58 protein-coding genes and 1 riboswitch (2 of these 59 only partly in view) are annotated in these 57,671 nt (G+C 31.2%); of the genes, 9 read left to right on the plus strand and 49 right to left on the minus strand.

Annotation, left to right across the window (positions count from 1 at the left end; translation table 11 throughout):
- The 7 genes from CCE28_RS07050 to CCE28_RS07080 form a co-directional block, all read right to left on the minus strand.
- Positions 1-167, minus strand: the beginning of a protein-coding gene (locus CCE28_RS07050; protein WP_095132374.1) for a response regulator transcription factor. The gene continues 508 nt to the left of window position 1, outside the view; only the first 167 of its 675 coding nucleotides appear in the window; the start codon lies at positions 165-167; the stop codon falls past the left edge of the window.
- Between the two features lie 186 nt (positions 168-353).
- A complete protein-coding gene (gene flgL, locus CCE28_RS07055) occupies positions 354-1,406 on the minus strand; it encodes a flagellar hook-associated protein FlgL (protein ID WP_095132376.1) in 1,053 nt (350 codons plus the stop codon).
- A 4-nt stretch (positions 1,407-1,410) separates the two neighbouring features.
- Positions 1,411-2,943 carry a flagellar hook-associated protein FlgK gene (flgK, locus tag CCE28_RS07060; protein ID WP_095132378.1) on the minus strand — a complete coding sequence of 511 codons (1,533 nt, stop codon included), beginning with the start codon at positions 2,941-2,943 and terminating at the stop codon, positions 1,411-1,413.
- Between the two features lie 14 nt (positions 2,944-2,957).
- On the minus strand, positions 2,958-4,367 hold the full coding sequence (flgK, locus tag CCE28_RS07065) for a flagellar hook-associated protein FlgK (protein ID WP_095132380.1): 1,410 nt from the start codon (positions 4,365-4,367) through the stop codon (positions 2,958-2,960).
- Between the two features lie 36 nt (positions 4,368-4,403).
- Positions 4,404-5,738 carry a flagellar hook protein FlgE gene (locus CCE28_RS07070; RefSeq protein WP_330396826.1) on the minus strand — a complete coding sequence of 445 codons (1,335 nt, stop codon included), beginning with the start codon at positions 5,736-5,738 and terminating at the stop codon, positions 4,404-4,406.
- Positions 5,739-5,788: 50 nt separating this feature from the next.
- Entirely contained in the window at positions 5,789-6,259 is a 471-nt protein-coding gene (locus CCE28_RS07075; protein ID WP_207652865.1) for a flagellar hook capping FlgD N-terminal domain-containing protein, read from the minus strand.
- A 203-nt stretch (positions 6,260-6,462) separates the two neighbouring features.
- Positions 6,463-7,098: a GyrI-like domain-containing protein gene (locus CCE28_RS07080; RefSeq protein WP_095132384.1), complete on the minus strand. Its 636-nt coding sequence runs from the start codon at positions 7,096-7,098 to the stop codon at positions 6,463-6,465.
- A gap of 549 nt (positions 7,099-7,647) precedes the next feature.
- On the opposite strand from CCE28_RS07080, the gene CCE28_RS07085 reads away from it, so the two are divergent.
- Positions 7,648-9,045, plus strand: coding sequence for an APC family permease (locus CCE28_RS07085; RefSeq protein ID WP_095132386.1), 1,398 nt, complete (start codon positions 7,648-7,650; stop codon positions 9,043-9,045).
- A gap of 116 nt (positions 9,046-9,161) precedes the next feature.
- Here CCE28_RS07085 and CCE28_RS07090 read toward each other — a convergent pair whose 3' ends face one another.
- The 3 genes from CCE28_RS07090 to CCE28_RS07095 all read right to left on the minus strand — a co-directional run bounded on the left by CCE28_RS07090 (position 9,162) and on the right by CCE28_RS07095 (position 11,460).
- Positions 9,162-9,503, minus strand: coding sequence for a zinc ribbon domain-containing protein YjdM (locus CCE28_RS07090; protein ID WP_095132388.1), 342 nt, complete (start codon positions 9,501-9,503; stop codon positions 9,162-9,164).
- 183 nt (positions 9,504-9,686) lie between these two features.
- Positions 9,687-9,845, minus strand: coding sequence for a hypothetical protein (locus tag CCE28_RS22190; protein WP_176461707.1), 159 nt, complete (start codon positions 9,843-9,845; stop codon positions 9,687-9,689).
- 94 nt (positions 9,846-9,939) lie between these two features.
- The gene (locus CCE28_RS07095; protein WP_095132390.1) at positions 9,940-11,460 is read right to left on the minus strand and encodes a phosphoenolpyruvate carboxykinase (ATP); all 1,521 of its coding nucleotides are present in this window, start codon (positions 11,458-11,460) and stop codon (positions 9,940-9,942) included.
- A 377-nt stretch (positions 11,461-11,837) separates the two neighbouring features.
- Between CCE28_RS07095 and CCE28_RS07100 the strand changes: the two genes are divergently transcribed.
- Positions 11,838-12,671: a response regulator transcription factor gene (locus tag CCE28_RS07100; RefSeq protein ID WP_141228330.1), complete on the plus strand. Its 834-nt coding sequence runs from the start codon at positions 11,838-11,840 to the stop codon at positions 12,669-12,671.
- A gap of 212 nt (positions 12,672-12,883) precedes the next feature.
- On the plus strand, positions 12,884-13,549 hold the full coding sequence (locus CCE28_RS07105) for a helix-turn-helix domain-containing protein (protein ID WP_095132394.1): 666 nt from the start codon (positions 12,884-12,886) through the stop codon (positions 13,547-13,549).
- Between the two features lie 281 nt (positions 13,550-13,830).
- Here the strand turns inward: CCE28_RS07105 and CCE28_RS07110 are convergent, their stop codons facing one another.
- The 10 genes from CCE28_RS07110 to CCE28_RS07155 all read right to left on the minus strand — a co-directional run bounded on the left by CCE28_RS07110 (position 13,831) and on the right by CCE28_RS07155 (position 24,358).
- A complete protein-coding gene (locus CCE28_RS07110) occupies positions 13,831-14,337 on the minus strand; it encodes a GNAT family N-acetyltransferase (RefSeq protein WP_095132396.1) in 507 nt (168 codons plus the stop codon).
- A gap of 100 nt (positions 14,338-14,437) precedes the next feature.
- A complete protein-coding gene (locus tag CCE28_RS07115) occupies positions 14,438-15,382 on the minus strand; it encodes an ABC transporter ATP-binding protein (RefSeq protein WP_095132398.1) in 945 nt (314 codons plus the stop codon).
- 2 nt (positions 15,383-15,384) lie between these two features.
- Positions 15,385-16,170 carry an ABC transporter ATP-binding protein gene (locus CCE28_RS07120; protein WP_095132400.1) on the minus strand — a complete coding sequence of 262 codons (786 nt, stop codon included), beginning with the start codon at positions 16,168-16,170 and terminating at the stop codon, positions 15,385-15,387.
- Positions 16,171-16,230: 60 nt separating this feature from the next.
- Positions 16,231-17,781 carry an ABC transporter substrate-binding protein gene (locus CCE28_RS07125; RefSeq protein WP_095132402.1) on the minus strand — a complete coding sequence of 517 codons (1,551 nt, stop codon included), beginning with the start codon at positions 17,779-17,781 and terminating at the stop codon, positions 16,231-16,233.
- Positions 17,782-17,804: 23 nt separating this feature from the next.
- On the minus strand, positions 17,805-18,623 hold the full coding sequence (nikC, locus tag CCE28_RS07130) for a nickel transporter permease (protein ID WP_095132404.1): 819 nt from the start codon (positions 18,621-18,623) through the stop codon (positions 17,805-17,807).
- On the minus strand, positions 18,616-19,563 hold the full coding sequence (nikB, locus tag CCE28_RS07135; RefSeq protein ID WP_095132406.1) for a nickel ABC transporter permease: 948 nt from the start codon (positions 19,561-19,563) through the stop codon (positions 18,616-18,618). The genes nikC and nikB overlap by 8 nt, the downstream gene beginning before the upstream one ends.
- 16 nt (positions 19,564-19,579) lie before the next feature.
- Positions 19,580-20,893 carry an MATE family efflux transporter gene (locus CCE28_RS07140; RefSeq protein ID WP_095132408.1) on the minus strand — a complete coding sequence of 438 codons (1,314 nt, stop codon included), beginning with the start codon at positions 20,891-20,893 and terminating at the stop codon, positions 19,580-19,582.
- Between the two features lie 285 nt (positions 20,894-21,178).
- A riboswitch (cobalamin riboswitch) is annotated at positions 21,179-21,360 on the minus strand.
- A gap of 346 nt (positions 21,361-21,706) precedes the next feature.
- Entirely contained in the window at positions 21,707-23,161 is a 1,455-nt protein-coding gene (locus CCE28_RS07145) for a (2Fe-2S)-binding protein (RefSeq protein WP_095132410.1), read from the minus strand.
- 219 nt (positions 23,162-23,380) lie between these two features.
- Positions 23,381-23,758, minus strand: a complete 378-nt coding sequence (locus CCE28_RS07150; protein ID WP_095132412.1) for a VOC family protein — start codon at positions 23,756-23,758, stop codon at positions 23,381-23,383.
- A 276-nt stretch (positions 23,759-24,034) separates the two neighbouring features.
- A complete protein-coding gene (locus CCE28_RS07155) occupies positions 24,035-24,358 on the minus strand; it encodes a winged helix-turn-helix transcriptional regulator (protein WP_095132414.1) in 324 nt (107 codons plus the stop codon).
- A gap of 204 nt (positions 24,359-24,562) precedes the next feature.
- Between CCE28_RS07155 and CCE28_RS07160 the strand changes: the two genes are divergently transcribed.
- From CCE28_RS07160 to CCE28_RS07170, 3 genes are all read left to right on the plus strand, one after another.
- Positions 24,563-24,967 (plus strand): pyridoxamine 5'-phosphate oxidase family protein, encoded by a 405-nt coding sequence (locus tag CCE28_RS07160; protein WP_095132416.1) that lies wholly within the window; start codon positions 24,563-24,565, stop codon positions 24,965-24,967.
- Between the two features lie 351 nt (positions 24,968-25,318).
- The gene (locus CCE28_RS07165; protein WP_095132419.1) at positions 25,319-26,140 is read left to right on the plus strand and encodes a protein-ADP-ribose hydrolase; all 822 of its coding nucleotides are present in this window, start codon (positions 25,319-25,321) and stop codon (positions 26,138-26,140) included.
- Positions 26,106-26,978 (plus strand): SIR2 family NAD-dependent protein deacylase, encoded by an 873-nt coding sequence (locus CCE28_RS07170; protein ID WP_242972925.1) that lies wholly within the window; start codon positions 26,106-26,108, stop codon positions 26,976-26,978. The genes CCE28_RS07165 and CCE28_RS07170 overlap by 35 nt, the downstream gene beginning before the upstream one ends.
- Positions 26,979-27,110: 132 nt before the next feature.
- On the opposite strand, the gene CCE28_RS07175 is transcribed toward CCE28_RS07170, so the two are convergent.
- Entirely contained in the window at positions 27,111-27,719 is a 609-nt protein-coding gene (locus CCE28_RS07175) for a TetR/AcrR family transcriptional regulator (protein ID WP_095132423.1), read from the minus strand.
- 242 nt (positions 27,720-27,961) lie between these two features.
- On the opposite strand from CCE28_RS07175, the gene CCE28_RS07180 reads away from it, so the two are divergent.
- Positions 27,962-28,354: a pyridoxamine 5'-phosphate oxidase family protein gene (locus CCE28_RS07180; protein WP_176461708.1), complete on the plus strand. Its 393-nt coding sequence runs from the start codon at positions 27,962-27,964 to the stop codon at positions 28,352-28,354.
- 388 nt (positions 28,355-28,742) lie between these two features.
- Here CCE28_RS07180 and CCE28_RS07185 read toward each other — a convergent pair whose 3' ends face one another.
- The 13 genes from CCE28_RS07185 to CCE28_RS07245 all read right to left on the minus strand — a co-directional run bounded on the left by CCE28_RS07185 (position 28,743) and on the right by CCE28_RS07245 (position 41,164).
- On the minus strand, positions 28,743-29,150 hold the full coding sequence (locus CCE28_RS07185; protein WP_095132427.1) for a hypothetical protein: 408 nt from the start codon (positions 29,148-29,150) through the stop codon (positions 28,743-28,745).
- Positions 29,151-29,244: 94 nt separating this feature from the next.
- A complete protein-coding gene (locus CCE28_RS07190; RefSeq protein ID WP_095132429.1) occupies positions 29,245-30,150 on the minus strand; it encodes a helix-turn-helix transcriptional regulator in 906 nt (301 codons plus the stop codon).
- 351 nt (positions 30,151-30,501) lie between these two features.
- Positions 30,502-32,304 carry a MutS family DNA mismatch repair protein gene (locus tag CCE28_RS07195; protein ID WP_095132431.1) on the minus strand — a complete coding sequence of 601 codons (1,803 nt, stop codon included), beginning with the start codon at positions 32,302-32,304 and terminating at the stop codon, positions 30,502-30,504.
- 256 nt (positions 32,305-32,560) lie between these two features.
- Positions 32,561-32,947, minus strand: coding sequence for a MerR family transcriptional regulator (locus CCE28_RS07200; RefSeq protein ID WP_095132433.1), 387 nt, complete (start codon positions 32,945-32,947; stop codon positions 32,561-32,563).
- 197 nt (positions 32,948-33,144) lie between these two features.
- The gene (locus CCE28_RS07205) at positions 33,145-33,723 is read right to left on the minus strand and encodes an NAD(P)H-dependent oxidoreductase (protein WP_095132435.1); all 579 of its coding nucleotides are present in this window, start codon (positions 33,721-33,723) and stop codon (positions 33,145-33,147) included.
- Positions 33,724-33,760: 37 nt separating this feature from the next.
- Entirely contained in the window at positions 33,761-34,312 is a 552-nt protein-coding gene (locus CCE28_RS07210; protein WP_095132437.1) for a flavodoxin family protein, read from the minus strand.
- A 645-nt stretch (positions 34,313-34,957) separates the two neighbouring features.
- On the minus strand, positions 34,958-35,608 hold the full coding sequence (locus CCE28_RS22450) for a hypothetical protein (RefSeq protein ID WP_207652866.1): 651 nt from the start codon (positions 35,606-35,608) through the stop codon (positions 34,958-34,960).
- Between the two features lie 422 nt (positions 35,609-36,030).
- Positions 36,031-36,333: a DUF1330 domain-containing protein gene (locus CCE28_RS07220; RefSeq protein WP_095132439.1), complete on the minus strand. Its 303-nt coding sequence runs from the start codon at positions 36,331-36,333 to the stop codon at positions 36,031-36,033.
- A 133-nt stretch (positions 36,334-36,466) separates the two neighbouring features.
- Positions 36,467-37,540, minus strand: a complete 1,074-nt coding sequence (locus CCE28_RS07225; RefSeq protein ID WP_095132441.1) for an NADH:flavin oxidoreductase — start codon at positions 37,538-37,540, stop codon at positions 36,467-36,469.
- A 161-nt stretch (positions 37,541-37,701) separates the two neighbouring features.
- Positions 37,702-38,133 (minus strand): MarR family winged helix-turn-helix transcriptional regulator, encoded by a 432-nt coding sequence (locus CCE28_RS07230; RefSeq protein ID WP_095132443.1) that lies wholly within the window; start codon positions 38,131-38,133, stop codon positions 37,702-37,704.
- A 495-nt stretch (positions 38,134-38,628) separates the two neighbouring features.
- Entirely contained in the window at positions 38,629-39,465 is an 837-nt protein-coding gene (locus tag CCE28_RS07235) for an SDR family NAD(P)-dependent oxidoreductase (protein WP_176461709.1), read from the minus strand.
- A gap of 104 nt (positions 39,466-39,569) precedes the next feature.
- Entirely contained in the window at positions 39,570-40,058 is a 489-nt protein-coding gene (locus CCE28_RS07240; protein WP_176461710.1) for a TetR/AcrR family transcriptional regulator, read from the minus strand.
- Positions 40,059-40,273: 215 nt separating this feature from the next.
- Positions 40,274-41,164: a LysR family transcriptional regulator gene (locus tag CCE28_RS07245; protein WP_095132449.1), complete on the minus strand. Its 891-nt coding sequence runs from the start codon at positions 41,162-41,164 to the stop codon at positions 40,274-40,276.
- 147 nt (positions 41,165-41,311) lie between these two features.
- Between CCE28_RS07245 and CCE28_RS07250 the strand changes: the two genes are divergently transcribed.
- A complete protein-coding gene (locus CCE28_RS07250) occupies positions 41,312-41,902 on the plus strand; it encodes a DJ-1/PfpI family protein (RefSeq protein WP_095132451.1) in 591 nt (196 codons plus the stop codon).
- Positions 41,903-42,103: 201 nt separating this feature from the next.
- Here CCE28_RS07250 and CCE28_RS07255 read toward each other — a convergent pair whose 3' ends face one another.
- A complete protein-coding gene (locus tag CCE28_RS07255) occupies positions 42,104-42,805 on the minus strand; it encodes a type 1 glutamine amidotransferase domain-containing protein (RefSeq protein ID WP_095132453.1) in 702 nt (233 codons plus the stop codon).
- A 61-nt stretch (positions 42,806-42,866) separates the two neighbouring features.
- Positions 42,867-44,084 carry an aldo/keto reductase gene (locus CCE28_RS07260; RefSeq protein ID WP_095132455.1) on the minus strand — a complete coding sequence of 406 codons (1,218 nt, stop codon included), beginning with the start codon at positions 44,082-44,084 and terminating at the stop codon, positions 42,867-42,869.
- A 193-nt stretch (positions 44,085-44,277) separates the two neighbouring features.
- On the opposite strand from CCE28_RS07260, the gene CCE28_RS07265 reads away from it, so the two are divergent.
- Positions 44,278-44,913 carry a TetR/AcrR family transcriptional regulator gene (locus CCE28_RS07265; RefSeq protein WP_095132457.1) on the plus strand — a complete coding sequence of 212 codons (636 nt, stop codon included), beginning with the start codon at positions 44,278-44,280 and terminating at the stop codon, positions 44,911-44,913.
- A gap of 368 nt (positions 44,914-45,281) precedes the next feature.
- On the opposite strand, the gene rlmH is transcribed toward CCE28_RS07265, so the two are convergent.
- The 13 genes from rlmH to CCE28_RS07330 all read right to left on the minus strand — a co-directional run.
- Positions 45,282-45,761, minus strand: a complete 480-nt coding sequence (gene rlmH / locus CCE28_RS07270; protein WP_095132461.1) for a 23S rRNA (pseudouridine(1915)-N(3))-methyltransferase RlmH — start codon at positions 45,759-45,761, stop codon at positions 45,282-45,284.
- A gap of 176 nt (positions 45,762-45,937) precedes the next feature.
- Positions 45,938-46,348 (minus strand): hemerythrin domain-containing protein, encoded by a 411-nt coding sequence (locus CCE28_RS07275; RefSeq protein ID WP_095132463.1) that lies wholly within the window; start codon positions 46,346-46,348, stop codon positions 45,938-45,940.
- 208 nt (positions 46,349-46,556) lie between these two features.
- Complete coding sequence (locus CCE28_RS07280) at positions 46,557-46,724, minus strand: CxxH/CxxC protein (protein WP_095132464.1); 168 nt, start codon at positions 46,722-46,724, stop codon at positions 46,557-46,559.
- Between the two features lie 34 nt (positions 46,725-46,758).
- Positions 46,759-47,955, minus strand: coding sequence for a serine protease HtrA (htrA, locus tag CCE28_RS07285; protein WP_242972926.1), 1,197 nt, complete (start codon positions 47,953-47,955; stop codon positions 46,759-46,761).
- Positions 47,956-47,970: 15 nt separating this feature from the next.
- Positions 47,971-48,783 (minus strand): MBL fold metallo-hydrolase, encoded by an 813-nt coding sequence (locus tag CCE28_RS07290; RefSeq protein ID WP_095132466.1) that lies wholly within the window; start codon positions 48,781-48,783, stop codon positions 47,971-47,973.
- A gap of 118 nt (positions 48,784-48,901) precedes the next feature.
- Positions 48,902-50,158 carry a UDP-N-acetylglucosamine 1-carboxyvinyltransferase gene (locus CCE28_RS07295; RefSeq protein ID WP_095132468.1) on the minus strand — a complete coding sequence of 419 codons (1,257 nt, stop codon included), beginning with the start codon at positions 50,156-50,158 and terminating at the stop codon, positions 48,902-48,904.
- Positions 50,159-50,272: 114 nt separating this feature from the next.
- The gene (locus tag CCE28_RS07300; protein WP_095132472.1) at positions 50,273-50,920 is read right to left on the minus strand and encodes a hypothetical protein; all 648 of its coding nucleotides are present in this window, start codon (positions 50,918-50,920) and stop codon (positions 50,273-50,275) included.
- Positions 50,921-51,231: 311 nt separating this feature from the next.
- Positions 51,232-52,041: a two-component system regulatory protein YycI gene (gene yycI, locus CCE28_RS07305; protein WP_095132474.1), complete on the minus strand. Its 810-nt coding sequence runs from the start codon at positions 52,039-52,041 to the stop codon at positions 51,232-51,234.
- Positions 52,042-52,059: 18 nt separating this feature from the next.
- Complete coding sequence (locus CCE28_RS07310) at positions 52,060-53,514, minus strand: hypothetical protein (protein WP_095132476.1); 1,455 nt, start codon at positions 53,512-53,514, stop codon at positions 52,060-52,062.
- A gap of 31 nt (positions 53,515-53,545) precedes the next feature.
- Positions 53,546-54,070: a hypothetical protein gene (locus tag CCE28_RS07315; RefSeq protein WP_095132478.1), complete on the minus strand. Its 525-nt coding sequence runs from the start codon at positions 54,068-54,070 to the stop codon at positions 53,546-53,548.
- A gap of 226 nt (positions 54,071-54,296) precedes the next feature.
- Positions 54,297-56,096, minus strand: coding sequence for an ATP-binding protein (locus tag CCE28_RS07320; protein WP_095132480.1), 1,800 nt, complete (start codon positions 56,094-56,096; stop codon positions 54,297-54,299).
- Between the two features lie 2 nt (positions 56,097-56,098).
- Entirely contained in the window at positions 56,099-56,788 is a 690-nt protein-coding gene (gene yycF / locus CCE28_RS07325; RefSeq protein ID WP_095132482.1) for a response regulator YycF, read from the minus strand.
- An 80-nt stretch (positions 56,789-56,868) separates the two neighbouring features.
- On the minus strand, positions 56,869-57,671 hold the 3' portion of the coding sequence (locus CCE28_RS07330) for a peptidase MA family metallohydrolase (protein ID WP_176461711.1). 1 nt of this gene lie beyond the right edge of the window; the window shows 803 of its 804 coding nt (coding positions 2-804); only part of the start codon is in view: it crosses the right edge, with 2 bases visible at positions 57,670-57,671; the stop codon is at positions 56,869-56,871.

The following is a 57,671-nucleotide window of genomic DNA, read 5'->3' on the forward strand; positions in this document are numbered from 1 at the left end:
GGAAGTGTTACATCTATAATCCACATATGTGGAGTGTCATATATGGCATTGATGGCATCGCTCCCTCTAAAAAAGGATTTTACATCCCATCCTTCATTTTCAAAATACAGGGTCAAAACTTTATTAAAATTTATTTCATCTTCCACAATATATACTTTATAAGACATAATCATCACCCTTTTTAACATGATTTTATTATGAACAAAACGAGATAATAAACATTTATTATTTCAATCTCTTATAAAATAAATTCTATCAGACAATTGTGATATAACTTTGATATTAATTATGTGAATTATGTTTTTTTATGGGATTTTAAATCATATTTTGAAAAAACTTGAAATGACAATACATTATGTAATAAAGTCTGCAAGGGAAGGAAGTATAATTTTAGATCCAGCTGCAAGGGAGGCTTCGTAAACTGATTGAGCACTGGCAAGCTCCATTGCCACTTCTGCCATATCCACATCTTCATTCATGCTCATGAGACCTGTATAGGTGACGTATTCGTCACTTAATCTATTTTGTGTAAGTTCTACATAGCTCATCTTTGCACCTAAATCTGCCCTTACGGCAAGTACTTGATTTAAGTTTTCATCTAAATCCTCTAATAATTCCGTTAGCTCAAGTTCATAAGTTTCCACCACAGGAGGAGATACACTATCGTTTACTACCTTATACTCCGTTTCACCAGCTAAGGCCATCTCTATCTTTTGAAAAGTTCCAAATATGCCCTTTTCATCATCTCCAAAGATCTCATAACCCTCTACATTAACATCTACTTCACTACTTCGTCCTATGTTATACATTATGTCTTGATTTTTATCATCTTCTGTAAGGATCTTATCTTCATTTGCACTATAAAAAGCTAAAATTTCATCATCTTCCACAGATCCAGCATAAGGTCCACCTAATGATAAATAGCTATCCTTATACATAATTTCATCTCCAACAGGAGTGTCTATTACTTCAAAGGGTAGGGTATTTGTGCCATAACCTCCAAAGACATATCTTCCTGCGTAAGAGTAATTTCCTATTTCAATAAGTTGTGCTTCTAATTGTTCTATCTCAATAGCTATCACTTCATAATCAGATTCTGAAAGACTTTCACTAGATGCCTGAACTGTAAGTTCTCTCGTTCTTCCTATTACATCTTCTATTCCATCTAGTGCTTGTTCTGTAACCTTCATCCAACCAAGAGCATCTTCTGCATTTTTTTCATATTGTTCTATTTGAGATATATAAGTTCTATATTCCAAAGATTTTGCAGTACATACAGGATCATCAGAAGGTTTTTGAATCTTTTTTCCCGTAGCCATCTGGATATTTAATTCATTCATATATGTAAGATTCTTGTTTATATTCCATATTACATTTTGAGATAGCATGCTATTAGTTACTCTCATGTTTTTATCCTCCTATCTCATTGATTGTGACTTCATATATTTCTTTCCATACATCTATCATTTTAGCTGCTGCCTCATATGTTTGTTGATATCTGACCATATTGCTCATTTCTTCATCTATAGAAACACTAGATACAGAAAGTCTTGTATACTCTATTTGTTGCACAAGGTTGGCTTCATTGTTCATCTTTCCAGTGGCATGTTGATTTTCCGTTCCCAAAGTTGTAAGAACTGAATTAATATAGTCATCTGCACTTCCTTGATTAAACATTTTAGTATCATTACAAATATCTATAATGCTCTTTATATTTTCATTATTTCCCTCTTCTCCACTTTTTGAAGATGCTGCAATTTTATTTAAATCATTTTCAACATCTGAAGATACAGAAATATTAAGAGCTGTTATATTATCATAGGCTGATTCCATATCAGATCCACTAGCCATAAAGTCATCGGAGGACATATTATCATAAGTAAAAAATCTTGTACCAGTACTTCCATCTAGACCATACCCATCTGCATGTCCCTCAGAATATTTAACTCCATCTCCATATACGCCTTCATTAAATGCCATGGCAAAGGTCCTTGCAAATTCATCTAACTCTTCTAGATAATAGGGAATACCCTTATATTCACTATTTTCCCCTGTACCATCTCTTAAATCAAAACATCCCTTTAATTCTCCTCCCTTTGGGTCTACTACAATATCACTATCTTCCCACTTTATTCCGTATAAAGGCTGTCCTGTACTAGATGTATCCGCATTATAAGTTTCTAATTTATTTGAACTACTGCCATTTACTAAATAATGTCCATTTAAAGTTATTTGAAATTTAGTATCTGCTTGTCCATTTGGAAGAGTTCCCACTTTTACTTCTTCTGCTTGAATTTCAATTATCTTTGAAAGTTCATCTACCAAAAGATCTCTTTCATCCCTAAGTTCATTAGCATTAGCTCCCGTTAACTCCAGCTCATATATTTGTTCATTTAATTTAGCTATTTGATCTCCTATTGAATTTATTTCATTCACTTTCATATTTATATCATTATTTATTTGCTGCTGAAGATCTACTAGCTTTTGTGCCGTATCATTTAAAGTTTCACACATGGCCGTTCCCGTTTGAAGAAGAAGGGCTCTTTCTGCCATTCCTGTAGGATTAGTTGAAAGTACTTCTAGGGCTGAATAAAAATCACTCATAACACTATTTATTCCAGAAGTAGAAGGTTCTGCAAATATACCTTCAATCTCCAATAAAATATTACTCTTTGTCTCCCATTCGCCAAGGGAAGGATTTTCAGCCCAATACTTTTTATCTATATATTCATCTCTCATTCTATCTACTGAAACTACTTCAGGACCTGTACCAATCATCACATTGCCTTGACTAAAAGCATATCCATTAGTTTGATTTACTACTTGTCTTGAATAACCAGGTGTATCAGCATTACTTATATTACTATTTGTGGTGTATAGTGCACTTTGACTGGCATAAAGGCCATTAGCAGATATGGCAAGGCCTGCAAAAGTTGAAGCCATTTAATCCCCCCCTCTTATCCTATGCCCATTTTATTTATAATGTTGTCTATCATCTCATCTATTGCTTGAAATGCTTTTGCATTTGCATTATATGATTGTTGATATCTAATCATATTGTTCATCTCTTCATCCATAGATACTTGTGAGATAGATTGTCTTTGAAACTGAATTTGATTTACTACAGCTCTTTGATTTTCAGCAAAGGATGTTGTATCTTTCCCTGCGGTTCCAACTGATGCTATGACATAAGTGGTATAATCATCTATATTCATGTTAGACCCTTCAAATTCAAAACATTCCTTATTTCTAAAATCTACAATTTCCTTTGCAATAGCGTTATCTCCAGGCTCACCACTAGCAGATGCAGCTAATTTATTAGGATCGTCTAACACTGGATTTACTTGAATATTTCTCATTCCTATTGGCTTATTAGGATCAATAGGTACATAAAAATCTATTCCCGTACTTCCATCAAGGCCATAACCTGTTGAATGAATTGCATTTATTTCTGTAGCCATGGTGTTTACAAGGGTATCTAAATCACTTCTCACTTTATTGATTATGTTATCTTCCCCTTCTATACAATCCTTAAGGCCCTTTAATTTTCCATCTTTTATTTGTACATCTTTACCTGAATCCTGCCATTTTACTTCTATTTGACTTCCTTCAGGATTAGATATTTCTACTTCCATCGTCTTAGATTCATTACCATTTACTAAATCCACTCCACCTACAGTTACATTTACCATTCCATTTGGTTGTTCCGATATATCCATATCTGTAAGATATGAAAGCTGATCTATTAAAAAATTTCTTTGATCTCTGTAATCGTTGGCATCTACACCAGAAGTTTCACAATCTAATATCTTTTGGTTTAGTTCGGCTATTCCATCAGCTATTAGGTTGATTTCATCTACTGTAGAGGCAATTTTAGTACATACATCTTGTTGAATATTAGTAAGTTGTTCATCTATTTGATTTACCGTATCTGCAAATGCAACTCCACACTCTATAACAGCTGCCCTTTCTGTTATACTCTCTGGATTTTTTGAAAGTTCGTCCCATGAATAGAAAAAATTATCCATAGAAGAATATAGGCCATACTCTGAAAAAGCACCCAAAAGAGGCTCTATATCGTTTACCACGCTTGACTTTGTTTCCCAATAACCAAGAGTACTGTTTTCCTCTCTATACGAATTATCAAGAAAAGAATTTCTCATCTGTCTTACCTGTTGAATATCTACTCCTGATCCTATTTCATATAGGCCTTGAGAGTAAGGATTCCTATTACATGATATGGCTTGTTGCCTCGTGTACCCCGAAGTATCTACATTTGATATATTATTGTTTGTAACGTATAAAGATGTTTGACTTGTATAAAGACCGCTATTTGGTATCATATAACTTCCCATAGTTGAAGACATTTAACGTCCCCCCTTTAAAATAAAAATATCTTTATATTATCTCTTCAAATTAATAAGCTCCTGTATCATTTCATCAGCAGTAGTAATTATTCTACTATTTGCCTGAAATCCTCTTTGAGCTATTACCATTTCTGTAAATTCACTTGAAAGGTCTACATTTGACATTTCAAGAAATCCTACACTTAAAGTTCCTGCACCTTGAGTCCCTGGAGCATATGCTTGATTAAAATCTCCAGAGTTAGCTGTGGCCATAAAAAGGTTATTTCCTACCCTTTCAAGTCCTGCAGGATTTGAAAATGTTGCAAGACTCATCATGCCAAGCGGTTGCTGTTGACCATTAGAATATACTCCCATAATCACTCCATCTGCCCCTATATAAAAATCATTAAGTTCTGCTGAAGGATACCCATCCACATTAAGGGGGTTAACAGAACTTTCTGCATCATACATAGATACGGATTCAAAATCTATAGTCATAGTAAAGGAACCTGTTCCTGTACTTGAATCAGGTGTAACTTCTACATCTACTTTCGTATCAAATCCATCTTCTTCAACGATATTCCCGTCTTTATCAAATTTTATATATCCACTAGATGAAGAAGAACCATCAGAAGGCATTTCCCAATACCATGTAGTTACAGGATTATCTGGATCACTATCGTCCACATAACATTTTGTAAAGTTCACATCTACTTCATAGTCATTTCCTAAATCATCATATGCAGTAAAAGGCATGGTAAAATCAGCAGTTTCAGGTGGTGTTCCTATATCACTTGTACCACTTCCCTTTGGTGATTCAGAAGCATCTAAATTCCCATTTAAAACTACATTTTCAGTAGCTTTTGGAGCTATATTATTCTTATTTTTGTTATATTCATCAGAAAAGATATTTATAGGTTCTGGATCTTTAGTGGTATCAAATACATAAGTTCCATCAGGAAGAGCCTCATACTCCTGCCATCCACATACATAAAGTCCATCTGCCGTCACAAGATTTCCATCCGTATCTAGACCAAAGTTTCCTGCTCTTGTGAACATATATGCGCCACTTGGGTCTTGAACAATAAAATATCCATCTCCATCAATGGCAAAGTCAGTTGTACCTCCTGTAAGTTGCATACTTCCTTGTGTATTGATAGTATTTATAGAACTTACTGTTACACCATGTCCTAATTGCATTGGATTTGTTCCCCCACGTCCACTATCACTAGGAGCAGTTGCTCCATTAAGAGTTTGACTATAAACTTCTTCAAAGCTTACCGTTTGAGCTTTATATCCTACCGTATTTATGTTAGCTATATTATTACTTATTACATCTAATTTCACTTGGTGGGCTTGCATACCTGATACGCCCGAATACATGGCACTCATCATTTTTAAACACCTGCCTTATTAAGGATAAAAGTTTTTATAAAGTAAAATTAAAGGGTATTTTCTGTTCCTTCTTCAGGTGATTCATCTCCATTATTATCCCCGTCACCCGCTTGTGGTTCCTTTACCTCCATTACAAGATTAGTATCAATCTCTTTTCCATTTACAGAAATATATGCACTTCCGTTTTGATAAACTACAGAGTCTACTGTTCCTTCTGCTACAGTTTGAAGTCCAGTTGATTGGTCAATATCTAAATATGTAACTGTCTTTCCCATCATGGAAAAGGCCTCCATGGAATCTAGACGTCCATTCATCATTTGCATTTGCTCAAGAGCACTAAATTCTGCAAGTTGAGCTATATATTCTGTATCATCCATAGGTTCTAGAGGGTCCTGATATTTAAGCTGTGTCATTAAAAGTTCTAAAAATTCATCCTGGCCTAATTCATCATTTGCACTTGGTGGATTTAGATTTGTTGGTTGTATTATCATATCTTGATTTGTCACCGATTGAATCATTATCAATACCTCGCTTCTTCCCTCATTTTTTATTTATACTTTATAAAAAAAGCTTGGTATAATTTTGGGATAAATTTGATAAATAATTTAGGAATATGAGAAATTGTGAAATACAAAAAAATAGGAGAAAAGCATTTATGCTTTTCTCCTATTTTCTATGTTTAAATTGACTTATTCATTTTTCATATTTTATATTAAAACTATTATATACTATATTCTTGTTCTACTTGAAATCTCAATACGGTTTTCAATTTTTCTGGCTTCGTTTTTCTAGCATCATTTAAATAAATCTCTCTGTGCTTCATAGAAATTCTTTTAATATTATTTTCAGTGCAATATTCTTTCATCAACTGAAAACTTTGAGGTTCATCATCATAAGAACCTAGATGTAATATCTGTACACAATCACCTTCACATATTGTCTTAAATTCAACTTGTTCTAATAATTTATTGGGCTTTTTTTCTTTAGTTAGCTCTATTATATTACTAGCTAAATCTTCAGTTACAAAACTCGGCTGTCTAATCATTAGCTCAAAGGCTAAATTGTCCTTATCTAAAACGCCTTCAACATATTTAGTTTTATCTGCTATATCCCATACACCTTCAAGAGGATATACAGTATATTCATAATATCCACCAGGTGGATTATCCCATTTGTATGACATTCTTACGGTATATGCTAGGGAATATAGAGCAGAAATATATTCTTCAAAGGCTTTATTATTAGGGTTACCTTGTCCTTTGATCGTAAAATATTTAAAAGGTGGTATATTGATTAATTCAGGTTTTCCTTTTGGAACATAAATATTCTTCTCATGTTTTCTCCATTCCTTTTTCATAACTTCAGAACTCCTTTTTTATGTATATGGTAACAAATTATATATGTCAGCTGTATGTCATATTATAAAAATTATTTATATCTTTCTTTAAATAATATTACAAATATTATAATAAAAAATACCTACACATTTTCATATGATTTCCTTATGGTAGACAGAAAAATATAGCCTTTTAACCTTTCCCCTATGGAGCAGATTTTATGTAAAATGTGTGGATATTCAAGGCAATTTTCATATTTTTCAGATAATTCTTGCTTTTCCTATTGCATAAATAAGAAAAACATTGTATAATATTACCAATAAATGTAATAAACCAGCAGACAAAGGCGTTAACAAAAAGGAACTATGCTCCTTCATTTGTTGATGCTTTTTTTATTTAAGATTTAGAAAACTGCAAATAATATGAATCTAAAGATGTCTATTATAAATGACAATTATAGCAAATACAAAAGATAACAAATTGAAACTTATTCATCTATAATTTACATATATTTTAGGATAATCTTTGTTCATTATTAAACGATTGCAGAAATTAAGAGGAGTGAATTTATGGCAAATACTAATTTTGAAAGAGTTTTATCAAGAAAAGATGTTTTAGCTTTGGCTTTTGGAGCTATGATTGGTTGGGGTTGGGTAGTTTTAGCAGGGAGCTGGGTAGAAAGGGCTGGTGCTTTAGGTGCAATGTTAGCCTTTTTATTTGGTGGAGTTATGGTTTTATTCGTAGGATTAACTTATGCTGAACTAACATCTGCCATGCCAAAATGTGGTGGAGAACATGTATTCAGTCACAGAGCTTTAGGTGCAAATATGTCATTTATATGTACTTGGGCAATAATACTAGGGTATGTATCAGTTGTTGCATTTGAGGCAGTTGCACTTCCAACCGTTGTTGAATATTTATTTCCAAATTATATTCGATTTAAAATGTATACTGTGGCAGGATATGATGTTTATTTTACTTGGGTTTTACTTGGAGTTTTAAGCTCTGTAGCAATCACAGTAGTAAATTATTTCGGTGTTAAACCTGCTGCTTTTTTACAATGGGTCATAACCCTTTTTATTACTCTCATAGGTTTATCTTTCTTTGGAGGAGCCTTAGTAAATGGCAGTACAACAAATATGCAACCATTATTTACTGATGGTGTAAGAGGAGTATTTGGAGTTGCAGTAATGACACCATTTATGTATGTTGGTTTTGATGTTATACCTCAAGCGGCAGAAGAAATTGATATGCCATTTGATAAAATCGGGAAAATTTTGATTCTATCTGTTATTATGGCAGTATTTTGGTACATTATGATAATCATAGGTGTTTCACTTGCTATGGACAATGCATCCATCAGTGCTTCTAGTCTAGTAACAGCTGATGCAATGGGGTCTGTGTTTAATGGAAGTGGTCTTGCTTCTAAAATAATGATTATTGGAGGAATAGGTGGAATAATAACAAGTTGGAATTCTTTCTTCGTTGGAGGTAGTCGTGCAATTTATTCTATGGCCCATTCTAAAATGTTACCTTCTTTTTTAGCAAAAATACATCCAGAATACAAAACACCAACAAATGCAGTTTTATTAATTGGGATATTATCAACGTTAGCACCTCTTCTAGGAAGAAAAATGTTGGTTTGGCTTGTAGATGCAGGTGGATTGACGATAGTTGTAGCTTACTTAATAGTTTCAATCTCGTTTTTAGTATTAAGAAAAAATGAACCAAATATGCCTAGACCATATAAAGTAAAGCATGGTAAATTAGTTGGAAATATAGCTGTTATTCTAAGTTCCGCAATTATAATACTATATGCTCCTGGGGCACCAGCTGCATTAATATGGCCTTATGAATGGTTCATAATTATAGGATGGTCAATTCTTGGCATAGTATTTTATTTATGGGCCAAATTATCCTATAATGATTTTGGAGTTCACGAATTCAAATTAGATATAAAGTCATAAATCATCTTAGTCAGTTCCCATACTAATAAATTTATGTCTCCATATGGATTTCTTCTGTTTAGAAAAGTGAAAGTATTAAAAAAAGCTAGGCTTAATGCCTAGCTTCATTTATATCTTTATACCTTTTTAACAAATTGAGATTTTAATTTCATAGCTCCGAAACCATCAATTTTGCAATCAATATCATGATCTCCATCAACTAAGCGTATATTTTTTACTTTTGTACCTATTTTTACAACTGATGAACTACCTTTTACTTTAAGGTCTTTGATTACTGTCACAGAATCCCCATCATTTAAGACATTTCCATTTGCATCTTTGATAACCTTTTTATCTTCATTATTTTCAGCTTCTGATTGTGAATTCCACTCATGAGCACATTCTGGACAAACAAAAAGATTTCCATCTTCATAAGTGTATTCTGAATTACATTTTGGGCAATTTGGTAAATCAACCATAATTTCCTTTCCTCCATTCCTTATCGTTAATTCTAATATATATAAATTATTTTCAATTTTCTTTTTACAACTTCGTAAGAATAGGAATTACGAACTTGAAATTTACAAAAAAATATATAGGTAGTTCCCTATGGGCTTATATACCATCATATATACTATCATAGTCTTCTCATATTAGCAAACCTACCTACAGACTCTCCTTGAAGTTCCTTTTCCAAGTATTATGTGAGAGAAATATTTTAATTTATCTTCCCTTTCTTTAAATAGTTGTATTTCGTTTATGGATCTCACCATTATGTGATATATAGCTGAATTAATTTTTACTAGTGAGAATCTTAACATAAAAAAATACCCTCCTATTTTTTTATTGTGAGGGTATTTTATGTGAAATTTAAATTCTTATTCAATAGCTACGATTAACTGTTCCAATTGCCTACTATATAGCAATTGCTACCTCTTTATTTGCATTTTCAAATTTAGTAAGCCACTGTTCTCTTTCTACTCTTAATTTATTAGCTATTACACGATATTCTTCTTCTGTATAATGATTTCTTGGATTATATTTTTTAATATCTATCCCTTCTACATGCTTTGGTAACAGATATCCCCATTCCTTATCAGCTTCCCACTTAATGTTATCTTTTGCTATCTCTTTCATTATAGTAGTTGAAACTTTAATAGTTATTTTTTCTCCCTTATGGTCTTCTTTAGCCCCAACACTACCTGTATTTAATATAAAACACTCCATATCTGGATTTCTTTTTAATATTTCATGTAATCTATATCCTTCCTCAGCCTCAGGCCCTATTATAAAAGGGTTAGTTCCTACACATCTTTTTGATTGTCCTGCTTTTGTAGGATCTCCAGCTGAAGTTTCTATTGACTCTCCAAGCATAAATGCTGTAACAGCTTGTGACGCATTTAATTTCATAACAGGAGGAATTATATCATTCCTTCTTGTTATAAATATGATTTTGTTTGCTTTTTCAAGGTCTACACTATTATCTGTATTCTCTATTTCATTTCTTAAAACTACTCCCCTACCATTAGATGTAAGAGTTGTATCATCAAAATCTACTTTTCCATTTTCATTTATTTTTACGTTTTCAAATATTGAATTTTCGCTTGTAGCTGCTGTATATAAAACTTTCTGTCCTTCATCAAGGCCTTCAGTCTTTATAAAAAATCCATTTTCACTTCCTGCACAATATCCATTTTGATCCATAAAAATAACATCATCTTGTCTTATAATAGCCTTTTCTTCTCCACTAAGGCCATGATCATGTATTGTAAGAGTAGTTTTACCTGTTCCACTTAATCCAAACATTATAAATCCTACATCTTTCAAGTTTTCATTTTTATCTTTTACTCTTAACACTTTACTACCTGCATGTAATCCTAGTCCACCCATATTTTTTACTTTATGCATAGCCATTCTTAAGAAAGACTTTTTAGATTCACCAAAATAATCACTACCTAATATGAAAGTTATCCCCTCTTCCGGATATGCTATCATAATTCTTTCTGGCCACTCTGGAACATATATACTAACGAAATCAGGATTTTCTGTATCTATAGGATCAAATAAAGTGTTATTCCACATGTAGGCTATCCTACTATATTCCTTAGTTATATAAAGTCTACAATTAAAAGAAAATCTATCATCCATTCCCATTTTTCTATCTATTCTAACTACTTCTTTATTTTTTAAGTAATTTTTAACTTCCTTAACAATCTTGTCTGCTTTATCTCTACTAATCCCTTGTTGATCTACGCCTAAGGATATATCATCTACAATATAAGTATTCTTTGCACTTCTATTTCTTACTTCAGTCACATAACATGGACTGTTGAATTCTGTTGTAGTTTCCATATGTTTACTCATTTTTCTCAATTCATTAACATTAGGATTTATCATTACGTTTTTAAACAGTTTATCATTTATTAAGTATGTCATTAATAGCCCTCCATCGTTATATGTGTTATACTATTTCGTATTTACAACATACAATATATCATCTTTTGAAGATTTGTATAGCGTTTTTCTATAATAAAAAATAAAAAAAAGTATATTTAATATATACTTTTCAAAATAAACTTTTCTTTAATAATTACTTAAATAAATTAAGTGTGGAAGTAGATAAATAACTTAAAATAATTTGTATATTTGAATGTTTGATCTCCATAAATTGATTGGTTTATCCCTATGTGATAAAATATGTCTAATGTAAAGGATTATAGGGGTGACTTTTATTGGATAATTTACTCTTCGTATACAACATAGTTTTAACAATTTTTTTTGCAATAGATTTTACAGGCTTTTATATTATTTATATGAAAAACAGAAAAAAAGAATTTTTATTTCTAGCATTACTATATTTCCTACTTATAATAGATAATTCTATAATTTATATATCTGAATTTTCAGAGGGTTTTTATTTATTATATGAAACTAGTCATATACTTTATATAATTATTGACTCCATATATTTAGGAATTATATTAACTACTAGACTAATTATTTTAGAGGTATTTAATGATAAATTTACAATTAGGGAAAAACAGATTTGTATAGTATTACCTGTTATTTTATCCATACTAAGTATTTTTGCTCCACATGAAGTTAGTGACGTATTAATTTTTATTTCTTTTTTCACAGCCCTTTCTTATATGGCCTTTAGAATGTATAAACATATTAATAATTCCTCTAATAAATTTAATGAAAAAATATCAAAAATATATAAAATTTTTCTATGGACTATTATTACATTAAACATTTTAGGCATTATAGAGAGTATTATTTATTATATAAAGGCTTTCAGCAATTCATATGTAAACCTCATAGCATTAGAATATAGGTTCATATCCTTTGATATTATAAAGCTTTTCATTTGTATAATTGGAATAAAGAGTCTATACAGTACCTTTGAAAAACTATTTGATAAAAAAAGTACGGACGAAAAGTTGAAGGAATTTTGTATAAAATACTCTTTAACAAGTAGACAAAGAGAAATTATAGAATTAATTATAGATGGATATTCAAATAAAGAAATTAGTAGTAAGCTTCATATTGCAGAAGGAACTGTAAAGATACATATTTATAATATCTTTAAAAAAACTGATATTTCTAGTAGAAATCAAATGTTAAAAAAAATAATGGATGATTAAATTTTTTAAGTCTTGGTTAGTTCTAAAGTAGAATTTAACTAAGGCTTTTTTATTATAAATTATTTTTCCGAGAAAAATATTTAGTCTGGTGATTTTGTTTTAATGAAATGAATTAGACGTTTATCTATTTGGGTATATTTAGTATAATTTTAATATATACAATTCTATTTGATTGTAGATTGAAATAATTCAAAACACTAGAGGTGATATTAATGAACAGACTTGCGGCAAAAATAAAAGAATCCAGAATATCAGCTGGATTAACTGAAAAGCAGCTGGCTAAAAAATGTGGGTTGTCAATTAACTATATAATACAAGTTGAATCAGGTAAGAAAATTGTGAATGAAAGTGTTGCTGATAAGATTTTAAATGCCTTAGGAACTAAAGAAGAATTTGTTACAGAAGAGAGGGTTGTAGAAAAACCTAAGAAAACTAAAGCAATCATGCCTCAGGGAACAATTCCCGTTGAGCCAAACCAAACTTGGGCTGACGCCTTGGCAGGAGTTATTAAGAAATATCCAATATATGATCTATATAATAACAAGATTGTGGGCTATAAAGACTTGCCTATAATAAGTAAAAAAATTGAAGGTCATCATCCAGATAAAATAATGTTTGTAAAATGTTCAAATAACGATATGAAAGCCTTCAGAATAAAAAAAGGTGATGTGTTGACTGCCCTTGTAACTAAAGATATACAAAACCACTGTATATATTTATTTGAAATGGACGGAAGTAAAATGGTTCGACAGCTAACAAAGGAATCCAACAAAAAGGTGACACTATTAAAATGTACAAATGATAGTTCTGCTACCACTGTTGCTATGAGCAAGGTAAAGATTTTAGGAAAAATTATCAAAAATGAATTTTCCATATAATATGATTATTTAAAAATATAGTAAAATAACGATAGTATTCTTATATTAGAAAGGCTTTGGAGTACCTGCCTTTTAACTAAAGTTTTAATAATTATAGTAATTTTCCCCAATTTCCTGGTGAGTAAAAAAGTACAAGCCTTAATAGAAATGAAACTAAAATATCCATAGATTTAAACAATAGTAATACTAAAATGAGCTACATCTATCATACTATAGAGTAGCTCGTTTTAGATATGTAAATCATTTATCTTTATTAGATACTCGTGGGTATACCCCACCATTTAAATAGATTTCTCCATATGCACTGTTTCTTCTTCATCATCATCTTCTACTGTAATTAAAAACCCTTTCTTTTTCCAAAAATCAAAGCCTCCTGGAAGATGCTTATGGGTATGTAAGTAGATCTTCTCATAGCCACTCTCTTTACAAAACTGAACTATATTATCAAATAAAAGAGATCCTATTCCTTTTCTTCTTAAATCTTCATTTATATAGCATCTCCCTAGTTCTGCTGTTGTATATTCCCTATATATGCCCTTTATAGAATCAAATCTATCTATAAATTGTTTCACTGCTATAGTTCCAACTAGATGATTTTCTTTATCAAAAGCACCTATAATAGTCTTTCTTTTTTCATTTATATAAAATTCCTTCATGTTTATAATGTCATTATGGTACAGTGGATTTTCTTCACAGTTATATAATTTTTTTACCATTTTGAATAAAAATTCTTGAGCAATAGGCACTTCTTCTGTACTTATATTTCTAATATTAATCTGATCTACCATAAAATCCTCCCATTAATTTCAAGTTATATTCCACAAGAAAACATCTCTTTACAAGTTCTACAGTAGTTTCTATAACTATATGTCAAGTTTCACTTTTCTTTCAGCATGTATGGCACAAAACTCTACAACCACCATTATTTACTTTAAATTCAGGAGTTTTTTCATAACAAATTTCAGATGCATTGGGACAACGAGGACTAAATATACAACCTTTTTTATTTTTAGAACCAGTCATTTTCAATCCAGTACAATTCATCTTTTTATGAAAGTTTTTTACTGAAAACACTGAATCAAGTAGCATTTTAGTATATGGATGTTTTGCATTCTTTACAATATTTTGACCTTCTATAATTTCAACGATTTCTCCTAAATACATAACATATATTTTATCACATATACTTTCTGCTAATGCTAGATCATGAGTTATAAAAATACTAGAGAAGTTCGTCTTCTCTCTGATTTCCAATAAAAGCCTGATAATTTGTTGTTGTATAGAAACATCCAGGGCAGATGTGCATTCATCACAAATGATGATATCAGGTTTTAAACCTATTGCTCTAGCAATTACAACCCTTTGTAGTTGACCACCACTTAATTCATTAGGATATTTATTCATATAATCCTTATTAAGCCCTACAATCTCAAGCAGTTCCTTAGCATATTCCCATGCTCTTTTTTTATTCATCATATTAAAATTTATAAAGGGTTCGATTAAATATGATCCTATCTTCATTCTTGGGCTAAATGTGCTTAAAGGATCTTGAAATATCATTTGTACACTTTTATAATACTCTTTAAGTGACTTATTTTTTAAAGATGTAATATCCTCCCCCTTAAAAATCACTTTACCTTCAGAGGATTCTATTAAATGGGATATTATCCTTGCAATAGTGCTTTTCCCACAGCCACTTTCTCCAACTATTCCTACACATTCTCCCTTTTCTAAGGTAAGACTTACATTATTAACAGCCTTGAATGTCTTACCGGTATTATCCCTGAAATTTTTATGTATATCTTTCAACTCAAGAATTGTATTTTCTTTCATTATTAAAATCCTTTCAATTCAGGTATAGCAGCCAATAATTCTCTTGTATATTCCATTTCAGGGTTCATTATGACCTTTGACTTACTGTCATACTCAACTACTTTACCATTTTTCATAACCATAATCCTATCTGCCATGTATGCTGCACAGCCTATATTATGAGTAACCAAGATAATACTAGTATGAAATTTATCTCTAAGATCCATAAGTTCATTGGCTATCTGTGTTTGTGTTATTACATCGAGAGCACTTGTTGGCTCATCGGCTAAAATAAGCTTTGGCTCCATGGCAATGGCCATGGCAATGGCAACTCTTTGTTTCATTCCTCCACTTAATTGGAAGGGATAAGAATTCATAACTCTATCTACATCAACAAGATGCATTTTTTCAAGGGTATCTTTAGCCTTTTTAATTGCCTCAACCTTTGATATATCTCTATGGTTCCTAATACTCTCTACAAATTGTTTACCTATCTTTAGAATAGGATTGAGATATGAACTAGGATTTTGAAAAATCATAGCAACTTCATTGCCACGAAAATTTCTCCACTGCTCCTTATTGTATTCTATGATGTTTTTACCTTGAAACATAATTTCTCCAGAAACTACTTTAGCACCGGGAGATAATAAATTAATCATAGTTCTTACTAAAGTTGTCTTTCCACTTCCACTTTCTCCTACAATACCAACAATCTCTTTATGTCCAATATCAAAATTAATGTTATTAAGGATATTTCCTTCACTATTATATTTAATTGAGAGCTTTTTAACTTCAAGTAATTTATTCATATATTTTTGACCTCGTTCTGGTTATAAAATGATCAATATTTATCTTATAGTTTCAAACAATTATTTTACCTTTACTCTATCGTCTATATAATATATTTCTGATATAAATCTATGTATGCCATCTACTTTTTTTCTTGTTACAACTGTCCCTTCTTGATAATATAAGAATAGGGAAGCTACATCTTTCATAAGAATCTCAGAACCTTCAATTCCTAGCTTTTGCCTACGCTCCTTATCAAAGGTATTACCTAACTCACGGCAGATGTTATCAAGCTCTTCATTGCTATATTTACCAAAGTTTCCTACACTCCCTGTTTTATAACTAGCTTCTAGGAAATACTCCGGATCTGCTGTCGGTGCAGAGGTCCATCTTTCCCATATCATATCAAAATCCCCTGACTGTGCCATATTAGAATAATTTTCAACTTGAATTACTTCCATACCTATTCCTATTTCTTTATATTGGGATTGCATCGCTGTACCTATATTATTAGCATCACCACCGTGGTTAGTTCTAGAAATATATTTTAATATAATATTTTCTCCATCTATTTCTCTTATACCGTCGCCATCCCTATCAATGAATCCAGCTTTATCAAGTAGTTCCTTTGCTTTACCAGGGTTATATGAATAATAGTCTTCACCCTTATATCCAAATGGAAGCATATCATTAAATGGTCCCTTTGCAGGCACACCATTAACTATCTTAGTGGCATATGTTTCTTTATCCATACCATAACAAAGTGCTTGTCTAAATGCTAAGCTCTTCATATATGGCTTGTCCATATTTAGTCTTAATAGAAATATACGAAGATTTGGTCCTTTCTGTACTACAAACTCATCATTATTTTCAAATATATTTAAATCCTTAGCTCCTATTTGAGTAGCAAGATCAATTTCTCCCGATTGTAAAGCCATGGTACGGGTAGTCCCATCCTGTATATACTTAACATTAACCAGATCTACTCCAATATCTCCGCTCCAATGCTCTTTATGTTTCTCCAGCGTCATCCCTAAATCAGGATTAAAATCAACAACTTTAAATGCACCAGTAGCAATTGGCTTAAACTTGAAGTTTTCATCATCAGCTGCTGATACATCCACTATTATATAAACAGGATCAGCTAATTTGCTAATTAAAGTTGGTTCTGGTTTAGTTGTCTTTATGATTAGTTTTTCACCTTCAGCCGTAATAGCTTCTACAGAAAATTTCAATTCATCTCTATCAGATATTTTTAAAGCTCTCTCTATAGATGCTTTGCAGGCTTCAGCATTTACTGGATTACCATTGTGAAATTTCATACCCTCTCTTATATTGAAAACAGTAGTAATGTCATCAATTTGTTCATAGGATTCTGCTATGACAGGTTTAAAATTTAGATTTTCATCAATCTGAACAAGGTTCTCACCTATTCCGCAACGGGCTAAGGTCCATCCATTCCAGCCTTGTGTAGGCTCAAGATTAGGATCTAGCCAGAATACCGCCATATTTAAGGTCTTAGTTTCCTCTAAATTAGAATTATCTGCCTGTTGAGATTCATCTGGTCCATTACAACCAACTGCTACAAGGCATAATGAAAGAACCATTAGAAATATTAGAATCTTTTTCATTTTTATACACTCCTTATAATTTTTTATATATGCTTGGGATCAAGTAAATCTCTTACACTGTCTCCCAAAATATTAAATATTGCTACTACAATAAATATTGCTACTCCTGGATATATTAATAACCAGGGTGCCGTTTGAATATATGATCTCCCCTCATTAAGCATATTACCCCATTCCGGCGTTGGCGATTGTACCCCTAATCCTAAAAAGGATAGTCCTGCCAAGGCTAACATCATACCTCCAATATCTAAAGCAAGCTGTACTACTAATGGTGACATAATGTTAGGAAGTATATAACGAATTATAAGCTTTAGTTTTCCTACACCTGCCATTTTTGCTGCATGTATATATTCACTGTTTTTAACGCCCATCACCAAAACCCTTGTGAGCCTAGCATATTTTGTCCACCAAATTACCGATAAAGCTAGTATCGTATTCCTCATACCTGGCCCTAATATTCCTACTATAGCAATAGCAAAAACTATGTCTGGAAATGCAAGTACTGTGTCTGCTGTTCTCATTATAATGGTATCTATAAATCCCCCATATGTGCCAGAAATTATACCAATTACTAACCCCAATATGAAAACAAGACTTAAAAGCCAAAAAGTCATTCCAAGAGAAACTTTGGCACCATAGAGTATTCTAGAATATATACACCTACCTACTTGATCCGTACCAAAGGGGTACTTATTGTTAGGTTCCTCTAAAATATGTGCAAAGTCTGTTGCCAATGGGTCATTTGGAGCAAATATAGGAGCTATAATAGCTAACAAGATAGTTAATATAGCTATAGACAATGTAATAATAAAAACAACTTTTTTTGTATTTTTATTATTCATTTATAGTTTCCCCCTTTATACTAACCCTTGGATCAAGAGCTTGAGTAATGATATCTACTATAAAGTTGATACTAACATATATTAATGCCATAAAAATAACATAAGACTGTAGCAAAGGATAATCCCTATATGTTATAGCTTGTAATGCCATGGACCCTAGTCCAGGCCAAGAAAAAATATTTTCTACTATAACAGTTCCCCCTAAAAGGAGTGCAATGGATAACCCCAAGAGTGTAATTACTCCTAAAAGTGCATTGGGCAAAATATGTTTAATAATTATTTCACTTTCTCTTATGCCCCTAGCTCTAGCACCTATCACGTAGTCTTGTGTGTATTCTTCCAATATAGCTGCCCTAATTTGTCTTATATACCTTCCCATCAAGGGGATTGATAAGGTCAAAGCTGGTAAAATTACACTTTTTAGAGAGTATTGATCTGTTATCTTAAACCAATGAAGCTTTACAACAAATATATAAATCAATATAAGCCCTAACCAAAAAGCTGGAATTGATATTCCTACAAAAGAAATTCCTCTTATAATATAATCTAATAGTTTATTCTTTTTAATCGCCGATAAGATACCTAAGGTTAGTGAAAAAGCAATCAAAAATAATAATGCAACAACTGCTAATCTTACAGTCATTGAAATTCTTTGTGATAAAATATCTGCAACTGATTCCCTAGTGGAGTAGGAATATCCCAAGTCCCCAGTTAGCAAATCCTTAAGCCAATTTCCATACTGAACTATAAAAGGATCATTCAGTCCCATTTCCTCCCTTGTCTTTTCTAGTAATTCTTTTGTAGGAATAATATCATGAGATGTAAGCATCATCTCAGCTGGATCACTAGGGCTAATATAGGTAAGACTAAAGGTCAAAAATGATGCCAAGAGCATAACAATTAAAAGTTGTAGAATTCTTCTAAATAAATAACTTTTCATAATATCAACCCACCACTTAATTATTTTCAATAATAAATACTTTATTTAATAACTGTTTTTTGTATAAAAAAAGAATCACACTTCTAGTAAGACTAAATAGTATAAATGCAAGCCATAAGCCATGATTTTTATACTCTGGTATAGCAGTAAAATATCCAGTAATAAATACTAGTAGTGATATAACCATTGAATTTCTAATAGGAGCCGTATAGGTACTCCCAGTGAAAATTCCATAATAGACCATTCCGATACCGATGACAAAAGGGAATACCGCTAACCATATAACATATTCCTTACATAGAGAAATAACATCCTCTAAATTTGTAAAGATACTTATAATATGATCTTTAAAAAGTATAATAAAAGCAGACAAAATTATGCTTAGTACTACCGTACACACATTTGAAATAGATATCACGTCTTTATATTCTTTTACATTATTCTCCCCAACACATTTACCAGCAAAAATACTTGAGGCATTAGACAGCCCATCATATATATAGGATATAATATATTGTATTTGATATAATACTGCATTAGCTGCCAGTATAACTGTTCCTAACTCAGTACCCTTAGCGATAAACATATTAGTCATGATTAAAAGGCAAACTGTTCTTATCATAAGGTCAGCATTCACCCCCATTATTTTTTTGATTGCAACCTTATCTAAAAGTTCACTTTTATAATTTAATATTTTAAACATGTTTATCTTTGTGGATATAATATAGTTTCCTATTATAAATCCATAAAACTGAGAAATAAGTGTAGCATAGGCTACGCCTGCTATACCCATCTTCAGAAACATTACAAAAACTATATCTAGGATAATGTTTAGAACATTTGTAGAAACTTGTAAAAACAATGTTTCCTTTACATATTTTCTTCCCATCAACCACCCTAGATTTACATATCCTATAAGGACACAGGGAGCACCCCAAATGAGTATCTTAAAATACGTAATAGCATGAATGACAACATCAGGTTCTGGATTATATATGTACATAGCTATATTTCTAATAAAAACTTGTAATATAATAAACACACTACTTATAATAAGTGCTATCAAAACGGGTCTAAAATAAGCATAATAACTATCTTTTTCATGCTGGCTACCTAGTGACTGTGCAGAAAATCCCGAAGTACTAACTCTTAAAAATCCAAATAGCCAATACAAGGTATTAAATATAACCGCTCCAATTGCAACTCCTCCAATGTATGATGGATGCTCTAGTCTGCCAATGACAGCCGTATCTACTGCCCCTAAAAGAGGTTGGGTTACAGTGGATATAATAAAAGGTATTGCCAGAGATAAATATTCTTTATAGTTCATAGATTTCCTCACAATTTATAATGTTATTTTTATTAGGCCTATAACCCTTAAGCACATTAAACCTAAGTTCTCAAAAAGCCTATTGATGTAAGTCTAAAATGTACTTTAGAATGGTTTTTAAAATCACCCTTTTTAGCTTTATATACTTAAGTTTCATCATGGTGATTTTCCATAAAGATAATTAGTGAAAATAATAAAGTCTCTTAGCAAACGCTAAGAGACTCTTTTCCCATCTAAAAAAGTAACTTTAAAATAACTAGACCGAAATTTATCCCCTTTCGTCTAACCTTATTATCATTTAAGGCAGGTCTCCTGACTTGTAGTTCAATCTCATTCTACCCTTCCCAGATATTTATCCAGTGGCGTTTTAGAATTCGTCCCTACTTACAGTGGTGGGTCCGTGTCGGATTTTCACCGACTTCCCTATTCTCCTTTTCTTACAAGGCACCTTAACATAAGTATTTAATTTTAGATATTATCAGAGTAGTCCTTCTAGAAGATTCATCTTTTAGAGTAATCCACCCAAATTCCTTTTTCATAAATTACTTTAATACATATTTAAATATTCCATTTATAATTATATAAATGTTATATCCAAAATGCAATAGAATTTATCTGTTCTCTTATTCAAATAATAAATCCTTATTCCATAGCCACCACTTAAGTACATCTGTACAGCTTTTAATTTAAACTCTTTTGAGTATTTATTTATCTTTTATTAATTTCTTGACTAAATTAATAAAAGATAGCATTGATTTTAATCAGTGCTACCTTTCTATCATACATAATATTCTCTAGAAGTTTGTTGTTAAATTACTTCTTTGTATCAATTATATTTTGTATTAGAGCTTTACATTTTCCACAATCAGTTCCTGCTCCTGTTACTTCTCCAACTTTTTCAACTGTATCTGCCCCATCTTTAACTGCATCAACTACGGCTTCCATAGAAACCATTTTGCACCCACAGGCTAATGCTAATATTTTTTTTATATCTTTAATACAATTACCGCAACCTGTTCCTGCTCCTGTAATTTCTTGTATTTCCTCTATAGTACGAGCACCACCAACCATTGCTTTCCTAATATCACCATAACTCACTTGTTTACAGTGGCAAATAATTCTATTTACAGGTATAAGAACAGCCGTTACATAAAGATCTCCATCAGTTCTCATAGAATGCATTGTTCCAGCAGGAGCAATAAATACATCTCCTACCTTTAACTCTACTTCCCCATCTGCTAATACGCCAAACCCTGAACCCTTTATGCAATAAAATACTTCATCTTGAGTTGCATGTTCATGGAGAGGAACTTTTGTATCGGTAGTGATATGATATACCTTTGTTTCAATAGCTTCTTTTATAGCATTTAAATCCATACTCTCACTCCTTGTCCAGTTATTATTACCTTTACAATTCACACTTCTAAATTCTCTAGGACTAATGCCTGTATATTTTTTAAAAAACCTTGTCATATTAGATGATTCTGTAAAACCTAATTCATTGGCAATTTCACTGATACTCTTTTGTTCAAAACATAGTTTAAGTTTTATTTTAAAAATAAGTTGTTGAATAATATATTGCTTTGCGGACATATCAATAGCTTTCCGTGTCATTAAGTTAACTGTTTTTTTAGAAACATGCATCATATTAGCATAGCCTTCTACAGTTTTCTCTTTATGAATATATTCTTCCACTAATTCAGTGAACTGTATAAAAATTTCATTTTTTATCTGTCTTGAAGCCTCTTCTCCTAAGATACTGTTCAGTATTAATAGGGCAAAAGTTCTGAAAGCTGAAGCCATCACTTCATAATTTATAATGCTATCAGTATTTGTGTACATACCATGTATTATATCTAAAAGTTTTGTTAAGGTTGAAGCATGTACATCTATAAAATTCACATGGGGATTCAAATAGCTTTGCTTAAACAAATCTTTTACTTCAGAAGTATTATTACTTAAAAATTCACATAGAAATCCCTCTGTAAACATAATTAAATACCCTTCTAAATTATGAAACTCACTATAGCTATGAACACGGTCCTTTGAGATAATTAAGATTTCACCTGGTCCAATGGTATATTCTAAAAAATCAATTTCATGAATACATTTACCTTCAGTAACAAAAATCAAGTTGTAAAAATCAGTACGAAAATGCTTCTTTATGAAAGAAGTATTTGCAGATTCAAAAAAACTTTTCAAGGATATAATTTCGAAACCTTTATTTTTTTTCCTATTTCTAAACTTAATCTTTTCTACCTTGCCCATATTATCTCCTTATATTTCACCGATTGTACTGTAAAATTTCATTTCATCATAACCACCAACAACACCTAATTATATTATTTATAGTACATCTAAAGTATTATTTAAATTAAGGCCGTATTTAAAAATAATATTATATATAAGTTTTTTAATGGAACCTTAATATAAGGTTCCATTATATAGTATTTTAAGAACATTTCTATTTAACTATGCCCTAAGTTTTTATCCTCTAAATTCTATCAATTCTCCGTCAGGACCCACAAATACTACTCTACGCCAACCTTCTTCTCTTGCCTCTCTTGCTCCAACAGGGTGAGGTTCAGTATCAACAGGAATACCAGCATTTATTAGACGGGTATAATCCTCGTCAAAGTTATCGCTCTCAAGACAGAAATGAAATCCTTTATTTGTTGAACCAGTGGACACATGTATCAACTCTAAAGTGGTATCGCCTAGTTTAAGATAAACTATTTTTTCTACTGTGGGTACAGGCACATCATGTTCATAATATTTTTTGAACCCAAAATGTTCTTCGTAAAAATTTATAGATTTAGCTCTATCCTTAACAATAAATGCTACATGATCGATTCGTTTAAACATAGATTATTCCTCCCAATATATGTTGAAATTAAAACTAATAATACTGTCACCGATGACAGAACACCATAGTCCATAAAATTACCTTCCTACACTAAGAAACTACCCTTATTATATAATTCTTTCTTCAATTTCGTAATGTTATTCCTATACCAAAAACAATCATAACGAAACCTTTTAATGCTAATAGGGAATATATCAATAATTAAAAAACACCCAAATATCACCATATGCTAGGTAAAATATAAGGGTGTTGTTTTAAATAATTGTTTTTTGTTTTCATCCGTTAATCTGCTCTTTGTACTTTTCTCCCCATATGCACATAGAATCGAGTATTGGTTTAAGACTACTTCCTGTTTCTGTTAGAGAGTATTCAACCCTTGGCGGCACTTCAGCATAGACTTTTCTCTCAACAAGCCCATCTTCTTCCATAGACCGTAGTTGTTGAGTAAGAACTTTTTGACTAATTGACCCTATGGATTTTTTTAATTCTCCAAAACGCTTAGTTCCATTTATGAGGTCTCTTAATATTAATACCTTCCACTTATCTCCTATAAGTGTGAGAGTTGTTTCAACTGGACAAAGTGGTAATTCTTTCTTCACAAAATCACCTCCTATTAGTTACCTGTAGGTATCTATAGCACTTTCAAGTGCTTACTTGCACTAGTCTACTATAGGATTTATTATATACACGTGGCCACTATAAATCAAATTAACCCAAGGTAATTGAATAGAAAATTCATTATTACTTTTAAATATTTCAAAATGTATTAAATAATCTATAACTTTTATAAGGAGATGTTGAATATGAATGGAGTAGTAAAATTTTTAAGTGAAAACCCAGTACAATACTTTGCAACAATTGGATTAGATGGTAAACCTAAGGTGCGTCCTTTCCAATTTATGCTTGAGAAAGATGGAAAGTTATATTTCTGTACTAGTAATGAAAAGGATGTTTTTGCACAACTTAAAGAGTTCCCATATGTTGAGATTACAACTTCAAGCCCAACATTTGCATGGATCAGACTTAGTGGAAAAGCTGTATTCTCCACTGATATAGAAATTAAGAAGGCTGTACTTGAAAGCAGTGAGCTTGTAAAATCTCTATACCAAACACCAGAAAATCCAATCTTTGAAATTTTCTATCTAGAGGATGCACAGGCAGTTATGGCTGACTTTTCTGGGAATCCTCCTGTAGAATATACTCTTTAGTCATACTATAGATAAATGAAAATATGGAAATAAGTCCTGAATGTTTTCATACACCCAGGACTTATTAATTTAAGCTTAAATATTCTTATTTCATTAATAGTTTTGTTTATATGGAATCCAATAGATTCTATTATAAAATGTTGAGATAAGTGAGCCTCCATGTTTTAAGGAGGAAAATACAGTAGCTACAAAAGATTATATTTAAGTGTGTTTCAAATGGAGAACGTAGTTCAATTACAAGTCTTTCAGGTGCTCCGACTAAGATATTAGAATAATACTTTTTACTTTTAATCCCAATAAGGAAGTATTACTACTTTCTTGGGATTTTCCACATAACGAAAGGAGTATATTATGAAAAAAGAAACACTTTTAAATAAATTGTTATCATATTTCATTGCTGAAAATAATGAAATGAAAATTATGGATATGCCCTCTGATTATATAGAAAAAAGAAGGCTCCTTAGGGTCTTAATGAATATAAGAATCCCCCAGCCTATAGATTCTAATATCCTTAAGCTTCACGATGATTTTTTATTAGAAGAAACTAAAGAGAAAAATATAGTAAATCCATATGAATTACACACTGTAGCTGAGGACTTTAATGAAACTAAAACACCTCTACTGACAAAGCTTGTTCTATGGCAGGGTGACATTACTACAATAGCTGTAGATGCAATAGTTAACGCAGCTAACTCAAAGATGCTTGGCTGTTTTGTTCCACTGCATAGATGTATAGATAATGCCATACACTCTGCCGCCGGTATAGAGTTAAGGCTTGAATGTAATGAGATTATGGAAAAGCAAGGCTTTGATGAGCCTACCGGTCATGCAAAAATTACAAAGGCTTATAATCTTCCAAGTAAATATGTACTCCATACTGTTGGCCCTATAATATATGACAATCTATCAGAGGAGGATTGTAGGCTACTTGCATCATGTTATACCTCCTGTCTTGAAAAAGCTAGTGAATATGATGTCATTAAGACAGTTGCCTTCTGCTGTATTTCTACTGGCGAATTTAGATTTCCAAAGAATATAGCTTCAAAAATTGCGGTAGAAACAGTATGCAATTGGCTTAAAGTAAATCCCAATAGATTTGATAGAATCATTTTTAATGTTTTTACGAGGGAGGATTATAATGAGTATGCCAGATTATTTAGAGAATATAACTAAAGCAGTTAAGTTTATCAAAGAGGCTGATTATATACTTGTAGGCGCTGGTGCTGGCCTTTCAGCATCTGGTGGTCTAAATTATGGTGACAGCAAGTTATTCAAGGAGTGGTTTCCAAAGCTTTCAGAGCTTGGTATCAATACCATAGCAGAGGCAATTTCTCTATATTGGAGTGCAGATGATTTAAACAGGAGAAATTTTTGGGCTTATTGGTCCAATCATATTAATAAAATACGCTATGAGGTCCCGGCACTAAAACCCTATCTGTATCTATTTGAGGTACTAAAAAGCAAAAACCATTTTATTATAACAACTAACGTAGATGGTCAATTTATTAAGGCTGGATTTAATAAAGAAAAGATATTTGCACCTCAAGGTGATTACGGTCTTTTTCAATGTGAAAAGCCTTGCTGTTATGAACTTTTTCATAACAGGATATTTATTGATAAAATGATTTCAAATATGAATAATGATGAGTTTGCTGTGCAAGAAGATGATATTCCACACTGCCCTAAGTGTGGATCATATATGACAAAAAACCTTCGGGTTGATAATACCTTTGTGGAAGCTCCACATATGAAAAATCAAAATGATTATATAGATTTTGTAAATAACTCAATGAATGGTAAATTAGTACTTATAGAATTGGGTGTAGGCTTTAATACACCTGTTATCATTCGTTGGCCTTTTGAAAGAATCACATCAAGACACCCCAACGCAGTCCTTATTCGAATAAATATGGACTACCCTGAAGTACCTCAAGAAATATCATCAAAAAGCTTATGTATCAGTAACAACATTCTGAAAGTAATAAATGATATTAAGACTAAGAAAATATAAGGAATATCTTCAGATAGAGGCAGGGCTTGTCTGCTATTTAACATTAATTCCTTTTGCCGGGCATGTTGCAACGGTGGCTTTTACAAAAGAGGGACATGCGCCCATAATTTATATACAAAGTACTTTTAAGTTCTAGGAGTTTTTTAGTAACTCTATCATATCTTTTGAGTACATATTAATTAATAATCTTGATACTTCTTCCATGGAATACTTATCCTTATTATTAATCCAAAAGCGAATGACTCCTATAAGCCCTGCTGCCATATATTCAACATAGATTATTCTATGATCTATATTTCTCTCCCCAACTTTGAATGTAGAAGGTTTATCTAGCCCCTCACTTATATGATTCTTTATCACATTTGTGAATTTTATTGATAAGTAGGGTATACTCTCATCTCCTAAAATCACCTTATAAAAATCAATATCTTCTTCAATAGTTTCAAAAACTTTCTTAATTATTTCATAGAAATCATCATACCCTAAGTCATCAATTGTATGAATATTACTGTTAGAATTCATACTCTCTTTCAATTTATTCAAACATTCAGATGTAAGTTGGTCAAGCAAATCATCTTTATCTAAATAATGTAAGTAGAAAGTATTCCTATTAATCATTGCTTCTTCTGCTATATCTTGAATGGTAATTTTATTATAGTTCTTCGCCTTAAGCAAGTCTAAAAATGCTCTTTTTATAGATTTTTTCGTCCGAATTATCCTTAAATCTGTCTTTTTACCCATCGTTTCCTCCTATTTAATAGTCATTAATTATCGTTATGTCTATTATTTATCATCATAACTTTTATTAACCATTGTATCGTATGTTTATACTCTATACAATAGTTAATATAATTACTCTTTAAATTTAAAGAGGTTTTAAAAATGACAATAGCAGTTTTCGGTGTCAGTGGCGCAATTGGTAAGTTACTCGTAAAAAATATAATTAAACAAGAATATCAAACCGAAAAAAGGAGATGAATCTTATGAGTAAAGAATTAAATTTTATTAAAGAAAATCCTATGGGTTTTTTGGCAACAACAGATGAGAGTGGAAAGCCTAGAGTAAGAGGCTGGGGGATTATGATTGATGAGGAAAATAGAATAGTTTTCGGCACATCAAACAAGAAAAAAGTTTTCAGACAGCTAAAAGCTAATCCTCATGCAGAGTGGATAGCTATGGCTAAAGATTACTCAACACTGAGAGTAAGCGGTGATGTAGTTTTTGAAGAAGATATGCAAACTAAATTAAATATTATTGAAAAAACTCCAGTGATAAAAAAACTTTATACTGGAAGAGAAGACGAATTAGAAATCTTTTATCTTGAAAATATTGAATACGATTGGTTTGAAATGAAGATGGAATTCCAAAAGAAATAGGAGATTAAAATATATTTGAATATTAATTATTAAGCACCAAAATATTAATCCTTTATATGAATTTGTAAAGGATTTTCTTCTTGCATGAATATAGTAGAGTTCTAAATTCTTCGATTGAATATTAAAGGAATTTGTCAATAGAAAAAGATTTCTTATAGTTCTAACTAACATATAAACAAAAATGACCATACTAGATACTATTTAGTATGATCATTTTTTAATTGATGATGAGTAGTCCCATTGAATCCTCTAAAACTGCCATTACTTATGATATGGCTCACCGGACATGTTTTAATTGCCGTTTTTAGTATTCAAAAGCATTTAGTAGGAGTACTTAATCTAACCCATTTGCAACAACTTAACAGCTATTTAATTATCATTCAGTATCTTAATTATTCGAGCTAAGTGGTAATACTAATTCTGCATATATATTACCTTGTTCATCATATTTATAATATTCTATACCACCGGGTATAGCATTCTTTACTTCATAATGATCTTTAGTCCAAAAACTAAAAACTTTATTAACCAACATACTACTATCTTCTGCTTTTATTGTTCTTGTAGTAAAATATTCGTACTCTACAACCATGCTGTGAAAGCTACTAATATTTATATCAGATGGTACATTTTCTTTAGGAACTCCTATAAAATATTCAACACCTTTACCATCTGGAATGTATATACAAGCGTATTCAGATATGCCTGCTAAAGGGCTAGAATGGAACTTATCCCAAGAATCATTTAACGTACTTAACTCATTACTACCTTTATATCCTACAAATGTTCTTTTCATTTATGTTCTCCTTTGTGATCCTATGTTTTATTAACTTATAATTAAAAATTTCAATCTCGTTCTCTAATATATTTTTTTACTTCATTTAAAAAAATCAATTATAATGCTCCATTAACAAATTGACTTTGTTTCGTATAGCCTCTTTTAAGCTCTCAGGTTCCAAGATTTTTATGTTTGTTCCATAAGATAAAATATAGCTATAAAACCAGTCATTCAACACGGCCTTATATTTTATACAATAGTCGCCATCTTCATTGACTGTTATACTTTCTTTTTCAAACTCTTGATAAACTCTATCTTTCATTTTTTTATCAATCAATAATTTTATCTCGGACTTCCCCTTATTAACAGTAAAAGGTAGCTTAGTTTTAGGTGCTTTATATAACGTTTTGACAAAACTTTCATTAATTATGCTTACATTGTTTATTCTAAGAATATTAAATATTCTATAATCATTCTTTAATTCACAAAAGGCACTTAAATACCATTCTTTTTGCTTAAATAAAAGTTTTAACGGTAATATGATTCTTTCACTTTTATTATTTGAAATATCACAGTAAGATATCTTTAACTTTTGTCCATTAAGCAGTGATTTTTTAATATCCTTGAATATTTGTTGTAAATTCCCGTGACTATCCCAATATGCAAAGTCAATTTCTATTAAACTATCATACGATTTATTAAACACATTTTTTAGTTTTGTTAATGTAATATCTATATCAACATAGTTTAGATCTTTTAAGGCTTGTAACCCCATTATCAAACTATTTTGTTCTTCTTGAGTTACTAATGATTTGTCTATTTTGTAATCCTCTAAAATACTTATGCCTCCATTTTTACCCTTTGTTGTGATAATTGGTATTTGTGCTATGGTTAAAGTATCCATATCTCTATAGATTGTTTTAGTTGAAACATGAAAAATATCTGCCAGTTCTTTTGCAGTACATGTTTTTTTATGCATTAAAATATCTACTATTCTAAGCAACCTTTCTATTTGCATATTTATCACTCCACAATATCATGTTTATTCAAAAGTCATTTTAATTACAAATATACAAATTCATTTGCGCAAAAATAACTTAAGAGTAAAACATAATAAATAATCATTCCTCTAAATTTCTATAAAGTATAATTAGATTTTTCATAATTGTATCATGGCTAATAGGACAACAGTATGTCTCATTTTAAAATATTTATGACTATCTACGAGTAACAGAATTAAGAAAACACTTATGAATAAACTAGGTTGAGCTTAATCCTGTTCTTTGTATTGAATTAAGCGCACTTACTTATGATATGGTTCACCGTATGGTTATAACTGCGTTTTTTATATGACAAAAGAATCTCTTCCTTAATCTATCCCTTCTTCTATTCCTATTATCTTCATAAGATGTAGCGCATTTCTTGTGGTAGAAATACCTGCCCTTAGTTTGTAATCAAAACAAATTTGACCATCTTTATAATATTCTTGAAAATGGTAATTTTTAATTGTATTTTCTTTTTCCAGCATACCTAGCTCAAGATCATGGGTTGATACAAGACCTATAGCTCCATTGTGCTGTAATTTTTTAATTAGCTTTTTTGCTCCTATATGTCGATCATAGGAGTTTGTCCCTTTAAATATTTCATCAAGTAAGAAAAATACTTGTGTATTTTCCTTACTTGCCTTTACAATTTTTTTGATCCTCAATAGTTCTCCATAGAAAGAGGATATGCCTTTCTCAAGATTATCATTTATTCTCATGCACGTATGTATGCTGAAAATTGAACATATCATGTCACTTGCACATACCGGTGCCCCTACATAGGCAAGGACCAAATTGATTCCTATGGTCCTCAGAAAAGTGCTCTTCCCAGACATATTAGATCCAGTTATTAATAATATTCTAAAAGGATCTTGTATATTTGCATCATTACGAACCTGTCTATTGGTAAGCAAAGGATGTCCTATTTTCTTGGCTTGAAGCATTGAAGATTCCTCTGTAATTTCAGGAATTGTCCAGTTTGGATAATCATATGCTATGGTCCCTAAACTGGATAAGGCTTCAATTTCACCTATTTTTTGTAGCCATTCTTCAAGTATTAATCCATATTCACTTTTCCAGCGTTCTAATTCAATTAAGCATTGATAATCCCAGAGAGAAATCACATTGATTGGAAAAAAGAAAATGTTGTTTCGGTTTTCAATCCTATCAACTAAGGCTTCTAGTCTTTTTAGTTGTTCCATTGCTGATATGCCTTTATTATTGCCTAAACTGTTACTTAATTCCCTAAGATATTCAGACTGAAAACTGACTTTTTCAAAGTGCCTTAATATCCTCCTGTATACGATAATACTTTTTTTATACTTATACACCAAAGCAAAATTTTTATTCCGCTTTTTTATATTGATTAAGAGTAGCATCATCTGAAATATTATAAACAATATTGGAATACCTTTTATGGTTCTATTGCCTGCAAAGGCTAGCAGAAAAGTACTGACTGTAACAATAGGTAATACTCGAAAGACTACAATCATCCAAGAATTCGTATATAATGACTGTCTAGTTTTAGCCCAGTTTATTAAAACTTCAATATTTCTATTTTTTTCTGTAATCATCCTTCCTTCTGCCTGAAGTCTATGTCTCCACCATCTCTTAGTAGCTAATTCACTAATTGCTTCCTGTCTTTTAAGAATTGTCACTTTATCGCCATATGGATGAGTCAAAATATGTGCAAGCCTAGTTTTTCCCATATGAGTATTCCCTGAATTGATCCATTGGAAGAGGGATCCTTGTCCTAAAATATCAAGATCATAAGAAAAATTATGATTTTCATCTTGAAAATCGTCTCCATTATCCTTAAACTCCGTCCATCTACCATCCAGCCTCATGATGGAATCAACATTTATTTTTTTAAGTATAGATACATATTTATGTGTTTTCTTAAATCTTCTATGCCTGCTAACGAGGTAAATAAACAACATAATCCAAAGCAAAGATATTCCCCAAGAAATCAGATGTCTTTCCATACTACTTGCAAAGCTTATGGTCATAATTATAGGTACTACCACCAAGAGTCTTAGACCACTAATATAAGTTATGTTTTTTGATAACTTGTCTAATAACCGATCGTAATATCTGACTCTTTTTTCATATATCTTCCTTGAATTCATAAATTTCTAGCTCCTTTAACCTTTAAAATATGAATATGAATTTGTTTTCTAAACTAGTTATTATTTCTTTCTATAGCATTCAAGCTAGAGTGTCATTCTTGCTTGCGTTCAGAGAAAATTGCCTTTGTTTATAATACGGTTCACTGTACATGGTTCAACGACGATTTCTTATTATATAACTTATTCAATCTAGTTACCTGTATTCAAATTTATTGTCCATCTTTTCTAATAAAAACACTTCTAATTTTTCATTTAACTATTTCATAAAAAAATCCATTATTTCACAATCCATTGAGTCACAATTTTCAATAACTTCATTTAGTTGCTTTTTTAAAAAAACTAATTCCTTAATTTTACCATCAATTGTATCAATTTTTTTATTAACTACAGTTTTAAGCTCTTGACTATTATCATCACGTAAAGATAGTAAATTTATAATTTCACTAATCTCTTTTAGCGTAAATCCATTATTCTTACATAATATTATGAACTGAATGATATCAATATATTTTTCTGAATAGACTCTATATTCATTTTCCTGTCTTTCAGGCTTTGGGATTAATCTTATTTTTTCATAATACCTTATAGTATCAATTTTTATATTTAGAACATTTGCTAGTTCACCAATTTTGTAAGATTTCATATTTGCCTCCCTGCTATTTGCTTAAGATTATTTCTAGATGTTTATATCTTTCTTCTTTAATTTTATCATATGAAATAGATTTACTAGCACAAAGGTTAATGGGTGCATTAGTCGGAATACTAAAATATAGTTTGTTGAGGATAAAAGCATCGTATACGTAAGTATCTACATATGCGATGCTTTTTAGTATTGCTATATCATTTAGAAAAATAAGCTGCTACTTTATTTAAAAAACTCTTTCTTGTTTTGTCTGTACCGCTGGTTGTATAAGAATTATTTAACCACTTAACATTTTTAAGTCCAATGCTCTTTAATGTACCTTGTATAAAGGAACGTTTTATTGGATTTCCTACCAAGTATTTTAGATACCAAGTGGGTGCCTCTGAAGTTGTTGTAACTGTAGTAACTTTAATATTAGTTAACAAACCCTTCAGTCCATATTTCCCCTCAATATAAGCATAGTTCTTAAGCATTACTTTCTCAATAAACCCCTTTAGAATAGCAGGTATATCAAACCACCATATAGGAAAAATAAAAACTAACTCGTGAGTATCTTTTAACATTGACTGATATTTTTTAACCAACTCATCTTTAGACTCTCCTTTCGAATAAAAGGCAAGTTCTGACTCTCTAAGAACGGGGGCAAAATTATCCTTATTTAGATCAATAATCTGATATTCCTTTTTCCTGTTTTTTAACTGCTTTACCGCTATATCCATTATAGCTTTGTTAAAGCTTCCATGCCACGGATGAGCAAGAATAATGGTTGTTTTCATGCTCTTTCACTCTCCTTATTTAATTTGTTAAATTTCATTATATTTTTTTGCCCAACTCATATACTTCACTTAATGATTTTTTATCTTGAGTAACGAAATTAGGATTCATTCCTGTACTTACTCCATACTTTTGTATAAAATCCGTTCTTGTGAATGCTGTCATTTGCTTTATAATATTTATTAAATTTATAGCTCCAGATGATATTTCATCTTTATCGCCATAAGTTGTTAATAATACAAATTTTTTATTTTTCCAGCTTCCATGACTAGCAGCATATAGCCTATCCATAAAAACTTTTAATTCAGATGTCATACTAAAAAAATATATTGGTGTAGAAAGAACAACGATATCAGATTGTTCAAATTTTTTATATAACTCATCCATATCATCTTTTATAACACAATTATCAATTTTCCCACTTTGGCAAATATTACAACCTCTGCACCCTTCAATATTCTTTTCTTGAAGAAAAACTGTTATGATTTCTATATCACTATGATTTTCCTCCACTCCTTTTAAATACTGTTCTAACAAAGCTCCTGTATTTCCCTTTCTTCGTGGACTACCTAAAACTGCAAATATTTTCATACTGAATCCTCCTAAATATAATTCTTGTTAACTTAAGTACAGTATAAACCCTGGAGTATACTCCAGGGTTAATAGACTTTTAAAGAATAAATCTATTTTAGAATTCTAAATTCCTACTAAGTTTTGTTCCATGAGTTAACCCATTCTTTACTTGTAGCTAATTTTTCCTCAGAGAAAACTTATACTATATTAATTAGATATCTTTATGGCCTCTATCAAATTTAATACTAAAAAAAGTTAATATAAAAGAAGGAGGCCCACATCATCCGAGGATTCTCCTTCTTTAACATTTATAAAATATTATATAGTTTGAAAAGTTATAAATTCTATCAATATCAATGCTTTTAGAAAAAGCCTATGCTACTTATGGTACGGTTCATCCTACTGTATGCAACGGCGGTTTTTACAAAAAAGATACATGCGCCCATAATTTGTATGAGAAGTGTTTTTAAATTCTACCAACTTTTTATTTTAATACTAATGTACCACATAACTGTATATATTTATATATGTACATACATAAAGACCTGCCGTAGAAGTAGGTCTTTTATATAAGAAACAGTTCTTTGATTATTTTAACAATATTTTATATGAGTCAATCCTTGTTCATAGGATATGGTTCCGAATCAATAATGCACCTAATAATTAGTGCCTAAACCAATTACTTATAAGAATTGCCCATTTATTTCCCTGAACAACATAAGGTTGTAAACAATGGATTAATTTATCATCACAACTCTTTGAAAAATATCCATTTTCACCATAGCAAATGTCATGAGCTTTACAGCATGCATCAACAGGGCTTATTGGAGCTCCTGGTCCACTACACCCCGGTCCACACCAATTACCATAAAGACAAGGAATCCCCTTTTTCCTTATTTTTTCTTTTCCACAATGATATTTTTCTGAATCTTCAAGTTTTTTTAAGTCTTGTTTAAAGTCATCATCATAGTCCTTTGAAACAATTTGTTTAATGTGATTATTTGATATCTTATATCCTTTCATTATTTCTTTTCCATTTTTATCTTCTATAATACTTCCGAAAATATTACAATACTGTTTACTTTTAATAAATACTACTTTTGCCTTATTATAATTTAAACCTACTACTATAAATAATAACTCTACATCTTTTATTTTAATCTTTTCTGCCTTTATTACAGTATATTCTTTTGACTTGATTTTTTTTTGTCTCATAAGTCCATTTACAAATATTCGAATGCCTTTATTGTACTCCATGCATTTCATTAAATATAGTAATTCATATTCTTCTATTTTTACTGCGGAACTTGTCATTATTAATCCACTCCTCCATTTAGTAGATACGTCTATCCTCTGTACTTTTTAAGCTTGTCTATATGATAATTATATGCTTAAAAATTGTAAAATGATTTTATTTGCACTAATATATTTATGATATAATCATTAAATGAAAATATCTTAACAAAAAAACTATGAACATAAAAATCCATAGTTACCACACTATTAATATACTTTTAGAATTCCTACATTATAAAAACATAGAGTTTTTTACAACATTACTTTGGTTGTTCTCTCATAATCCACTACATACACTTCATCCGATTATTGCATTGTTTTTTCATTAATCATGTGTATTCTATAATCATACAATTATCGTTCATAACTTACTACACATTAAAGAGAGACACCTCCAACTATAAGAGGTGTCTCACACATATTCAGGTTTATTATTACATTTAACCTTTATGAAGTTGATTTTCTGCAATAATACTATCTGCGCTAAAATATTTCTTTCCATTTTCTGTTACTCTTTGATGCTCAGCGGAATAGTAATAAGCTTCAGCTTGTTCCATACTTGGAAATTCTAAAATAACAAACTTACCCTCTGGGAGAGATCCTTGTATATGTTTTACCTTCTCAGATACTGCTAGTGCTTTACCTCCATACTTTACAATAAGAGGGTGCGCAATAGAAAGATACTCACGGTTATAAGCTTCTAAATCATGAACCCTAACAAATGCAACCATTAATGCTGACATAATTTTCCTCCTTTTATCTTTTATTTAAATATCTTCATTTAAAGATATCATATACTAACTTGATATTTCGTCAAGTACCTTGAAATGGATAAGGTCCTTAGAATTCTAAAAACCTGCCCCATTATAAAAGCTATTATTTACTAAAAATACATCTGATTCCATCAGGTTGACCACACTGATAGCATGATGTACATCTTGATTTTGCACCTTCTTTCCATCGCTTAACCAAATCAGGTTCGGAAATGAATGGTCTGCTGAAAGAAACAGCCTCAATGTGCTCATAATTTATAAGCTCTTGAGCAACTTTTTCTGTACGAATACCGCCAGTCGCTATAAGATGAACTTGAACTTCCTTTGCAATTTCAATGGTCTGCTCTTTAAAATAGGCTTCCCTTCCATCAAAGTTAGGTGTTGGCCTCCTTGATCCTCCTACTTCACCTACACTCCCGCCACTGACTTCAATGGCGTCATATCCTGTAGCTGCCAGCACTTTCGCAATTTCTTTGCCATCTGTGAATTCCAGCCCCTTCACATCATCGTTCATAAAATCATCGATGGATAATTTGATGAATACTGGGAAATCTCTACCACATTCCTTTGCAATAGCCTCTCTGATCTCGACCAGTATTCTTGATCGATTCTCAATGGACCCACCGTATTCATCCGATCTTCTGTTATAATATGGTGATAAAAATTTATTTAGTAAAAATCCAAATGCGCCTTGGATCTGAGCACCATCAAAGCCTGCTACTTTACTACGTAGAGCGGCATCGCTAAACTGTTTTATAACGTTGATAATATCCTCTTTGGACATTGCTTTAGGCATAATTTTTGAAAATCGATCTTGAATCGCAGATGGACCTATGGGTTCGTAGTCGATTTCCCAAAGCACTGTTGACCCGCCATGTACAAGTTGAGAAATCACCTTCCCACCTGCTTCATGAACTGCATTAGTTAGTTTCTTCAAAGATTCAATATAGGAATCATCGTAGATGCTCAGTGAATTAGCAAGTGCTTTTTCTTTCGTTACTTCCACTCCACTTGTTATGATTAACCCCACTTCTCCTTGTGCCAATTCCTTGTACATTTTAATAAGCTCTGGAGTAACTACTCCATCAGAAGACATACCCTCATGGGTTGCAGAACGTACAAAACGATTTCTCACTTCAATTCCACCTAGAAGAGTCTTTTCATATAATGACTTCATTTAAAAACCTCCTTACTTCTTATGATTTCTTTCATAATATATCTATAACCATATTGTATTAGTATAACTTTGCTACCTATGTGTTTTTATTTAAAAAATCCTAAATACGGCCTTTATTGCATCTTATAAATCTTGAGTTCAAGATATTGTTTTAAAAAAATTTATCTATTTTTTTCTACAGAAATTATAAGTTTTTTTATAGTTTCAGTAATTTCATCAAGTTCATCTCCTGAAAACGAGCCTAAAACTTTGCTTATATAAGGTAAATGTTCTCTATTGACCCTCCTTAACATATCATAACCATCATCAGTTAATTTTAAGAAGAACTTCCTCTTATCATCATTATCCTGAATCTTCATAACCAATCCCTTATCAATTATTCTGTTGGTAGCATAGGTTATTGTTCCACTGGTTATTAATAGATAATCCCCAAGTTTCTGCATCGGAATAGGTCCTGTACCTTCCAAAACAGCTAAAATTAGATAATCTGTAGTCGAAATGCCTAATTCTTTAAGATTTTTTGTTAAAGCGTCATCAAGAGTTTTGTAAAGTTTTCTTAAAGCTGTCATAAGTTTGATTTCTTTTTCGTACACTATTACCTCCTGAATATCTTGACTTAAAGATATATTACACTATATTAAAATTATTGTCAACTATCTTGAGTTAAAGATATTTTGTCTAGTAAGATTGAACACCCAAAATATAGTAAATTAGCCAATGAGAGTTTTAAAATTCTCGTTGGCTAATGGCTTTTTCATCTATTTGATTATTGAAACAAACTTATTTCCTATACAGTTCAACCACAGGTTCAACATGTGCAGTATATGGTAACATATCTCGAAAAACCGTCATTATTTATGGTAAGGTTCACAGTCTCGGTATAACTGCATTTTTTTGTGAGATTTATTTGAAGTATTGATGGTAGCTTAAACTACATCTTAGACAATGTGCCTTTTCCCTTTTCCCTAATATCAATTCAACTTTTCCACTCTGGCCTTTCGTTTTCTATTCAAATCTAACCCTCACAAAAAACTCAACCTCAGATTTCAGTCGAGTTTTTCATCTTTAATCACAATAGAAATTTATGCCTAACTAGTTGTAAATTGTAACCCCGTAACTTCTTTAGAAAATGTTAATACTTCCTTGAAGGCTTCTTCACCATAAACAACTTCTTTTTTTGGCTGTTTTTCATTTTTCTTATTATAAAACTTCCCAGAAACATCTTTACTTTGTGTTTCCATTATGTGCTCTTTTATGAGTCTTCCAGCTTCTTCTGGCTCAATCATACCCATTATTTTTGAAAGAAATCTTACAATAATATTTTGGTTTTTAACTGTATTGGTATTGACTATTCCTGGCTCAACAAACTCGTATGGAACATCAGTCAGACCATTTTTATTTGCATGATAAGTTAATAGATTATTTGCCATAAATCCCATAGCTGTAGATTTTAAAGGTTTATAGTTTGGCGTTCTTAAATTAGTATATTGAATTTCTGAAATCATTGTTGCGCCACCTATATGAACAACTCTTGGATTATTACTTTTCTTCAATAATTCATCCAGTTTAACACTAAACATGTATCTAGATAGGTAACCGATTATAAATGCTAAATCTATTCCATCCTTACCTGTCTTAACTTTTTTAAACATTGCATTTGCATTTAAAACTAACAAATCTAAATGCTCATGATTTCTAATATACTCATCTAAGAAATTGTTATTGTTTTCCAAAGTAGAAAGATCTACAATATACAATTCATGTTCACCCTTGGGATGAATTTTATTTAAAGACTTTATAACTTCCTTACCTTTATCTTTATTGGTTCCTAATACATGTATACTATATCCTTCTTCAGCTAAAGAAAGGGCAAGGGCTCTACCAATACCATCTGTTGATCCTGTAATCAAAGCAATTTTTTTCATAATTATAATCTCCTTATAATAGTTAGCTATCTTCATTCTTTATAAGGGAATTGTATATTATAAGATTATCTCACTCAATATACAGTGTTCTAAATGTGTATATATTAAGTATTCAATTGTTTTATAAACGAATTGAATTCATATATTAATGCCGTTCTAGACATAATACCCAATTCATATTGGGTAAAGAGAGATATAAGTAAATTTAGAATCAATCTCTCTTCTATAGGTTTATTATTGATTGTATTATAAAGCTTCTTTAAACCATACTTAGATGCGACCATTTTTAAATAATAAGCCTCGAACTCTAAAAAAGTCTCCATATCAAACTGACTATCCCTGATACCACTGACAATATTATTATCATTAAAAACTCTACTACATTCTGAGGATTGATTATTATAAATATAGTTATATATATCATCTAAGGAGTCAAAGTAAGAATAAAATGTAATCCGTGGTATACCTGCTAGTTCACATATTCTAACTACTGTGGCTTTTTCAAATCCTTTTGAATTAAATTCTTCCTTTGCACTCTCTATTATTCTGTTTTTCTTTTCATCTGTTAATCTCAAAAAAACGTCACTAGGCATATCTTTTACCTCACTTAATGTAAAGTTCATTTTGGTTGGTTTAAATATATTTTATCATTGAAGCCATCCAATATGATAAAACTTATTTAGACTATATTTGGATGGCAAAGATGAGCACTCAGAAGCCTCGTCAAAACCGCCTTTACTTATGATGCGTTGCAGCGTTTCTCTATAACTGCGGTTTTTTCTTATACTAGATATACATGTGTTGTAGGTTAAAAATTTGATAATGATTCTAAACAATATTTCATAAACTCTTTTAATAATGGTGATAGCCACTTATTTTTATGGGAAGCCAATTGAGTTAAGAATTTAATTTCCTTATCTTCACTTCCTATTATTTTTACTTTTTTATCTTTAATTAAATCGTTTACACACATTACAGGTAATAAGCTAATTCCAAGTTCACTTGCTACACATTGTTTTATGGCTTCAATAGTTGAAAATTCTAATTTACTTCTTGGAGTTATACTTTTGTTATATAAATAGTTTTCAAAAAAACGCCTTAGGGCACATTCTTTTTCTGTGAAAATAATACATTCCTTATTTATTTCATCTTTATTATCTACACTTATTTTGTCCACATTATTTCCTAAACCACTTATAAAAACAAGGAGTTCTTCATTAACTTTATTTACTACTAAATCCTTATTATCTATGGCTGGTTCCAGGGTTATTGTTAAATCAACTTGTCCACTATATAGCTTTTCTCTAAGTTTTGAACAATTATCACTTATTAGTGTAATATTAGCATTTGGATAGTTTTCTCTAAATCTAGATAACACAGGCTGTAATCTATATACTATTATTGATTCAGAGGCTCCTATGGAAATATGTCCATTTAAATTTTCTTTATCTGCTGAAATATTTTTGATTTTTTCATGCGTATCCAATAGTTCAACCACATACCCATATAATTCTTTTCCTACACTAGTTACACTAATCTTTTTTCCTAATCGGTCAAATAAAGGTATTCCTATTTCTCTTTCAAGTAATTGTATGTGCTCAGTAACAGTAGACTGTCCATAATTTAGTTCTTTAGCTGTTTTAGAAAAGCTTTTAAGCTCAACTACTTTTTTAAAAGTTTTTAATTGACGAATTTCCATTTCCATATTCCCCTTTCACGATCTATTATCGTTAATTCAGAATATATATATCATTTATTTCGATTTTACCGAACCATCTAGTGCTGCTATAATTTTATTACGAAGTATAGAACTTGTAAACACTTTACATTTGAAAGGGGAATTATTATGAAGAAAGTTTGTCTATTACTTGCTAATGGATTCGAAGCTGTTGAAGCAAGTGTTTTTACTGATGTGATAGGTTGGAATAATTTTGAAGGAGATGGTACTACAGAATTAATTACTGTTGGAACAAGGGATGTGCTTAAATGTACATGGAACTTTACTGTTACTCCTGAGCTTCATATAAAGGACTTAAATGTAGATGATTTCCATGCTTTAGCAATTCCTGGTGGTTTTGAAGAAGCTGGTTTCTATGTAGATGCATATAGTGAAGATTTTTTGCGTGTTATCAGGGAGTTTGACAGACAAGGAAAGATTATTGCTTCCATTTGTGTTGGATCACTTCCTATTGGTAAAAGTGGTGTTTTAAATGGACGAAAGGGAACGACCTATAGTCTTAATGATGGAAAAAGACAAAATGAGTTAGCTCAATTTGGTGTAAATGTTGTATCTGATAAGCCAATAGTTATTGATAAAAATATCATAACTTCATACAATCCTGCCACAGCCTTTGATGTAGCCTTCACTCTTTTAGAATCACTTACATCCAAAGAAAATACAGATAATGTAAAAAGGTTAATGGGCTTTATAAAATAGATAATAATACTTACATCAAAAATATCAATCCCTGTTCAGGATAGTTCTTTATTTAAATACAGTTATGATAAATATTGATTTTTTTATAAATGAACTTCCTGAACATATTGATATAACTTTATTTTATAGAAAACCGCTGTTACTTATGGTATGGTTCACCGTAACGGGTGAAAGTGCGTTTTTTTTCACTTTAAGTGTATATTATACAGTCTTCATCAATACCTCTAAGGTCTTCTGAGCCGTTTCAGTTGCAGAATTTGGGTTTTGACCTGTAATAAGTTTTCCATCAACAACTGTGTGTTTGCCAAGAGGTAAACAGGACTTACTATAGACCATGCCTCTTTCTTTCAAAGTCTTCTCAAGATTATATGGAACATATTTTTTCACACCAGCAATACCTTCATCGAAGTATGTGAAGCATGTGCCTTTTTTTCCTTTAAGCAAGTATTCTCCATTGCTCAATTTAACATTTTGCAAGGCTGCAACACCATGACAAACTGCGGATACGATTTTTCCAGCTTCGAACATTTCTTTAGTTAATGTGTGTAGATCATCATCATTTGCAAAATCCCACATGGCACCATGCCCGCCAGCAAAGTAAAGAACATCGTAGTCTTCCCAGTTTATATCTGATAGCGATTTAGTATTTTCTAAAAGAGACATGAATTTTGAATCTTCATATCGCTTCTTTGTCTTTGCATCTAATCCAAATCGACTTAAGCTTCTTGAATCTATCGGAATTTTTCCTCCTTTCGGACTGATAATATCCATATCGATTCCTCTCTCATCAAATACATCATAGAAATGAGTTAGTTCAGATAACCAAAGTCCAGTAGGATCTACATTGGGTTTCTCAAAATCTGAATGATTTGTCACTAGAATAAGTACTCTGCTTTTTTTCATTTCAATATCTCCTTTTAATTGTTTAATTTAAAGTATTTTGAATTTATCCTGAAGAAACGACTTACGCTTCTTGCCTTTTTCTGCTTCTGCCACCCATAAAAAACATGATGACTTTCATTGCCCTTCTTAAGAACCAGTTATCCAACTCCTTATGGGCAACTTTTAGTTCTTTTCTTATTTCAATTTCCTGAGGACAATGCTTTTCACATTTCCCACAGTCGGTACATAGGTCTGCACCGGATTTCTTAATCCCCATCATCCCGACTACTTTACCAATGTATTGAAATTGCGATTGTCTATCTCCAAAGAAATACTTGTTGTTATAATCCGTAAATGTCCCTGGAATATCTACATTAAAAGGGCAAGGCATGCAGTAATTGCAGCCGGTACAAGGGACTTTCATCAGTTCTCTATAAATTTCTTTGACATCATCTACAATCCCAATTTCCTCTTTGGACATACTGTTTGGCTCAGTCAATCTGGCTACTTCAATGTTTTCAGCAATATGTTCATCGACGTTCATCCCACTCAGTACTACACCGACTTCTGGATGATTCCAGATCCAGCGTAGCGCCCAAAAGGCTGGTGATCTTTTTTCACTATATTCATTAAACTTCTCTTTGACCTTCGCTGGAGCCTTTGCAGCTAGATTACCACCTCGTAACGGTTCCATGATCACAACGCCAATGCCGAGTTCACTGGCCCTTTTTAATCCTGCAAGACCTGCTTGATTGTATTCATCTAAATAATTGAACTGAATCTGGCAGAATTCCCAGTCGTAATCTTCTAGAATCTTAATGAATTCTTCAGGTCTACCATGGAAAGAGAAGCCAATATGCCTTATCTCACCCTTCGCCTTCTTCTCTTCGATAAATTCAAGTATTCCAAGCTTCTTTAATTTCTCCCAAGTTTGCATACTGTCTAGCATATGCATCAGATAATAATCGATATAGTTTGTATCGAGTCTCTCGAGTTGTGTTTCAAAATACTTCTTGATCTGTTCTGATCTATTGACCAGGAAAGCTGGCAGCTTATCGGCAATGTAGACCTGGTCCCTTATATTGTGCTTTTTTATGAACTTCCCCAGCATCACTTCACTTCTGCCGCCATGATAAGGATAGGCGGTGTCGTAGTAATTTACACCATTCTTAAAGGCGTATAGCATCTGTTTGTCAGCTTTATCCTCATGGATTCTACCGTTTTTCGTTGGGAAACGCATGCAGCCATAACCTAGAACAGATAAATCCTCTCCATTTTTCACTAACCTTCTATATTGCATCTCATACTCCCCCTTTATTTAATAGATTATTCAGTATTGAACTTATAACATCGTAACCTTGCTGAATAATATCAATTACAATTTTAACTGACACTGTGTCTGTAAAATGATTATACATTTTTCCTGACACCGTGTCAACTATTAATTGAAACTAATATGAACTTGTGCTAACATTATCTTCAGGGGTGATTAAATGGAATTTAAGCGAGCAAGAACAAATGCACAAATCGAAGAACGACGAAAAGAGATTCTCATTGCCTGTGCTGAGATATTTGATAAAGGGGATATTGATGATGTTCACTTTAAAGCGATTGGAGAAAAGACGTCTTTCGCAAGGTCAACAATTTATAAATACTACACTACAAAAGAGGAGATACTACTCGATCTGCTTTTGATAGATGTAATGGCTTGGATAGAAGATGTAATCGAATTTACAGAGAAATACGAAGTATTGACGAAGGAAGAGTTCTGTCGTCAATTTACTAAATCCTATGTCAAGAACGAGCGCTTGTTGAGACTTATGTCAATATTGTATTCCGTTCTTGAGAAGAACTGCAGTTTAGAAAAGTTGACTGAATTCAAGAGAAATCTAATGGGCTTTATGGCTCCTTTATATCAAAGCATTCAAAAGTTCTTTCCGACTTCTAGCGATGAAGCAATACAGACTTTTATATCCACTACATCAAGCTATATTCTCGGTCTTTATCCTTCGACACATATCTCAGAGAAGCAAAAAGAAGCAATAAAACAATCAGGCTTCGAATACGAGATCATGGATTTTGAGGAGATGTGCTATAAAGGATTTTTGCTATTATCTTCTGTACTGTAATATAGTCTATAATTATTTACATTTAAGTGCGCTGAACAAGTTGCTGAGATAATTGCAAAGCTTTCTGGACTATAGTCTTAAAAGTAAAATACTAACGCTAAAAAGCCAACTCTACTGAGTCGGCTTCCTTTTGTTATAGATTATTTTACTCGTTCTAGTTGTACGACTATCTGCACATTTAATGTATTTGCAGACATTGACTTCCTATTCTATCTCGATAGTTTTATATCCGATTCATCCCAAGTAATCAAAAATATACTATACGCTAAACTTGTGTAGATTTCTATGTTCCAAACAGCTAACCAGAATCCCACGACAATTATTGTGCATGAGTGAAATATCTCGAACTCTTAATCAAAATACTTCAGTTATTTATGATACGGTTCACCGTTATTAATTCTATATCCCCTATAAACTTGCTCAAGTAACATAACCCTAAATAATTGATGAGGGAAAGTCATCTTTGAGAAACATAATTTATAATTGGCTCTCTTTAAAACTTCCTTAGCTATGCCTAAAGAACCTCCAATAATAAAAGTCACATCACTCTTACCTTGAACACTTAAGTCTTTTAACTTTTTAGCAAACTGTTCTGAAGTTAAATGATCTCCTTTTAAATCAAGGGCTATCACATAGGATCTGTCCTTAATCTTTTTTAAGATAAGCTCCCCCTCTTTTTCTTTAATAAGTTCTTCTTCCTTTTCCGAAGCATTATCTGGTGTCTTTTCATCGGGAACTTCGATTATATTTAATTTGCAATATCTACTTAATCTCTTTGAATATTCATCTATTGCTGCCTTTAAAAACTTTTCTTTTATCTTTCCAACTGAAATCACTGTTATGTTCATCTATATTTCTCCTTTGCTAGTTCATACTATTATTCTCTTTTAAGATAATCTAAATTAAAAGTAATTTTTCTATAGTATTTTATCATATTATCTTAAATAATTAGTGTCTCATAAAAAAATACTCTTGTTTAAATTCTAAACAAGAGTACTTTTATTTTAATATATCCTAAATTAACTTATTTTAATAAGGGAAATAAATTTAAATCTTCTTTTTTTATTCTATTTTCTAAGATATTTAAGATTTTTCTAGTGTCTTCCCTAAAACTAATGATATTATCATTAATTTTATTTTTAGTATTATACTTCATCTTGAAATCAGTGAAAGTGCTATACACGTCTTTCATTTCATCATTATATACTTCAGCAGTCTTTCTTATTTTGTCATTATCATCTTGTAGAAGTCTTGGATATAAATGTTTATCTTCACTACTTAAATGAACCTTTAATTTTCCTGCTAAAGTATTTATTAATTTAGCAATTTCAAAACTATTATCTTCTAAATTCTTATTACTTATTATATTTTTTAACGTATTAATATTATTTTTTATTTCTACATGTTGTCTAACAAGATTATCTATATTACTCATTTTAATTGCACCCTTTCATGGCTTTATCCTTTACATGTTAAATAATACCATCACGAAAGGTTTTTATCCGTAACTGTTGTTACTAATTCAATCCTTTATAATTATTTTTTCCCATATTGTTAAATAGTTTTAGAGTTTAAGATTATGAACCCTTAACTAATTATACACATTAAAATGGGTAACAGACATACTGTTACCCATTAGAAATCTAAACTACTAAATATTTTGGTGGTTCAATACAAAAATCACAATTATGTGGACTGCTCCAGTCTGTAAATGAAACTTGATCCAGTCTATAAATATCTGGACATTGTTCATATACTTCCACAAAGTCATCAATGGCTCTAGGTAAATGTTCTTCGCATACTACATACATGTTCTTCACTCCAAAAGCATTTTTTTCTTTAGCATTATTTGTTCGGTGTAGCTTTTAAAACTACATCTAAAGTAATTTGTTTGTTATTTCTTAATATTCTTAAGTTTATTTTATCATTTGGTCTGTATTTGTAAAGTACCCTTACTAATTGCCTCATGGATTCTATATCCGTATCATTGATCTTAGTTATAATATCCCCTTCCTCAAGACCTGCTATTGCAACAGGAGAATTAGGAAATATTTGATATACTACTACCCCTTTATCTACAGGTAACTTTTCTGCATACAAACTAGTGAATTTAGCCACATCTATACCTCTTAATCCTAAGTATACATTTTTAAATTCACCCTTTTCAATGAACTCATCTACTATGGGTTTAGCTATGTTTATAGGTACAGCAAATCCCAAACCTTCTCCAGATTGGATTTTTGCCGTATTTATTCCTATTACTTCACCTTTGCTGTTTAATAGTGGACCTCCACTATTTCCTGGATTTATGGAAGCATCCGTTTGAATGAGACCTTCTATACTATTTAATTCATCTATTGGAATACTCCTATTTAAACCACTTATAATTCCAGCAGTTACAGTTCTTTCGAAAGCTAGTCCAAGGGGATTTCCTATGGCTATGGCTACTTCTCCTACTTCAATTTTATCAGAATTTCCTAGATCTGCCACTGGTAAATTTGTTTTATTTACTTTTACTACTGCCAAATCTAATACTAAGTCATTCCATAATACCTCTGCATTTTTAGTAGAACCATCATAAAATAGTACATTTACTTCTTCTGTTTTACCATCATTTACTACATGTGAATTTGTGAGTATATATCCTCTTGAATCTATTATTACACCTGTTCCTACACCCTGACCTTTCCTAACACCAAAGAAAAAGTCCTTTTCTATGGTTATTGTGGTTATGCCAACTACTGATGGCATGGCCTTTTTAGCCACAGCTGATACTACTCCTAATTCTTCTCCTTTAGTGACAATCTCTACATTTGGAGACGGATTATTTGCCATATAATTTGACATGACATAGTTTGGCATTATAAATGCAACTACTGTGCCTCCTATTATGGCTGATATTAAAACTATTACTGCAATATATCCAATAGACCAGCTTTTTTCTTTGTCTTCTTTTCTTTCTTGTATAGGATCAATTCTAATTTCTTCATCTATTCTTCTATTCTCTTCATTATTATTTAAATTTTCATCGTGAAAAGACAAATCATAATCACTCTCCTATAGGTTTTTCTTCACCTCGTATACTTTACTGCTACGGTCTCGGTAAGTTAAATCTATAGTTATATCTTTCCCTATTTTTATTTTTTTATCTTCTAATATATTTTTTACTGTTTGATAGGCTAATTCTGGAAAATTATTTTCTTTGCTTAAATGTCCAAGTAAAACATGCCCTATATATCCATTAGATTCTAGTATTTCAGCTATAGTTTCTCCAGCCACCTCATTGGAAATATGGCCCTGATCTCCCATAACTCTTTTCTTTAAAAACCATGGATAACTTCCCATCTTTAACATTTCCACATCGTGGTTAGACTCTAAAAGTAATAAATCACTATTCTTTATTTCGTTTTTTATGTTGTCACAAACATGCCCTAAATCTGTAGCTATGGTTATCTTTGTGTCATTTCTGAAAAAGGAATAGCCTACAGGATCTGCCGCATCATGTGATACCTGATATGGTCTTATTTTTACATCGTTTATTAGGAAATCTTCACCCGTATTAAATACTTTTATATTTTCTTCATCTACTTTCCCTATTTTACCCATTATTTCATTCCAGGTTTTTTCATTTGCGTATATAGGTATATTATATCTTCTAGATAAAATTCCTATACCTTTAGTATGGTCACTATGTTCATGAGTTACAAGTATAGCTTGTACTCTCTCAATTTCTTTTCCTATGGATTCCATACATTCTTTTATTTTTTTTCCTGATAACCCTGCATCTACTAATATATGTGTATCTTCACTGGCAATATATTGGCAATTGCCACTACTTCCACTAGCTAATGAACAAAAAGTGAATCCCATATGGTGCCTCCTATTCTATAATACTATCTATATATATAAGTTAAAAATAGACGGTTAGCTATAGGATAACCAACCGTCTTCTTTCATCACATGTTTTTAAGGTATTTTTAAAACATACCTAAATAGCTCTTTTAACTTTAGCTCCTAAGCTAAGAAGTTTCTCTTCTATACATTCATATCCTCTATCTATATAGTGAAGATTTGATATTTCTGTAGTTCCGTCAGCCATAAGGCCAGCTATAATAAGGGCAGCTCCAGCTCTTAAATCTGTAGCCATAACTTTCGCCGAGGACAATTTTTCTACACCTTGAATTACTGCTAATCTTCCCTCAACTTTAGCCTTAGCTCCCATTCTCTTTAACTCATCTATGTGCTTAAATCTACCTTCATATATGGTCTCTGTTACAATACTCGTACCAGTGGCCTTTGTCAGTAATGCTGACATGGGCTGTTGAAGATCCGTTGGAAATCCTGGATATACAAGTGTCTTAATGTTAGCCTTCTTTAACTTATTTTCTGCCACAACTCTTAAGGATTCTCCATACTCATGAACTTGTATGCCCATCTCCTTAAGCTTCGCCGTAACTGGCTCTAAGTGCTTAGGTATAACATTGTCTACTATTACATCTCCACCAGTAGCTGCTGCCATAATCATATATGTACCAGCTTCTATTTGATCTGGAATAACACTATAAGTGCTGCCTTTCATTTTATCTACACCATTTATTTTAATAATATCTGTTCCTGCACCTCTAACATCGGCTCCCATAGAGTTTAAAAAGTTTGCCACATCAACTACATGAGGTTCCTTTGCCGCATTTTCTATAATAGTTTTTCCCTTTGCTCTACAAGCTGCAAGCATAATATTAATAGTAGCCCCTACACTTACTACATCTAAGTATATTTCAGCTCCTATAAGTTCTTCTGCCTCTGCTTCTATAAAGCCATGAGATATGTTTACCGTTGCTCCTAATGCTTCAAATCCCTTTATATGTTGGTCAATAGGTCTACTTCCAATCTCACATCCACCTGGTAATGCCACTTTGGCCTTCTTAAACCTTCCAAGACCAGCTCCTAATAAATAGTATGAAGCTCTTAACTTCTTAGCTATTTCATAAGGTGCATAACATTCTTCTAATTTGGTGCTATCTATTTTCATTTCCTTATTTTCTTTATCGTAAGCTACACTTGCTCCTATGTCATTTAAAATTTGTCCTAATATATTAACATCCTCTATTGTAGGAAGATTGTCCACAATACAAACATCTCCAGCTAATATAGCCGCAGGTATTATGGCAACTGCAGCATTTTTGAATCCTCCTATATTAACTTTTCCAGTTAATCTATATCCACCTTCTACAAGTAATTTCCCCATCCATTTCAATCCTTTCAAGTAATAAAAGCAATTTATCTTTTAAGGCTACATATCATTATATCATTTATGCACTAATTTGATAAGTAATTAACTCATGGTAAATTTATAAATAATCTACTTTAATGCCCATTTATACAGGTAAAATTTCTTAAAGTGATCAAATATTTCTTGTATCCTATCATATTTTTCATATTCAGTTCCTAAATTATTGATATAGCTCTCTATTTCACTTATGGTCCTTACTTCATATTCATTCATGTTTAATCCTGTAAATAAAATTTTTCTAATATAATCTTGTATTTTTCCTATTACATCCTTAAACTCCACATTCTCATCTATAAATATGAATTCGTTTATACTTAGTTTTTCATTTTTCACTAGCACTTGTGACTTTAATATTAAAGAATTTCTAATTAACTCATTTAGTCTATCATATTTACTTATTTTATCTAAATATTCTAGTATCATATGCATCCTAGTGCCTAGTCTTAAATATTTATTAGAAAAATACTCTTCCAATCTATATCCTTCTTTAAATTCTGTTACCATTACTATTTGGTCTTCTTCTTTATTAGAGTATAGAATATTATCTAATATCTCCTTCATATCTAAGTTCTCTAGTAATTTTACACATGATTCATCCCTAATGTAATTTATAAGTACTAAATATTGTGAATTATTTTTGTGACATCCTATAAATACATCCTGCATTTCATTTTTATGAAACATTTTTAATATATTATATTTTTCACCAACCCACATGTATCCACACACGTCTCCTTCTATCTCACATCCCCAAACTCGCTACATATATTTTATCATAATACTTCTTAATATTTTTTAGATTCTTAACAAAATTCTATTTTTTTCTACAAAAAAAATGCATACGTTGTTATGTGACCTTATGGAACCCTATGGTTCCCGCAGGCGTCTGCTAACGCAATCTGAACACTCTCCTTTAAAGAGGCAGGGGAATTCTTCCCCCACATCCCCTTATTTTTTACTTATCCATAGTTTTGAAAATTTATAATTTCCTATAACGTAAAAAAAGCATAGAAACTATTTTCTATGCTTTAATATTTATCATATGCGTTTATAAACTTTACTTCTTTATTATCTAGTACTATTCTCCATGCAGGTAAGGCCGTTCCTGATTTTATATTTTCTGCATTGGCAAAGCTTATTTGAGCTGGATCAAACCAGTAACCCAAGCTTATGTCCTTTATTATTACAGGTTTAGGAACCTCTTCTAGATCATCCATTACCTTTAATAGGGCTTTTGTAGCTGGCATTATCTCTCTTTTACTTTTATCTTTCAATATAGGTTTTAGCCATATTCTTTCGAACTCTTCTACTCCGTTAGTAGATACGATAACCTTCATATAGCTATTTTCTAAGAACATTTCCTTGTAAATTTGTTTATACAATATTTCGTATCTATTATTATATGCTAACACATGCCACACTTCTTGGTCTCTATTTTCAAAACCTATTTTTCTTACAAATTCTTCTGCTGTTTTTAAAGCCGTTTCCCTATCTAAGAAATAATTTTCTTCTGAAAAACTTCTTTTATATTTCAATAACTTATTGTTTTCTATACTTAATACGCCACTTTCTCCTACTAATTTTTCCTTTAATTTACTCTTATCATAAGTTTCATACTCCACATCTAAAGGCTCCATCTCTATGACTATTTTAGGAACATCCACATCTACACTTATATCCTTTTCCTTCAATATACCTTTAGTATCATTTATTATTTTATCATCAACTATTAATACATTATCTCTGCCATACATATCCTTTTGAATATTATATATGAGAAATACATTAGTTATGATAAAGGCTATTATAAGTATATTTTTTGCCTTAGACCAATCCATTCATCTCACCAACTTTATCTAAAAACTTTCTACTATTTCACCTGTATAAGCATCTATATAATAAGTTTTTACTGAATTTTTAATTATCCAAATAGGACTTAATTCATTTTTATATTTTTCTTCATAGTCATAATATGCAATTTCTACATTTTCTATTTCTTCAAGTATATTTTTTGAAACATCCTTGAAATTTACCGTATATCCTCTTCTTGGCTTTTCTTGAATATAGTCGTTTTTAATGGTTGTAAAATTTAAATCTATAACCTGCCTAGCCTTTAACATAGAGGTTGTTTCCTCTTCTAGGAATTTCATAACATTTTTTTCATTTTTTACAATTCTCTTGTATAAAACTACTTGCTTTCCAACAACCCTTACTTCAATAGGATCTACTACTTCGCTTTTTATTCCTACACCTTTTGCATATAAGGGTAAATTATTTAACTTATATCCAAAGAAGAAACTATACCCATCTTTATTTTGTTCAACAATCTCTTGTATATCTCTCAAATAAATTTTATTTCCTACCGTATTACCATGGGTAGAAACAAAATTTACTGCTACTTTAAAAGCTTCATCTAGGCTAGTTTTTTCACTAGATAATTGAGGATCTATTTCTTCTATATATTCTATTCTTCCAGTATCTTCTATCCTCAATACTCTTTGACCATATCCATACATATATACAATAGTTCCACTAGTTTCTTTTATCTTTCTAATAAAATCTAAATTATTTCCAAAAAAAGTTTCCGCATATGCTTCTGCCTGTCTTTCGTTTGTAGGCATTATTTCCTTTTCTACCTTTATCTTTTCCACATTTGGAAAGGCTTCTGGCATTAAATTATTATTATTAACACCGTATATGTCTGCTATGTTGTAATATGTTTTATAGTCTGACTTTTCTATGTTGTCTATTTTCTTTAATATATCATCAATATTTAATATGTTACTTATGGCATAATATTGTCCTTTTAATGTATCTGCCACATATACCCTACTATCCAGTTGAGATACTAAAACCTTATTTAAAGATTCTATTACCTTTCCCTTAGCATTTATTTTTAATGTTTCACCTAAATCCTTTACTGGAAATACATAATCAAACTCTAACTCTATAGATTTATGATTTTTAGCTGTTTGCCAAGTTTCATACTCCACTTCTAATACATTTTCTTCCTTATAACTCTCTTGAATGCTCTCCGCTAGAGTTTTCCATATATCATGAGTGTCATAATGAATGATAGTATGCAAACCACCCCCAAAGCTTACAATATATCTCTGGGGGCTTATTATATTTACTAAATTTTCTTTTACCGAACTTGCTATGTTAACCTCTTGTGGAGTAGTTTTCTGTAATGCATTTAATACATTGTTATCAGAAAAATTAATCCCCACATGAGTATTTAATCCTATACTAAGCGTAAATAATCCTACTAAAATAACAGATTTTAATCTTTCTCTATTTCGTTTTCTCATTCCCAGTCCATCCCTTATATGTATCTTTTACCTATTTTTTTATAACATCTTCTAATACGGAAGTCATATCGGCTTTAGGAATTGCTTCTATAGTTTTTATTATTTCTTCCTTTTCACTCTTCACTGTAAAATATTTTACTACATCCTCTTCTTCTTTTCCATCTTCATCTTTCACATTAAAAACAATTTTATAATTTCCTTGGGATAAATCCTTTAGCTCTTTACTATAAAACTTTAAAGATTCACCTTGTTCTATTTCCTCTGGTCCTACTATTATAGAGAAGTTTTCTTCTCCTTCTTCTGTAGTAGGAACTTCCTTATACACACTTAGAGCTACTGACACATTATCTTGAAGCTGAACAGATATTAATACACTGTCTCTTACTATTACATCTTGTTTAGGACTTATTATTTTTACAGGTCTATCTATCTTAAGGGCTTCTTCTATTTTAGTAGCAGGAATACTTCTTTTCTCTACATCTACGCCATAGGCATTTATTCCAGAAGTACTAAGCATGATAAGGACTAGTGTGCTCACTATCATATTCCTTTTCATGTATACGCCTCCTAATTATTAATTAATATATGACTCATTATATATTAGTATTATTACAATTGTGTTACACCTCTTTTAAAATAAAGTTACACCCCTATTTTTTTGTGGAAAACTTTTTAAAAACACGAAGTTATCCACACTTTATTCTGTTTTTTAGGTATAAATTAAAGGCTGAGCCAAAAGGTAAATTTATATTAAATTTAAAACACCTTTTGACCTAGCCTTTTTAGTCTTTTTTCTTGCTTATAGGAATCTTAATAAATACTTCAGTTCCTATACCCTCTTTACTTTCAACAAAAATCTCACCATCATGAGCCACAACTATTTGTTTAGCTATAGATAAACCAAGTCCAGTTCCACCCATTTCTCTAGAACGGGCTTTATCCACTCTATAAAATCTTTCAAATAGTCTAGGAATAGCTCTTTTAGGTATACCTATTCCGTTATCTTTAATTAGGGCTACAGCATAATTTTTATCCCTATATACTTGTACTTGTATATGTCCTCCACTCGGGGTATATTTAATTGCATTACTTATTATATTTATTATTACCTGTTCTATCCTATCTTTATCCACATAAACTGATAAAAATTCATATTTAGTAATAAATGATAGGGTTTGGTTTTTATTTTGTGCAGTTATCTCCATTTTGTTCACAGCATCTTGACCAATTTTAACTAGGTTACTATTTTTCTTATTCCATAGTACCTTCTTAGAGTCAAGTCTGGATAATTGTAATAAATCTCTTACAAGGCCATTCATTCTGTCAGCTTCAGAATTTACAACTTGTAAAAAGCTTACAGCCAAATCCTTTTCTTCTAAAGCTCCATCCAGTAAGGTTTCCGTATAACTTTTTATGCTAGTTAAAGGAGTTTTTAGTTCATGGGATACGTTGGCAACAAATTCTTTTCTCATATTATCTAGTTCTTGTCTTTTAGTTATATCTTGAAGAACCATAACTATACCTGCTTTTCTACCCTTTTCGTCCATGTACGGAGCGTAGCTTGCACTTAGTATATTATCGCCTATTTTTAGGGTTTCTTTACCTGTATAATTACTCATTCTTCTATTTTTTTGAATATATTTTAAAGTTAAGTTTTCATTTAATTTTTTCATTATTTCATCATAGGATTTAGTCCTTATTTCTTCTTCTGTAAGATCTAGCATTTCCATAGCTGTAGGGTTTGCATGTATTATTTCATCATAATTATTTACTGCTATAAGTCCATCTGCCATATAACTTAATATGGTTTCTAGTTTACTCTTTTCAGAAGATATCTGAGATAATGTAACATTAAGTTTAGCTCTTGCATAGTTAAACATTTCTGCTAGTTGTCCAATTTCATCATCAGACTTCACCTCAACTACCTGATTAAAATCTCCCCTGGCCATTCCAGATGCTTTTTTAGTTACATCTATGATAGGTTCTGTTATACTTCTCCCTATTAAAAATCCTAGTATAACCGTAATAAAAAGGGCTATTATAGTCCCCTCTATTAAGATTATTTTGGCTCTCTCTAACCCCTTATACACATCAGAAAGGTCAGCCCTTATATATAAAATACCCTTGGGCTGGCCTCCTTCTAATTGTATAGGAAATGCCATATTTTTAGTTATAATATTTCTTGATTCTATATAGATATCCTTTTGATCAGTTTTCCCATTTCTCGCTTGAGTAAGAAGAGTATAATCAAGGATGTCTATAGCATCCCTGTTAGTTCCACTATTCTTACTTCTAGCTACTATCTTAAAATCCATATTTACTATGAATACTTCTTCTTTAAGGCCTGTTGGCCATTGATCTATGTTTCTTTGAATATCTTCTTTATACTCATTTAAATCTTCAAATCTTGCTATGGTTTTAATAAGACCTTCCTGTCTTCCTAGGTTATTTAGGTTTTCACTCACCATATTAAGCTGATATTCTTGAAACTGCTGTATTATGAAAACACTTACTATAAGCATTGCAATATATACAGGGAGAAAATATATGGTTATAAACTTCCACCTTATACTTTTAAACATCCTTAGGCCCTCCTAAAATAATATCCCACTCCCCTTTTTGTCAATATATATTTAGGATTGCTGGAGTTGTCTTCTATCTTTTCTCTTAATCTTCTTACTGTAACATCTACTGTTCTTATATCACCAAAGTATTCAAATCCCCAAACTTCTTCTAAAAGCTGTTCCCTAGTAAATACTTGGTTTGCTTGAGTGGCTAAATATTTAAGGAGATCAAATTCTCTTAAAGTTAACTCTATTACTTTATCTCTCTTAGTTACTTCATATTTATTTAAGTCTATTCTTAAATTATCAGACTCTATTATATTACTTTTCTTAGTTTCTACAGGAATAGAAGCTCTTCTCATATTAGCTTTAACCCTAGCCATTAACTCCCTCATACTAAAAGGTTTAGTTATATAGTCATCTGCTCCAAGTTCTAGGCCTAACACCTTATCTACTTCTTCTTCCTTTGCAGTTAACATTAATATGGGTGTATCAAAGCTTTCTCTTACTTTTTTACAAACCTTAAAACCATCCACTTTTGGAATCATTACATCTAATAATATTAAATCCGGTTCAATTTTATATACCTTTTGAAGGGCTTCGTCTCCATCATAAGCTGTACTTACTTCATATCCTTCTTTTTTAAGATTAAAAACTAAAATATCCGAAATAGCTCTTTCATCTTCTACTACTAATACTTTCCTGGCCATACTCAGTACCCCCGATTCTTAGCTTTATTTATTATATAGGAAATTATATCATAAAAACTCAAGTGTACATAAAATGAAACTTAATACACGTAAATTTCTTCCACATCTTTCCCAATAACTTTCTTATGAGCTTCATCAAATGATGTTCCCTCTCCTAACTCTATAAGAATCTCATTTAATTTGTCAAAACCATATTCATCTACAAATCCTTTTACATATTCAAAAGACTTTCTATAAGCCTTAAATTCATCTAATTCATAGAAATTTTCAGTAAGGTTTTTCACATTATATATAGTTTCATCTTCCATATCTAAGTTTGATCCCCATTCGTATCCGTTTTTATCGTATTCCATATAAAGACTTATTCCTTCTGTAAACCATATAGGAAAATTTCCTCTACCTATTTCATCTACTATTAGGTGAGTAAATTCATGAACCATAGGCCCTTCTTCCTTAAATATAGTTTCTAGATTATCGTCATCATTTATCCAATTATTTGGAGATAAAACTGAAACTGTATTATAAACATATACACCCATTGGAGGATTACCTTTTCTTAGATTAGTATTTTCATTTAGTTTTTCCCCATCTTCATATATAATTATGATTTTTTTTTCGTCTGATATATAATTGAAGTCTTTAGCCACACTATCATATTTATCTTCTAGGGTCTCTGCTACAAGTTTAGCTGTATTTTCATCTGTGTCATATTTAATTATTAACTTTTCTGTTTCCATAGTTTTAAATGTATCTACTTTTTTTAACATTATTATTTCTCCAATTTCATTAATTATTGGATAAACTTTAGCTTTTATAAAATTAAAGTTAAAGAAAATAACAAGTAAAACAAATACACTTACTAGTAATTTCAATTTTTTTCTCA

The sequence above is a fragment of the Anaeromicrobium sediminis genome, assembly GCF_002270055.1.
Classification (GTDB): Bacteria; Bacillota; Clostridia; order Peptostreptococcales; family Thermotaleaceae; genus Anaeromicrobium; species Anaeromicrobium sediminis.

Coding starts and splice junctions, on each gene's coding strand:
- CCE28_RS07260 (WP_095132455.1), bottom strand. CDS start 44,084: ATGCAATATAGAAGGTTAGTGAAAAATGGAGAGGATTTATCTGTTCTA.
- nikB (WP_095132406.1), bottom strand. CDS start 19,563: ATGAAAAGTTATTTATTTAGAAGAATTCTACAACTTTTAATTGTTATG.
- CCE28_RS07105 (WP_095132394.1), top strand. CDS start 12,884: ATGAACAGACTTGCGGCAAAAATAAAAGAATCCAGAATATCAGCTGGA.
- CCE28_RS07250 (WP_095132451.1), top strand. CDS start 41,312: ATGAAGAAAGTTTGTCTATTACTTGCTAATGGATTCGAAGCTGTTGAA.
- CCE28_RS07120 (WP_095132400.1), bottom strand. CDS start 16,170: ATGAATAAATTACTTGAAGTTAAAAAGCTCTCAATTAAATATAATAGT.
- CCE28_RS07220 (WP_095132439.1), bottom strand. CDS start 36,333: ATGTCAGCATTAATGGTTGCATTTGTTAGGGTTCATGATTTAGAAGCT.
- CCE28_RS07205 (WP_095132435.1), bottom strand. CDS start 33,723: ATGAAAACAACCATTATTCTTGCTCATCCGTGGCATGGAAGCTTTAAC.
- flgK (WP_095132378.1), bottom strand. CDS start 2,943: ATGGCTTCAACTTTTGCAGGCCTTGCCATATCTGCTAATGGCCTTTAT.
- CCE28_RS07175 (WP_095132423.1), bottom strand. CDS start 27,719: ATGGGTAAAAAGACAGATTTAAGGATAATTCGGACGAAAAAATCTATA.
- CCE28_RS07145 (WP_095132410.1), bottom strand. CDS start 23,161: ATGGGCAAGGTAGAAAAGATTAAGTTTAGAAATAGGAAAAAAAATAAA.
- CCE28_RS22190 (WP_176461707.1), bottom strand. CDS start 9,845: ATGTTAAGATTCTCACTAGTAAAAATTAATTCAGCTATATATCACATA.
- CCE28_RS07275 (WP_095132463.1), bottom strand. CDS start 46,348: ATGAGTAATATAGATAATCTTGTTAGACAACATGTAGAAATAAAAAAT.
- CCE28_RS07190 (WP_095132429.1), bottom strand. CDS start 30,150: ATGCAAATAGAAAGGTTGCTTAGAATAGTAGATATTTTAATGCATAAA.
- CCE28_RS07240 (WP_176461710.1), bottom strand. CDS start 40,058: ATGCCTAGTGACGTTTTTTTGAGATTAACAGATGAAAAGAAAAACAGA.
- yycI (WP_095132474.1), bottom strand. CDS start 52,041: ATGGATTGGTCTAAGGCAAAAAATATACTTATAATAGCCTTTATCATA.
- CCE28_RS07280 (WP_095132464.1), bottom strand. CDS start 46,724: ATGTATGTAGTATGCGAAGAACATTTACCTAGAGCCATTGATGACTTT.
- rlmH (WP_095132461.1), bottom strand. CDS start 45,761: ATGAACATAACAGTGATTTCAGTTGGAAAGATAAAAGAAAAGTTTTTA.
- CCE28_RS07320 (WP_095132480.1), bottom strand. CDS start 56,096: ATGTTTAAAAGTATAAGGTGGAAGTTTATAACCATATATTTTCTCCCT.
- CCE28_RS07080 (WP_095132384.1), bottom strand. CDS start 7,098: ATGAAAAAGGAATGGAGAAAACATGAGAAGAATATTTATGTTCCAAAA.
- flgK (WP_095132380.1), bottom strand. CDS start 4,367: ATGTCTTCAACTATGGGAAGTTATATGATACCAAATAGCGGTCTTTAT.
- yycF (WP_095132482.1), bottom strand. CDS start 56,788: ATGGCCAGGAAAGTATTAGTAGTAGAAGATGAAAGAGCTATTTCGGAT.
- CCE28_RS22450 (WP_207652866.1), bottom strand. CDS start 35,608: ATGACAAGTTCCGCAGTAAAAATAGAAGAATATGAATTACTATATTTA.
- CCE28_RS07180 (WP_176461708.1), top strand. CDS start 27,962: ATGAGTAAAGAATTAAATTTTATTAAAGAAAATCCTATGGGTTTTTTG.
- CCE28_RS07100 (WP_141228330.1), top strand. CDS start 11,838: ATGAAAAACAGAAAAAAAGAATTTTTATTTCTAGCATTACTATATTTC.
- flgL (WP_095132376.1), bottom strand. CDS start 1,406: ATGAGAGTAACTAATAGCATGCTATCTCAAAATGTAATATGGAATATA.
- CCE28_RS07225 (WP_095132441.1), bottom strand. CDS start 37,540: ATGAAGTCATTATATGAAAAGACTCTTCTAGGTGGAATTGAAGTGAGA.
- CCE28_RS07075 (WP_207652865.1), bottom strand. CDS start 6,259: ATGATTCAATCGGTGACAAATCAAGATATGATAATACAACCAACAAAT.
- nikC (WP_095132404.1), bottom strand. CDS start 18,623: ATGAATAATAAAAATACAAAAAAAGTTGTTTTTATTATTACATTGTCT.
- CCE28_RS07125 (WP_095132402.1), bottom strand. CDS start 17,781: ATGAAAAAGATTCTAATATTTCTAATGGTTCTTTCATTATGCCTTGTA.
- CCE28_RS07170 (WP_242972925.1), top strand. CDS start 26,106: ATGAGTATGCCAGATTATTTAGAGAATATAACTAAAGCAGTTAAGTTT.
- CCE28_RS07085 (WP_095132386.1), top strand. CDS start 7,648: ATGGCAAATACTAATTTTGAAAGAGTTTTATCAAGAAAAGATGTTTTA.
- CCE28_RS07195 (WP_095132431.1), bottom strand. CDS start 32,304: ATGAATTCAAGGAAGATATATGAAAAAAGAGTCAGATATTACGATCGG.
- CCE28_RS07150 (WP_095132412.1), bottom strand. CDS start 23,758: ATGTTTAAACGAATCGATCATGTAGCATTTATTGTTAAGGATAGAGCT.
- CCE28_RS07300 (WP_095132472.1), bottom strand. CDS start 50,920: ATGTGGGTTGGTGAAAAATATAATATATTAAAAATGTTTCATAAAAAT.
- CCE28_RS07245 (WP_095132449.1), bottom strand. CDS start 41,164: ATGGAAATTCGTCAATTAAAAACTTTTAAAAAAGTAGTTGAGCTTAAA.
- CCE28_RS07235 (WP_176461709.1), bottom strand. CDS start 39,465: ATGAAAAAAATTGCTTTGATTACAGGATCAACAGATGGTATTGGTAGA.
- CCE28_RS07095 (WP_095132390.1), bottom strand. CDS start 11,460: ATGACATACTTAATAAATGATAAACTGTTTAAAAACGTAATGATAAAT.
- CCE28_RS07295 (WP_095132468.1), bottom strand. CDS start 50,158: ATGGGGAAATTACTTGTAGAAGGTGGATATAGATTAACTGGAAAAGTT.
- CCE28_RS07265 (WP_095132457.1), top strand. CDS start 44,278: ATGGAATTTAAGCGAGCAAGAACAAATGCACAAATCGAAGAACGACGA.
- CCE28_RS07140 (WP_095132408.1), bottom strand. CDS start 20,893: ATGAACTATAAAGAATATTTATCTCTGGCAATACCTTTTATTATATCC.
- CCE28_RS07185 (WP_095132427.1), bottom strand. CDS start 29,150: ATGAAAAGAACATTTGTAGGATATAAAGGTAGTAATGAGTTAAGTACG.
- CCE28_RS07070 (WP_330396826.1), bottom strand. CDS start 5,738: ATGAGTGCCATGTATTCGGGCGTATCAGGTATGCAAGCCCACCAAGTG.
- CCE28_RS07090 (WP_095132388.1), bottom strand. CDS start 9,503: ATGGTTGATTTACCAAATTGCCCAAAATGTAATTCAGAATACACTTAT.
- CCE28_RS07255 (WP_095132453.1), bottom strand. CDS start 42,805: ATGAAAAAAAGCAGAGTACTTATTCTAGTGACAAATCATTCAGATTTT.
- CCE28_RS07165 (WP_095132419.1), top strand. CDS start 25,319: ATGAAAAAAGAAACACTTTTAAATAAATTGTTATCATATTTCATTGCT.
- CCE28_RS07310 (WP_095132476.1), bottom strand. CDS start 53,514: ATGAGAAAACGAAATAGAGAAAGATTAAAATCTGTTATTTTAGTAGGA.
- CCE28_RS07110 (WP_095132396.1), bottom strand. CDS start 14,337: ATGGTAGATCAGATTAATATTAGAAATATAAGTACAGAAGAAGTGCCT.
- CCE28_RS07315 (WP_095132478.1), bottom strand. CDS start 54,070: ATGAAAAGGAATATGATAGTGAGCACACTAGTCCTTATCATGCTTAGT.
- CCE28_RS07160 (WP_095132416.1), top strand. CDS start 24,563: ATGAATGGAGTAGTAAAATTTTTAAGTGAAAACCCAGTACAATACTTT.
- CCE28_RS07290 (WP_095132466.1), bottom strand. CDS start 48,783: ATGGGATTCACTTTTTGTTCATTAGCTAGTGGAAGTAGTGGCAATTGC.
- CCE28_RS07200 (WP_095132433.1), bottom strand. CDS start 32,947: ATGAAATCTTACAAAATTGGTGAACTAGCAAATGTTCTAAATATAAAA.
- CCE28_RS07115 (WP_095132398.1), bottom strand. CDS start 15,382: ATGAAAGAAAATACAATTCTTGAGTTGAAAGATATACATAAAAATTTC.
- CCE28_RS07210 (WP_095132437.1), bottom strand. CDS start 34,312: ATGAAAATATTTGCAGTTTTAGGTAGTCCACGAAGAAAGGGAAATACA.